Origin of the sequence: Flavisolibacter tropicus (assembly GCF_001644645.1) — a bacterium.
Taxonomy (GTDB): Bacteria; Bacteroidota; Bacteroidia; order Chitinophagales; family Chitinophagaceae; genus Flavisolibacter; species Flavisolibacter tropicus.
The window spans coordinates 1,730,145-1,787,815 of sequence record NZ_CP011390.1; the positions used below are offsets into that span (position 1 = coordinate 1,730,145).

38 protein-coding genes, 3 tRNA genes and 3 rRNA genes (2 of these 44 cut by a window edge) are annotated in these 57,671 nt (G+C 42.3%); 10 read left to right on the forward strand and 34 right to left on the reverse strand.

Going from position 1 to position 57,671, the window contains the following annotated elements; all coding sequences use genetic code 11:
* The 3 genes from mnmA to SY85_RS07255 form a co-directional block, all read left to right on the forward strand.
* A protein-coding gene (gene mnmA, locus SY85_RS07245; protein ID WP_066402958.1) for a tRNA 2-thiouridine(34) synthase MnmA crosses the window boundary here: on the forward strand, positions 1-474 show its end. 627 nt of this gene lie to the left of the window's left edge; the window shows 474 of its 1,101 coding nt (coding positions 628-1,101); its start codon lies beyond the left edge, outside the window; the stop codon is at positions 472-474.
* A gap of 112 nt (positions 475-586) precedes the next feature.
* On the forward strand, positions 587-1,375 hold the full coding sequence (locus tag SY85_RS07250) for a hypothetical protein (protein WP_148661129.1): 789 nt from the start codon (positions 587-589) through the stop codon (positions 1,373-1,375).
* A 29-nt stretch (positions 1,376-1,404) separates the two neighbouring features.
* Positions 1,405-3,339, forward strand: coding sequence for a S8 family serine peptidase (locus SY85_RS07255; RefSeq protein ID WP_066402963.1), 1,935 nt, complete (start codon positions 1,405-1,407; stop codon positions 3,337-3,339).
* Here the strand turns inward: SY85_RS07255 and SY85_RS07260 are convergent.
* From SY85_RS07260 to SY85_RS07270, 3 genes are all read right to left on the reverse strand, one after another.
* Entirely contained in the window at positions 3,331-4,491 is a 1,161-nt protein-coding gene (locus SY85_RS07260) for an RsmB/NOP family class I SAM-dependent RNA methyltransferase (protein WP_066402964.1), read from the reverse strand. The genes SY85_RS07255 and SY85_RS07260 overlap by 9 nt on opposite strands.
* A gap of 61 nt (positions 4,492-4,552) precedes the next feature.
* Positions 4,553-5,785 (reverse strand): 2-oxoglutarate dehydrogenase complex dihydrolipoyllysine-residue succinyltransferase, encoded by a 1,233-nt coding sequence (odhB, locus tag SY85_RS07265; protein ID WP_066402972.1) that lies wholly within the window; start codon positions 5,783-5,785, stop codon positions 4,553-4,555.
* Between the two features lie 203 nt (positions 5,786-5,988).
* Positions 5,989-8,736, reverse strand: a complete 2,748-nt coding sequence (locus tag SY85_RS07270) for a 2-oxoglutarate dehydrogenase E1 component (RefSeq protein WP_066402975.1) — start codon at positions 8,734-8,736, stop codon at positions 5,989-5,991.
* A 579-nt stretch (positions 8,737-9,315) separates the two neighbouring features.
* Between SY85_RS07270 and rpsT the strand changes: the two genes are divergently transcribed.
* Complete coding sequence (rpsT, locus tag SY85_RS07275) at positions 9,316-9,570, forward strand: 30S ribosomal protein S20 (RefSeq protein ID WP_066402978.1); 255 nt, start codon at positions 9,316-9,318, stop codon at positions 9,568-9,570.
* 75 nt (positions 9,571-9,645) lie between these two features.
* Complete coding sequence (locus SY85_RS07280) at positions 9,646-11,376, forward strand: M14 family metallopeptidase (RefSeq protein WP_066402979.1); 1,731 nt, start codon at positions 9,646-9,648, stop codon at positions 11,374-11,376.
* Positions 11,377-11,450: 74 nt separating this feature from the next.
* On the opposite strand, the gene SY85_RS07285 is transcribed toward SY85_RS07280, so the two are convergent.
* The 15 genes from SY85_RS07285 to SY85_RS07360 all read right to left on the reverse strand — a co-directional run bounded on the left by SY85_RS07285 (position 11,451) and on the right by SY85_RS07360 (position 34,202).
* Complete coding sequence (locus SY85_RS07285) at positions 11,451-11,654, reverse strand: Nif3-like dinuclear metal center hexameric protein (protein WP_066402981.1); 204 nt, start codon at positions 11,652-11,654, stop codon at positions 11,451-11,453.
* Positions 11,655-11,789: 135 nt separating this feature from the next.
* Positions 11,790-11,901: ribosomal RNA gene (gene rrf, locus SY85_RS07290) — 5S ribosomal RNA — on the reverse strand.
* Positions 11,902-11,976: 75 nt separating this feature from the next.
* A 23S ribosomal RNA gene (locus tag SY85_RS07295) occupies positions 11,977-14,858 on the reverse strand.
* 250 nt (positions 14,859-15,108) lie between these two features.
* A tRNA-Ala gene (locus SY85_RS07300) sits at positions 15,109-15,185 on the reverse strand.
* 85 nt (positions 15,186-15,270) lie between these two features.
* Positions 15,271-15,348 (reverse strand) — tRNA-Ile (locus SY85_RS07305).
* 118 nt (positions 15,349-15,466) lie between these two features.
* Positions 15,467-16,997, reverse strand: a 16S ribosomal RNA gene (locus tag SY85_RS07310).
* Together the 16S, 23S and 5S rRNA genes with 2 tRNA genes alongside form the textbook arrangement of a ribosomal RNA operon.
* A gap of 791 nt (positions 16,998-17,788) precedes the next feature.
* Positions 17,789-18,532: a tRNA pseudouridine(38-40) synthase TruA gene (gene truA, locus SY85_RS07320; RefSeq protein ID WP_066402985.1), complete on the reverse strand. Its 744-nt coding sequence runs from the start codon at positions 18,530-18,532 to the stop codon at positions 17,789-17,791.
* Positions 18,532-20,040, reverse strand: a complete 1,509-nt coding sequence (locus tag SY85_RS07325) for a hypothetical protein (RefSeq protein WP_066402987.1) — start codon at positions 20,038-20,040, stop codon at positions 18,532-18,534. The genes truA and SY85_RS07325 overlap by 1 nt, the downstream gene beginning before the upstream one ends.
* Positions 20,041-20,205: 165 nt before the next feature.
* On the reverse strand, positions 20,206-21,015 hold the full coding sequence (locus tag SY85_RS26135; protein WP_066402990.1) for a TPM domain-containing protein: 810 nt from the start codon (positions 21,013-21,015) through the stop codon (positions 20,206-20,208).
* 3 nt (positions 21,016-21,018) lie between these two features.
* Positions 21,019-21,480, reverse strand: a complete 462-nt coding sequence (locus SY85_RS07335; RefSeq protein WP_082886323.1) for a TPM domain-containing protein — start codon at positions 21,478-21,480, stop codon at positions 21,019-21,021.
* A 1-nt stretch (position 21,481) separates the two neighbouring features.
* Complete coding sequence (locus SY85_RS07340; protein ID WP_066402992.1) at positions 21,482-22,126, reverse strand: LemA family protein; 645 nt, start codon at positions 22,124-22,126, stop codon at positions 21,482-21,484.
* Between the two features lie 170 nt (positions 22,127-22,296).
* Positions 22,297-24,681: an outer membrane beta-barrel protein gene (locus SY85_RS07345; RefSeq protein ID WP_066402995.1), complete on the reverse strand. Its 2,385-nt coding sequence runs from the start codon at positions 24,679-24,681 to the stop codon at positions 22,297-22,299.
* 105 nt (positions 24,682-24,786) lie between these two features.
* Positions 24,787-25,980 (reverse strand): phosphoglycerate kinase, encoded by a 1,194-nt coding sequence (locus SY85_RS07350; protein WP_066402996.1) that lies wholly within the window; start codon positions 25,978-25,980, stop codon positions 24,787-24,789.
* Between the two features lie 110 nt (positions 25,981-26,090).
* Entirely contained in the window at positions 26,091-27,098 is a 1,008-nt protein-coding gene (gap, locus tag SY85_RS07355; protein ID WP_066402998.1) for a type I glyceraldehyde-3-phosphate dehydrogenase, read from the reverse strand.
* A gap of 609 nt (positions 27,099-27,707) precedes the next feature.
* On the reverse strand, positions 27,708-34,202 hold the full coding sequence (locus SY85_RS07360) for an MBG domain-containing protein (protein WP_066403007.1): 6,495 nt from the start codon (positions 34,200-34,202) through the stop codon (positions 27,708-27,710).
* Between the two features lie 505 nt (positions 34,203-34,707).
* Here SY85_RS07360 and SY85_RS07365 point away from each other — a divergent pair.
* Positions 34,708-35,484: a YaiO family outer membrane beta-barrel protein gene (locus SY85_RS07365; RefSeq protein WP_066403009.1), complete on the forward strand. Its 777-nt coding sequence runs from the start codon at positions 34,708-34,710 to the stop codon at positions 35,482-35,484.
* Here SY85_RS07365 and SY85_RS07370 read toward each other — a convergent pair.
* The 12 genes from SY85_RS07370 to SY85_RS07425 form a co-directional block, all read right to left on the reverse strand.
* Entirely contained in the window at positions 35,481-36,914 is a 1,434-nt protein-coding gene (locus tag SY85_RS07370) for a glycosyltransferase family 2 protein (protein WP_066403011.1), read from the reverse strand. The genes SY85_RS07365 and SY85_RS07370 overlap by 4 nt on opposite strands.
* Positions 36,911-37,978: a HEAT repeat domain-containing protein gene (locus SY85_RS07375; RefSeq protein WP_066403013.1), complete on the reverse strand. Its 1,068-nt coding sequence runs from the start codon at positions 37,976-37,978 to the stop codon at positions 36,911-36,913. The genes SY85_RS07370 and SY85_RS07375 overlap by 4 nt, the downstream gene beginning before the upstream one ends.
* An 18-nt stretch (positions 37,979-37,996) precedes the next feature.
* Positions 37,997-38,350, reverse strand: a complete 354-nt coding sequence (locus tag SY85_RS07380) for a response regulator transcription factor (RefSeq protein WP_066403015.1) — start codon at positions 38,348-38,350, stop codon at positions 37,997-37,999.
* 13 nt (positions 38,351-38,363) lie between these two features.
* Positions 38,364-41,354: a PAS domain S-box protein gene (locus tag SY85_RS07385; protein ID WP_066403017.1), complete on the reverse strand. Its 2,991-nt coding sequence runs from the start codon at positions 41,352-41,354 to the stop codon at positions 38,364-38,366.
* A 258-nt stretch (positions 41,355-41,612) separates the two neighbouring features.
* Entirely contained in the window at positions 41,613-42,086 is a 474-nt protein-coding gene (locus tag SY85_RS07390; RefSeq protein WP_148661130.1) for a hypothetical protein, read from the reverse strand.
* A 372-nt stretch (positions 42,087-42,458) separates the two neighbouring features.
* Positions 42,459-42,959 (reverse strand): threonine/serine exporter family protein, encoded by a 501-nt coding sequence (locus SY85_RS07395; RefSeq protein ID WP_066403022.1) that lies wholly within the window; start codon positions 42,957-42,959, stop codon positions 42,459-42,461.
* Positions 42,959-43,720, reverse strand: coding sequence for a threonine/serine exporter family protein (locus SY85_RS07400; protein WP_066403024.1), 762 nt, complete (start codon positions 43,718-43,720; stop codon positions 42,959-42,961). The genes SY85_RS07395 and SY85_RS07400 overlap by 1 nt, the downstream gene beginning before the upstream one ends.
* Before the next feature lie 644 nt (positions 43,721-44,364).
* Positions 44,365-44,436 (reverse strand) — tRNA-Glu (locus SY85_RS07405).
* Between the two features lie 127 nt (positions 44,437-44,563).
* Positions 44,564-45,142: a DUF4136 domain-containing protein gene (locus tag SY85_RS07410; protein ID WP_066403026.1), complete on the reverse strand. Its 579-nt coding sequence runs from the start codon at positions 45,140-45,142 to the stop codon at positions 44,564-44,566.
* Positions 45,143-45,274: 132 nt separating this feature from the next.
* Positions 45,275-46,678, reverse strand: coding sequence for an MBL fold metallo-hydrolase (locus tag SY85_RS07415; RefSeq protein WP_066409468.1), 1,404 nt, complete (start codon positions 46,676-46,678; stop codon positions 45,275-45,277).
* A 140-nt stretch (positions 46,679-46,818) separates the two neighbouring features.
* Positions 46,819-47,322, reverse strand: a complete 504-nt coding sequence (locus SY85_RS07420) for a DUF4442 domain-containing protein (protein WP_082886324.1) — start codon at positions 47,320-47,322, stop codon at positions 46,819-46,821.
* Between the two features lie 9 nt (positions 47,323-47,331).
* Positions 47,332-47,820: a thioredoxin family protein gene (locus SY85_RS07425; RefSeq protein WP_066403027.1), complete on the reverse strand. Its 489-nt coding sequence runs from the start codon at positions 47,818-47,820 to the stop codon at positions 47,332-47,334.
* A gap of 128 nt (positions 47,821-47,948) precedes the next feature.
* Between SY85_RS07425 and SY85_RS07430 the strand changes: the two genes are divergently transcribed.
* Positions 47,949-48,818: a DUF6263 family protein gene (locus SY85_RS07430; RefSeq protein WP_066403029.1), complete on the forward strand. Its 870-nt coding sequence runs from the start codon at positions 47,949-47,951 to the stop codon at positions 48,816-48,818.
* Positions 48,819-48,869: 51 nt separating this feature from the next.
* On the opposite strand, the gene lysA is transcribed toward SY85_RS07430, so the two are convergent.
* The 4 genes from lysA to SY85_RS07450 all read right to left on the reverse strand — a co-directional run bounded on the left by lysA (position 48,870) and on the right by SY85_RS07450 (position 53,415).
* The gene (gene lysA, locus SY85_RS07435) at positions 48,870-50,078 is read right to left on the reverse strand and encodes a diaminopimelate decarboxylase (RefSeq protein ID WP_066403030.1); all 1,209 of its coding nucleotides are present in this window, start codon (positions 50,076-50,078) and stop codon (positions 48,870-48,872) included.
* 113 nt (positions 50,079-50,191) lie between these two features.
* Positions 50,192-51,163 (reverse strand): SMC-Scp complex subunit ScpB, encoded by a 972-nt coding sequence (scpB, locus tag SY85_RS07440; RefSeq protein WP_066403031.1) that lies wholly within the window; start codon positions 51,161-51,163, stop codon positions 50,192-50,194.
* 85 nt (positions 51,164-51,248) lie between these two features.
* Positions 51,249-52,133 carry an ATP synthase F1 subunit gamma gene (gene atpG, locus SY85_RS07445; RefSeq protein WP_066403034.1) on the reverse strand — a complete coding sequence of 295 codons (885 nt, stop codon included), beginning with the start codon at positions 52,131-52,133 and terminating at the stop codon, positions 51,249-51,251.
* A gap of 607 nt (positions 52,134-52,740) precedes the next feature.
* The gene (locus SY85_RS07450) at positions 52,741-53,415 is read right to left on the reverse strand and encodes a hypothetical protein (RefSeq protein ID WP_066403038.1); all 675 of its coding nucleotides are present in this window, start codon (positions 53,413-53,415) and stop codon (positions 52,741-52,743) included.
* 204 nt (positions 53,416-53,619) lie between these two features.
* Here SY85_RS07450 and secA point away from each other — a divergent pair, with 204 nt between their 5' ends.
* From secA to SY85_RS07465, 3 genes are all read left to right on the forward strand, one after another.
* Complete coding sequence (secA, locus tag SY85_RS07455; protein ID WP_066403040.1) at positions 53,620-56,952, forward strand: preprotein translocase subunit SecA; 3,333 nt, start codon at positions 53,620-53,622, stop codon at positions 56,950-56,952.
* Positions 56,953-57,124: 172 nt separating this feature from the next.
* The gene (locus SY85_RS07460) at positions 57,125-57,382 is read left to right on the forward strand and encodes a hypothetical protein (protein ID WP_066403042.1); all 258 of its coding nucleotides are present in this window, start codon (positions 57,125-57,127) and stop codon (positions 57,380-57,382) included.
* Between the two features lie 97 nt (positions 57,383-57,479).
* Positions 57,480-57,671, forward strand: partial view of a T9SS type A sorting domain-containing protein gene (locus tag SY85_RS07465; RefSeq protein WP_066403044.1) — the 5' end (the start) only. Its footprint extends 1,377 nt past the window's final position; the window shows 192 of its 1,569 coding nt (coding positions 1-192); it begins with the start codon at positions 57,480-57,482; the stop codon falls past the right edge of the window.

A 57,671-nucleotide genomic window follows, 5' to 3' on the forward strand; every position in this document is an offset into this window, starting at 1 on the left:
GACTATCGCGGATTTTTAAAACGTAAAGTAGACGGGTTAGAGGAAAAAGTAGCTGGTGGCTATTTCGTTAATAAGGAAGGTAAAATCCTTGGTCAGCATAAAGGTTATCCTTTTTATACTATCGGACAACGTAAAGGACTGGACATTGCCTTGGGTAAGCCAGCTTTCGTAACTTCCATTGACCCCGAAACCAATACCGTTGTTCTAGGCGATGAGGCCGATTTGGAGAAAGAGGAAATGCGAGTAGGCAAGGTTAATTGGCTAAAGTATGATAGTCTCCCAGAAGAAATGACTGCCATTACTAAGATCCGCTATAAAGACAAAGGCGGCTTATCCTTCATCCGTCAGGATGGAGATGGTGTAGCAGTTCGCTTCTTTGACAAAGCTAAAGGCATCGCACCGGGCCAAAGTGCTGTTTTTTATGAAGGTAATGATGTGATCGGCGGTGGAATTATCCAACGTTCAAGCTTATAAATCAACGCTCTTAACTAAAAAACCTGCCTTAGAAGTATAAAATAAGGCAGGTTTTCTCTTATTTTATACTTCTAAGACCTCGTTTAGTCCTTATCAAAACAAACGTACACTTATGAGATCGCCTATATTCATGACTTCTAAACTTGTGAAACTCCTTCTTCCATCGTTAGCAGCTTTCCTTCTTACCAGCTGTGAAAATGAAAAAGAAACCATAGAAGTCGAATCACCGCAATCTTATCTTAGGCCGCTTCAACCCGGCAAGTTTATTACGTACAAATTGGACTCTACCGTTTTTTTACAAGCAGGTCGCGTAGAAGAAACACACAGCTATCAGGAAAAACACATTGTCGATGCGGTGATTACAGACAACTTAGGACGAACCAGCTATAAAATATATCGGTACTTAAGAGACGCAGCAAATATGCCTTGGAGACCTGCTGGCACCTATGTAATGACCCCTCTTACAAATACAGTTGAAGTCATTGAGGATAATATGCGAGTGGTAGTCTTAGCCGGTCCTGTAAGAGAGGGGCAATCTTGGAGAGGCAACCAATATTTGGCTTCTGAGCCCTACTCATACTTGTATAATTTTAGTAATGACAACAATATGGGCGATTGGAACTTTACCATTGAAAGCTTGGGCCAAACAGAAACCATCAATGACAAAAAGATTAATGATGTTCTTACTGTTAGGCGAGTTGAAGACGAGCTGACAAATGTTCCTATCAGAGATAAATCGGCTTTTGCCTCCAAAACAGTCTCTGTTGATAAATTTGCAAAAGGTATTGGACTGGTATATCAACAACATATTTTATGGGAGTATCAGCCTAGCACTGGTCCTAGCTCTACAGCTTATTATGTAGGCTTCGGCGTAACACGCAGCCTACTGGAACATAACTAAAAATAATGCGGCTAATTCCGACTTTACTTATGCTTTTACTTTTTGCTTGTTTTATGCAAAAGGCAAAAGCACAAAGCCGCTATATAGTAAAGTTTACAAACAAAGCTTTCCAAACCACCACTTTATCAGCGCCGGCTTCATATCTATCCACACGCTGTATTGAACGTAGGCAACGGTATAATATTCCAATTGATAGTACCGACTTACCGGTCACCCCACGTTACCTGGATAGTTTAAGAAACATTCCTACAGTAACAATATTGTCTGTATCAAAATGGCTGAACCAGGTAGCCATTCAAACTACAGATGCTTCTGCAATAGCCAAGATGAGAAGTTACTCGTTTGTTCAAAAAGTAAACACCATCGCGGCACGTGTAACAGACAGAACAACTCCGCCAAAAGAGAAATGGGAAACCTCTACGCCCATTACATTATCTCGAATTACAGGCACCAACTCCTACTATTCTTATGGCTCTTCAACAGCCCAGGTAAATATTCATAACGGCAGCTTTCTTCACGATATTGGCTTACGTGGACAGGGATTAATTATCGGAATGCTAGATGGAGGTTTTTACCTGTATACATCTTTAAAAGCATTCGACAGTGTAAATAAGAACGGCCAGGTGCTGGATACATACGATTTTGTTCAGCAAGAATCGAGTGTTACCGAAGACCATCCTCATGGCATGCAATGCTTTTCTATCATTGCCGCTAACATACCCGGACAATTTGTAGGCACTGCACCTAAAGCCAATTTTTTATTATACAGAAGCGAAGATGCCGCCTCCGAATACCCTATTGAAGAACACAATTGGGTGTGTGCTGCTGAGCGTGTCGATAGTGCAGGGGGCGATGTTATTTCTTCCTCTTTAGGTTATACCACGTTTGATAACACCACGTTTAACCACACTTACGCTGATTTAAATGGTAACGCAACCATGGCTGCCATCGGTGCTGATCTGGCAGCAAAAAAAGGTCTATTGGTTTTAATAGCCGCAGGCAATGAAGGAAACGACATGTGGAAATACATAAGCACCCCCGCTGATGCAGATAGTGTCTTAGCAGTTGGTGCTGTAAATAGCGCTGGCATCGTAGGTTCATTCTCCGGTTATGGCCCTTCATCCGATGGTCAGGTTAAACCAGATATAGCTTCTGTAGGTGTAGGTACTGTACACCAGGCAGCGAATAATACAATAAGTTTTGGCAATGGTACCTCCTACGCTTGCCCAAACTTCGCAGGCTTAGCTACTTGCCTCTGGCAAGGCTTTCCTGAATTCAATAACATGCAGATTATAGATGCCATTAAACGCTCCAGTAGCTCCTACTCAACTCCTAACGATCGTATTGGCTATGGCATTCCAGATATGAAAAAAGCAGTACAGCTTTTGTTAAAAGTTATTTCCACAAATAGTGTTCAACTGGCAGGTTGCGCACCAATGATTAGTTGGACCAGCAAGGATATCACTGGAATGCGGTATGAAATCGAAAGGAAAGCACCTGGTGAAAATGATTTTGCAAAAATCGGTGTACAACTGGCAAAAGGTCCAAACTTCTCTTCTCAATCCTACCAATTTCAAGACCCCTTACCTCTAACGCAAGCAGGTTCAGTGTCTTATCGAATTCGTCAGGTTATAGACACAACATCAGCAGGCTTTAGCGCTGTGTATTTGGACACAGTTAATGTTAGTATCAACAGTTTATGTACAGCAGGTCAAATAATTATGGTACCTAATCCTGTTAAAGATCAATTGTCCATCCAGGTCACTATACCAGAAGCACTCGACTTGGATATACATATTAGCAACAGTTTAGGACAGGTGATGAAGCGCCTATCGTACCAGAAACCTACTGGTTCGGTCTCCATTCCGGTATTTATGGCCGATTTGGCTAGCGGCAAATACTTCGTAACTGTTTATAGCAGCGGGAAAAAGCTTAAGGTCCAGGAGATTCTTAGGTTACCTTAATTGAAACACAGCAGAAAACAGCGTATCGGCCTTTTGCTGATAACCTCTATGGTAAGTTGAATTCAATAATTGCAAGCCACTTTTCTCCTGCAAAAAATCCACTACAGCCTCATTCTCCTCTTTAAATACAGAGCAGGTAATATAAACAAAGTAGCCGCCTCTTTTCACTGCCTTGCTTGCATTCAGGGCTATACGTTTTTGTAAATCTGAATAGTAATGGATCTTTTCTTCTTCAAAGAAATAGAGTTGTTCTGGCGTACGGCTCCATGTACCGGAACCGCTACAAGGAGCATCACAAAGCACAACATCAAAGCTGGTAGCAGACTTAAATCCATTAGAAGAAACATCGGCCACATAGCTATTGAATTGGGTAATGCCGGCTTGCCTGAACCTTGACCGAAGGTTTATAAGTATACTCTCCCGGATATCTGTTGCCGTTAGTTCTGCATTTGGGTAAGTATCCTTCAACAGAATCGATTTGCCCCCACTAGCTGCACAACAATCCCAGGCAGTAAACTTTTGTTTAGTTATTAAATGGTTCTGCAAATTGGTTAGTACTTGCTGCGAGCTATAATCCTGTATTACAACATCTTTGTCAATAGCTATAACATCTTCCAGCTTGACGCCACTTTCAACAGCTATACAATTCTCACCTTTTAGTTGATAGGGAATCTGCGCATTTGATAATTGCTGCTCCACCAACGACTTCTTTCCTGGACGTATCCGCAGATAAACGTCGGGCTGAATCAGAAAGGAAGTAGCAAATGCATCAACCTCAATGTCCGAACTTAATTGCTGCTGCCATGGAAAGATTTTATTCAATTCATCAGAGGTCTGAACCAATTCTAGCTTTTCTTTTGGCGACCGCTGTATTTGTTCGTTCCACTCCGGTCGCAATTCCTGCAATACAAATACAGGATTTTGGCTGGAAAGAAATACACCTAATAACAGCCGCTCTTCTATAGAATGATGCTTAAATGCATGTCCCAGTCTATAATAGCTATAGCACAAATGCGCAATCTGCTTCCGGTCTTTTGAGCCATACTTCTTATTAGCAGCAAAATAGGATTTTAACCAGACAGCCAATGGTATTTCACCATTGTACTGTTCTAGAATACTTTTTGCTGAATTGATGTAAGAGTATGATCGCATGCGTATAAAAAAGGCGGCACCATTTTCATGTACCGCCTCAATGGTTTTAATTATTTGTCTTTTATAATTGCAATAAAGCCTTCACAGGATCTTTACCAAACAATAATAGATCCGGGTTTTCTAGTAACTCTTTCACACGTACCAGGAAGCTCACAGACTCACGACCATCAATAATGCGGTGATCGTAGCTCAGTGCCAAATACATCATCGGGCGTACAACTACCTGGCCATCTACTACCATCGGACGCTCTTGTATTTTGTGCATACCCAAAATAGCAGACTGAGGGATGTTGATGATCGGAGTAGACATCAATGAACCAAACACACCACCGTTGGTAATAGTGAATGTTCCACCCTGCATTTCTTCCATGCTCAACTTATTATCACGAGCCTTAGTAGCCAGTTCCACTACTTTCTTTTCAATTTCGGCCATGCTCAGGCTTTCTGCATTTCTGATAACTGGAACTACCAATCCTTTCGGAGCAGATACAGCTATAGAAATATCACAATACTGATGGTAAATAATAGAATCGCCATCAATATAAGCATTCACCGCAGGCCATTCTTGCAAGGCAAAACAAACCGCCTTAGTAAAGAAGCTCATAAAGCCCAGGTTCACACCATGAGACTCCTTGAACTTATCCTTATTAGCAGCTCGAATAGCCATGATCTTGCTCATATCTACTTCGTTGAAAGTAGTGAGCATAGCGGTTGTATTCTTAGCTTCTACCAAGCGACGAGAAACTGTTTTACGCAGGTTGCTCATCTTCTCACGCTTCTCTTCACGACTGAACGCTTGAGTACCAGGCTTACGACCAGGGTTAGCCAATGCATCTAATACATCATCTTTCAGGATCTTGCCATTATAGCCGCTTGGCTGGATTGATTTAGGGTCTACTTTTTTATCAGCAATGATAGCAGAAGCTACCGGTGTGGCTTTAATATCATTTGGGATAGCAGTTACCGGTTGGCCTGCAGCAGCTGGCTGGGCCTGTGGTTTTTCTTCTGCCTTTGGAGCTGGCTTGGCTTCAGCTTGAGGAGCAGCACCAGCAGGACGTGGAGCTGTTTCATCAATCTGTGCTACCACATCTCCAATATTCAATGTATCACCTTCCTTACCCACTGTCTTTAAAACGCCTGCCTGTTCTGCATTTAATTCAAATGTTGCCTTTTCACTTTCTAATTCAGCTATCACTTCATCACGTTCTACATAGGCACCATCACTTTTCAGCCATTTTACCAATGTTACCTCGTTAATTGATTCACCAACAGTCGGTACTTTAATTTCAATCATTGCTATCTTATTTCGATTTCGCGAATTTCTGACTTATTTCTTTAAGTTTCTATCTTTTGTCTATTACCTCGCCTTTCTCATCACTCTCTACTTCATCTCAAGGCTCTTAAAACAATTAACTTCTCACAACATTACCTGCATTTTGCACAAGTAGGCTCCGTGCGCTGGCCATTTCACGTCTCACATTTGACGTTTCACGTCTCTTATATACTAAACGCCGTATCCACAATCTCCGCTTGCTCTTGTGCATGCACCTTACTATAACCAGTTGCAGTAGCTGCTCCCGGCTGACGGCTAATGATACCGTAATTGATACTCTTAAGATTCATTTGCAAGAAGCTGGCAGCACCCATATTAAGTGGTTCTTCTTGTACCCAGAACCATGTAGCCTTATTATACTTTTGGTAAAGAGCATCCAATTGCTTTGTTGGCAATGGATACAGCTGCTCCACGCGTATAATAGCTACATCATTTCGGTTGTCTTTCAGTTGGCGCTCAGCAAGGTCATAATACACTTTACCACTACAGAACAATACTTTCTTCACCTGGCTGGCATCCTGTACAAAAGCATCATCAATTACTTCTTGGAAACCACCTTGTGTAAATTGGCTAACATGTGAATAGGTTGCCTGCAAACGCAAATTAGCTTTTGGTGAGAAGTTGACCAACGGCTTTCTGAATGGCCATGTCAATTGGCGACGCAGTACATGGAACAAGTTGGCCGATGTCGTAATATTGGTGATGACCATGTTCAATTCAGCACACAATTGAAGGAAGCGCTCTAAACGTGCACTTGAGTGTTCAGGACCCTGCCCTTCATAACCATGGGGTAACAACATTACCACTCCATTCATACGCTGCCATTTCGTTTCGGCAGAAGCGATGAATTGGTCAATGATGATTTGGGCGCCATTGGCAAAATCACCAAATTGAGCTTCCCATAATACCAAAGCGTTAGGGTTTGCCATGGCATAACCATATTCAAAACCTAATACTCCGTATTCACTTAATAAGGAGTTATAAATGCGGAAGGTACCTTGTTGTCCTTCTCTGAAATGATTCAAACGATTATAACCTAAGTTAGTATTCTCGTCATAAAGCACAGCATGACGGTGAGAGAATGTACCACGTTTTACATCCTGGCCGCTCATACGCACATCTTTACCTTCTACCAGCAAGCTACTATAAGCTAATAATTCACCAGTTGCCCAATCTACTTTTTGATCGGTTTCAAACAGCTTTACTTTATCGCTTAACAGTTTTTCAACTTTACGTAAAGGCTTGAAATCACTTGGGATTTTCATTAACCCGTCAAACAACTCTTTGAAAACGGGCTCACTAACAGCTGTCGATGGAGATTGCTCAAAATCAGATGGTGTTGCCTTTCTCAAGCTTTGCCACCACTGATCCGGCTTTTGTGGATTATAAGGCAATGGATTTTGCTTCACTTCATCCAAGCGCTCTTGTAGATCCGACCAGAACTTTTTCTCCATTTCCTTTGCCAGATCCTGCGCATCAGCCTCTCCATTCTTTAATAAGAATTGCACATACTCTTCTCTAGGATTGGCATGCTTATCGATCAACGCATATAAGTGTGGTTGAGTAAACTTCGGATCATCACCCTCATTATGTCCATGACGGCGATAGCAAACCATATCAATAAAGATATCAGCATTAAATTCCTGGCGGTAACGAGTGGCTATTTCTACGCATTTAACCACGGCTTCAGCATCATCACCGTTTACATGTAATACTGGAGCTTGCACGGTAGCTGCTATTGAGGTGCTATAGTCAGAACTACGGGCATCATCAAAATCAGTAGTAAATCCAATCTGGTTGTTGATCACAAAGTGAATGGTACCACCGGTATCGTAACCCTTCAGATTACTCATCTGCAGGATCTCATATACTATACCTTGGCCTGCTACTGAAGCATCGCCATGGATCAGAATAGGTAATATCTTATCGAAGTCTGAGTTATAAAGGACATCACCTTTGGCTCTTGAATATCCTAATACTACAGGATTTACAGCTTCCAGGTGTGAGGGGTTGGGTGCTAATTTCAGGTGAACATTCTTACCAGAAACAGTTTGCACTTCACTGCTAAAGCCTAGGTGGTATTTAACATCACCGCTACCCATAGTTTGGTCTAGAATAGCTGTTCCTTCAAACTCACTGAATATTTGCTCGTAGGTTTTACCTAAAATATTAGCCAGCACATTTAATCGGCCACGGTGTGCCATCCCAATTACTACTTCTTGTACGCCAGACTCAGCAGCAGTACCAATAATAGCATCTAATGCAGGGATGGTTGTTTCACCGCCTTCAAGTGAAAAGCGCTTCTGACCAATATATTTTGTGTGTAGAAACTTCTCGAAAATAACTCCCTGGTTCAGCTTCTCTAATATACGACGCTTGCGCTCTAAAGGCAGTGATTGTTGTAATGAAGCTTCTACTTCTTTTTCCAGCCATTCTGCCTGCTTTTGTTTTAGAATATATTGATATTCTACACCCACATGGCCAGTATAGATCTTTTGCAGCTGATCAATGATCTGTTGTAAAGTAGCATTCGGCTTTCCAATAAATTGCCCAGCTATAAAAGACTGATTCAGATCCGCTTCCGCTAAACCAAAGTACTTAATATCCAAATTGGCGCCTCTGTCCTTGCGCTCACGAATAGGGTTGGTTTTAGCAATTAAGTGTCCTTTCCTTCTATAGGCTTGAATGAGTGAATACACACTAAATTCTTTGCTCAACTGACCAGCATCTACTGCAGCGCCACCAACAGCACCTGCTACAGCATGTCCGTTCGTATTGGACATGGCAAAATCAAACCCTTCAAAAAACTTACGAAACTCGGGTTCCACGCTTTCGGGGTTCTGCACAAAATCGTTATACAAACTCTCAATATAAGCAGGGTGTGAATGTGTAATATAAGAGAAGTCCTTCATGAAATCTGCTTTAGGATTTTTTGGGTAGGCAAATATCGGTCAAAATATACAACCAAGTAGAGATGAATATAAAAGGATTGAAATGAGTCAATAAAAGACCTGCTTTCAACTCATTTATTCCTCAACAAAAACAAATAGAAAATTGCCTGAGAACCAGACTAAGGCAAAGCCTCTTAAAGATTTAAAACCATTCTCTCCTATCCCCCAATGCCAAATCCCCAATTTTACTCCCTTTTATTCAACTTATTTCACTGTTAACCTTTCAACCTAAATCCGTCATAAACCTTACTCATATCCGCCATCCTTATAAATCCTGCTAATCCATGCTAAATCCCATTAATCCACGGTGCTCCTTTGCTCTGTGCGAAACCAATTCTCTGCGCTCCCAGCGACTCTGCGTAAAACCAATAGCGCAAAGCGCTCCCTGAGTGAAATCCAATTTCAAATCCTTAAACCGCCTTAACTCTGCTAATAATCTTATAAAATCTGCCCAAAACATGGTCCTAACAAAAAAAACTGCGATCTGCAATCCGAAATCTAAAATATTTCCCTACCTTCGCCGTCCGAAATTAAAAGAACATGGCTAATCATAAGGCAACAAAGAAAGATGTGCGTCAGTCTATAAAGCGCCGCGAACGTAACCGTTACTACGGTAAAACTACCCGTAATGCAATCCGTGACCTAAAAGCGCTGACTGATAAAGCAGCTGCTGGCGAAAAAATGCCTGATGTTATCTCAATGATTGACAAACTGGCTAAGCGTGGTGTAATCCATTCAAATAAAGCTAGCAACTTAAAGAGCAAGTTGACGAAGAGAGTGAATGCATTAGCATAATCTCTTTTTTGAAATCATCATATTAAGGCGTCTGATTCAGACGCCTTTTTTATTTTTATACCTAATTCGTATAGCATGCGTTCTTTTTTACTTACTATCCTTTCCCTATTTTCCTTATTCAGTATTGCCCAAAAGAAGTTTGAAACAGTTTATGAAAAGTCCAATAGCACACAAACACCTACTTATTACCAGATCATAGATTGGTGGAAAGCTTTAGATGCCGCCTCTCCTCTGGTGCAAATGAAAGAAATGGGTCCTTCCGATGCGGGATTCCCTGTTCATTTAATTCTGGTATCTGGAGATAAAGACTTTACTATTAAATCACTTAAAGACAAGAAAAGAAATATCATTTTAGTCAATAATGGCATTCACCCAGGCGAACCCGACGGTATTGATGCCAGTATGTTATTGGTAAAAGATATTGTCTTAGGTAAATACAAACTACCAGACAATGTTGTGCTCGCTCTCATTCCTGTTTATAATATAGGCGGCGCATTAAATCGTAGTAAAGATTACCGGGTAGACCAAAACGGGCCGGAAGAATTTGGTTTTCGTGGAAACTCTCAAAACTATGATCTGAACCGTGATTTCATCAAAGCCGACTCCAAAGAAGCATTAACATTCACTAAAATCTTTCACTATCTGGATCCAGATGTATTCATTGATAACCATGTAAGCAATGGTGCCGACTATCAGCATATCATGACACTTATCGCTTCCCAACATAATCGTTTGGGTGGTGAGTTAGGCAATTTTATGAATCAGCAATTTGAACCAGGCTTGTATACCTTAATGAAGCTAAAAGGATATGATCTTGTTCCTTATGTTAATCATTTTGGAGAAACACCAGATAAAGGCTGGTCAGAATTCTGGGATAGTCCGCGCTACAGTAGTGGATATGCTTCTCTTTGGAACACCTTTTCATTTGTACCTGAAACGCATATGTTAAAAGAGTATCCGAAAAGAGTGGCAGCAACCAGGGCTTTAATGGAAAGTTTTATTGACTTTACGAATAAAAATAGTCAAACCATTACCAGCCTTCGTCAAAAAAGCAGACAGCAACAATTACAACAACAAGAATTCACCGCTACCTGGGCTCTTGACAAAACAAAGTTTAAAGAGATCACATTTAAAGGTTATGAAGCTGGTAAAAAGAACAGTAGTATTTCCGGTTTGCCGCGTCTTTATTATGATCGCAATAAACCATTTGAAAAAAAGATCCCATTCTATAATGTATATAAAGACTCTACAAAAATTACAAAACCCAAGGCTTATATTATTCCTCAAGGCTGGTGGAAAGTCATTGAACGTTTGCAGGCCAATAATATCTCCATGCAACGTTTAAGTAAAGACACAAGCATTGAAGTAGAATGGTATCGTATTTCTGCATACCAGGCATCTCCTCGCCCTTATGAGGGACATCATACAAATGGTAATGTTCAAGTAATCAAAAACACAAGTATAATTAAGTTTAGAAAAGGAGACTACTTAATACCATTAAATCAAGCAGGTAATCGATTCCTTATTGAAGTATTGGAACCAACAATGGAAGACAGTTATTTTAGCTGGAACTTCTTTGATCCTATTTTAGGTCAGAAGGAAGGCTATTCAGATTATGTTTTTGAAGAAACAGCGTTTGAATATTTAAAGTCAAATCCTTCTTTACAAGAACAGCTCGAACAAAAAAGACGTAGTGATACCGCGTTTGCCAAAAATGGGGCTGCCCAGTTAAACTTTGTTTTCCAAAACTCGCCGTTTTACGAACCTGCGCATATGAGATATCCAGTCTATCGACTTATTAAATGACATAATTAATATAATTAAAAAAGGAGGCGTTTTGCCTCCTTTTTTAATTATATCTATCAGTCTGACCTAACTTTTTATATTGCTATTACTATTCTATCCATACAACCGTTTTCTTTAGCTTCCCGCAGGACGTCCACGGTGACGTCGAGGGTGGTGAGCACCCCGGTGCAGGCGGTGTGGGGGGTACCGGTGAGCAGGCCACAGTTGTCGTACGCTTCCTGCAGGGCGGTGGGGGCAAACTGCTCCAGGCTGTTTACCAATTCGTGAATGAAAACCATGCCGGCAAGGTAGGGGATTTTGGGGGAAGTAACGTCTCCGGCGCGCTGCGGGGGGAAAAGCCCCTTTGGCAGTCGGGGGAAGGGGGGGTAAACGAAAAAAGCCTCCGTGCGGAGGCACGAAGGCTTTTAAAAGAAATATGGCAGCTACCTACTCTCCCGCATTGTGGTGCAGTACCATCGGCCATGAGGGGCTTAACTTCTCTGTTCGGTATGGGAAGAGGTGAACACCCTCGGCAAAACCACCATAAAAAGGTCAGTCTGTTTCGAGACAATAAGGTAACATATTGGAAAAAAAGTTGGTAGCCGGAGTACTATAAAATAAAAATTAAAGCGTACGAGCAATTAGTACTACTCGGCTTTGCTGTCGCCAGCTTTACACCTGTAGCCTATCAACGTCATCGTCTTTGACGGCTCTTAAAAGTAAACTCATCTTGAGGAAGGTTTCACGCTTAGATGCTTTCAGCGTTTATCCTGTCCGTACATAGCTACTCAGCACTGCACCTGGCGGCACAACTGATACACCAGCGGTACGTACGACCCGGTCCTCTCGTACTAAGGTCATGTCCTCTCAATTTACTTGCGCCCACCACAGATAGGGACCGAACTGTCTTGCGACGTTCTGAACCCAGTTCACGTGCCACTTTAATCGGCGAACAGCCGAACCCTTGGGACCTTCTCCAGCCCCAGGATGTGACGAACCGACATCGAGGTGCCAAACCTCCCCGTCGATATGAGCTCTTGGGGGAGATCAGCCTGTTATCCCCGGAGTACCTTTTATCCTTTGAGCGATGGCCCTTCCATACAGAACCACCGGATCACTTCAGCCGGCTTTCGCCCCTGCTCGACTTGTCTGTCTCACAGTCAAGCTCCCTTATACTGATGCGCTCTACGTACGATTACCAACCGTACTGAGGGAACCTTTGCAAGCCTCCGTTACTTTTTAGGAGGCGACCACCCCAGTCAAACTACCCACCATGCACTGTTTCCCTTGTGGGGATTAGACTCTAAACAAACGAAGGTTGGTATTTCAACGACCGCTCCACATGGCCTGGCGACCACGCTTCATAGCGTCCCAACTATCCTACACATCGGTTGTTCAAAATCAATGCAAAGTTGTAGTGAAGGTTCACGGGGTCTTTCCGTCCCGTGGCGGGTAACCGGCATCTTCACCGATACTACAATTTCACCGGGCTCGTGGAGGAGACAGTGTTCAACTCATTAGACCATTCGTGCAGGTCGGAACTTACCCGACAAGGAATTTCGCTACCTTAGGACCGTTATAGTTACGGCCGCCGTTTACTGGGGCTTCAGTCAGGAGCTTTGGCCTTTCGGCCGAACACCCTTCCTTAACCTTCCAGCACCGGGCAGGTATCAGGCCCTATACGTCATCTTTCGATTTTGCAGAGCCCTGTGTTTTTGTTAAACAGTTGGTTGAACCATTTTACTGTGCCCTGCCGAAGCAGGGACGCTTTATCCCGAAGTTACAGCGTCAATTTGCCTAGTTCCTTCTCCACGGCTCACCCGAGCGCCTTAGAATTCTCATCCCGTCTACCTGTGTCGGTTTGCGGTACTGGCAGCACTAGCCTAACCTTAGAGGTTTTTCTTGGCAGCTTTTAGGTCCACTCACCGCAGCCGAAGCCTTGGTGTACTTTCGTACTTTGCCTTTCTCCATGGATTTGCCTACAGAGAAACTAGCTACATACTTAACCGCACTATTCCGTAAGTGCGGGGAACTTTCAATACTGCGTCACCCCATCGAAACTAATGCTGGTGCTGGAATATTAACCAGCTTTCCATCAGTTACCCCTTTCGGGTTCACCTAAGGACCAGACTAACCCTGATCCGATTAACGTTGATCAGGAACCCTTAGACTTTCGGCGACAAGGTTTTTCACCTTGTTTATCGTTACTTATACCTACATTTTCTTTTCTGGCCGCTCCAGCAATGGTCACCCATCACCTTCGACGCCGGCCAGAATGCTCCCCTACCGTATACCACCCAAGGTGGCAACATAAAGCTTCGGTTCGTAGTTTGATGCCCGATTATTTTCCGTGCAGGGTCTCTCGACCAGTGAGCTGTTACGCACTCTTTAAATGAATGGCTGCTTCCAAGCCAACATCCTGGCTGTTATAGAAACCCCACCTCGTTTGATCAACTTAACTACGTATTAGGGACCTTAGCTGTTATTCTGGGTTATTTCCCTCTCGGCCACGGACCTTAGCGCCCGCAGCCTCACTGCCGCAGATATTTATTAGCATTCGGAGTTTGTCAGGGTTTGGTAGGCGGTGAAGCCCCCTAGCCCAATCAGTAGCTCTACCTCTAATAAACTTCTAAAATGCGACGCTGTTCCTAAAAACATTTCGGGGAGAACGAGCTATCTCTCAGTTTGATTGGCCTTTCACCCCTATCCACAAGTCATCCCAAGACTTTTCAACGTCAACGGGTTCGGTCCTCCAGTGTGTGTTACCACACCTTCAACCTGCTCATGGATAGATCACAAAGTTTCGCGTCTGCCCCCACTGACTAAACGCCCTATTTGGACTCGCTTTCGCTACGGCTCCGTTATTAAAGAACTTAACCTCGCCAGTGAGGAGCAACTCGTAGGTTCATTATGCAAAAGGCACGCCGTCACTGCTTGCGCAGCTCCGACCGCTTGTAGGCACACGGTTTCAGGTACTATTTCACTCCCTTGTTTAGGGTGCTTTTCACCTTTCCCTTACGGTACTGGTTCACTATCGGTCTCTGAGGAGTATTTAGCCTTACCAGATGGTGCTGGCAGATTCAGGCAGGATTTCTCCGGTCCCGCCCTACTCAGGATCCCGCTCGTCCCCATCAATTTACGCTTACGCGACTTTCACGCCCTGTGGTCTAACTTTCCAGAAAGTTCAGCTTGATGATGGTTTCTAAATGCGGTCCTACAACCCTCAAGTGGCACGCCACTCAAGTTTAGGCTGTTCCCTGTTCGCTCGCCACTACTTGGGGAATCATTGTTTATTTTCTTTTCCTCCCGGTACTTAGATGTTTCAGTTCCCGGGGTTGGCTCTCCTTTCGGAGTACTATACCTTCAGTATAGTGGGTTGTCCCATTCGGAAATCTACGGATGTAACGATTGTGTGCATCTCCCCGTAGCTTATCGCAGCTTACCACGTCCTTCATCGCCTCTCAGAGCCAAGGCATCCACCATGCGCCCTTAGTTGCTTTAAAAAATTTGAAATTGTATTGTTACCCGACCACCAACTTCAGACCACCAATTACTTGATGATGCAAAAAATTAATGTGATCGATAAAAAAAATAGACTCTTTCGTCTAACAACTTTTTTGATTTTTCCAATATGTCAAAGAACTTAGTCAATTAGCTGATTAGCTAATGACCTGGAAGATGATTGGGTTGCGAACCCCTAGCCCTACTAAAGTTTAGTAAGCAACATCTTAATATAAAAAGAACTCTCAAGTTTGGTGGAGGATATCGGAGTCGAACCGATGACCCCCTGCGTGCAAGGCAGGTGCTCTAGCCAGCTGAGCTAACCCCCCAAATTTTGGTTGATCGTTGCTTCAGTTGGCAAAGTGATCAGTCGAATCAACTTTTCCACTTACTCCACTTCTCAACAGCTTTTGTTGGTAGACCCGAGCAGATTTGAACTGCTGACCCCTACATTATCAGTGTAGTGCTCTAACCAGGCTGAGCTACGGATCTGTTTTTGTCCGGTGTAGCCCCGTCGCGTTCTGTGTTCGGGTTACTTTTGGTTTGTAAAAGAACTTTTTATTTGAAAGATTTTGGAAACAACAGCTTAGCGTAGGTTGCTAAGCTCTAAAAAGGAGGTATTCCAGCCGCACCTTCCGATACGGCTACCTTGTTACGACTTAGCCCCAGTTACCAGTTTTACCCTAGGCGGCTCCTTGCGGTTACCGACTTTAGGTACACCCGGCTTCCATGGCTTGACGGGCGGTGTGTGCAAGGTCCGGGAACGTATTCACCGTATCATTGCTGATATACGATTACTAGCGATTCCAGCTTCATGGAGTCGAGTTGCAGACTCCAATCTGAACTGAGAGGCGTTTTTTGGGATTGGCTCCTTATCGCTAAGTGGCAGCCCTTTGTACGCCCCATTGTAGCACGTGTGTAGCCCTGGGCATAAAGGCCATGATGACTTGACATCATCCCCTCCTTCCTCGCGTCTTACGACGGCAGTTTCACTAGAGTTCCCAGCGTTACCTGATGGCAACTAGTGATGGGGGTTGCGCTCGTTGCGGGACTTAACCCAACACCTCACGGCACGAGCTGACGACAGCCATGCAGCACCTTACTGGCGGTGTATTGCTACAAAGTGAGCTTTCACCCACGGTCCACCAGCATTCTAGCCCAGGTAAGGTTCCTCGCGTATCATCGAATTAAACCACATGCTCCACCGCTTGTGCGGACCCCCGCCAATTCCTTTGAGTTTCAACCTTGCGGTCGTACTTCCCAGGTGGGATACTTAATGCTTTCGCTCAGACACACACAGTGTATCGCGTATGTCGAGTATCCATAGTTTAGGGCGTGGACTACCAGGGTATCTAATCCTGTTTGATCCCCACGCTTTCGTGCCTCAGAGTCAATCTTCGTGTAACGAGCTGCCTTCGCAATTGGTGTTCTATGTCATATCTAAGCATTTCACCGCTACATGACATATTCCGCTCATCTCCACGGGATTCAAGACAGAGAGTATCCACGGCAGTTCTAGAGTTAAGCTCTAGGATTTCACCACGGACTTCCCTGCCCTCCTACGCACCCTTTAAACCCAGTGAATCCGGATAACGCTTGCACCCTCCGTATTACCGCGGCTGCTGGCACGGAGTTAGCCGGTGCTTATTCCCAGGGTACCGTCAACACTCTTGGAAAAAAGTGGTTTCTTCCCCTGTAAAAGAAGTTTACAATCCAGAGGACCTTCATCCTTCACGCGGCATGGCTGGTTCAGAGTTGCCTCCATTGACCAATATTCCTTACTGCTGCCTCCCGTAGGAGTCGGGCCCGTGTCTCAGTGCCCGTGTGACTGGTCGTGCTCTCACACCAGTTACTGATCGCAGGCTTGGTGGGCCGTTACCCCGCCAACTACCTAATCAGCCGCACGCTCATCCATAACCGCCGGAGCTATACTAAAGAGGTGATGCCACCCCCAGAGGTTACGAGGTATTAATCCTCCTTTCGGAGGGCTATGCCCCAGTTATGGGTAGATTGCGTACGTGTTCCGCACCCGTTTGCCGGTCGCCAGCAATGGTATTGCTACCACCCTGCTGCCCCTCGACTTGCATGTATTAAGCCTGCCGCTAGCGTTCATCCTGAGCCAGGATCAAACTCTCCATTGTAAATGAGTTGTTTGACTGTCCTGACTATTAAAATTCTCAAAAAGAGTAAATTAACGAGTCAATCAATCTGTAAATTCTATTGCTTGACCTACCTAATGTTGTTTTACTTTTCAGTAAAACGTGCTGTTGCTTCCAAACTTTCAAAGAACTTACCACCCGTAGATGGCTTGTGTAAGTGATAAGGTTATGAACCTTCAGACCGTGATGTCACACTTAAATTTCAACTGGTTTTTTAAAGAACCTGCGGCGTTTTCCGCAGCCCCGTTTTTCGATTGGGAGTGCAAAACTACAACCTCTGTTCCATTCCGCCAAAACTTTTTTTATTTCTTTTCCACTTTTTTCAACGATGAAAACGTTTATAAAGTATTGAAGACCAGTTATTTAAAGAGCAGCTATTTTTCAAAAGCGGAGCGCAAAGATACAGGGAATCGGTGTTACCCGCCAAATGTTTTTGAAAACTTTTTTCTTAAAAACCCGGTGAAGCGCCGCTTCACTAAGTTTTAAAAACCAATTCCTCAAAAAGCGGGGGCAAAACTACGGATAAGTTTTTGATAACCAATGAATTATTTTAAACCCTTCCCTCGTTTTCCCGTTCCCTCTCTCCCTTCCTTCAAAAAGCGGACGCAAAGATAGGTAGCTCTGCCCTACCCACCAAACTATTTGACCACTTTCTTCAAAAAAATGTCCTTTTATTTGAATGTTTCATCATTTTCAACACTATTTCTGATATTACATTATATAATAGATATTATATATAAGATAATACTCCTATTACTTCTTCAATTAAGAAATCAATCAGCTTTCAATATTCCATCAGGATATTGAACCTTTTCTAAAAACAACCCGGTGGAAGGAACAGAAAATCCACACTTACCAACACCCTCAAACAGCTGTTCAAACGCCTTAAGTTCCAATTTACCCCTTCCCACTTTAAGTTGAGAAGCCGTTAACAGCCTAACCATCCCTCTTAAAAATCGGTTTCCTTCTACTCTATATAATAATAAATCCCCCTCTTCTACCCATTCGCTCCTATATATAGTACAAATGAAGTTTTTAACCTGAGTATTGGTTTTAGAAAAGGCAAAGAAGTTGTTCTGCTCCTTAATGATAGCTGCCGTTGTATGCAACAACTCAATAGAAACATTATAAGGATAAAAAAGAGCTGTTTCCTGTAAGAAGGGATTTCTAGTACGATTGATCCTATACTCATAGGCCCTACTGGTAGCATCAAAACGAGAATGGGCAGTATCAGCTACTGGAAATAAGTTCTTTACTACAATATCATCTGGCAGTAAAGCATTCACCTTATAAAGGAACTGTGGATGAAGCGGCAGCTCTTCATCGAAATGAAAAAAGTTTTGAAGTGCATGTACACCAGCATCGGTACGTGACGAACCCGTTAATGTAATAGGTCGGCGATGGATTATCTGTAAGGCTCTTTCAATTTCTGCCTGTATGGTATTGGCATTTTCCTGAATCTGAAATCCACTGTATTGAGTGCCTTTATAAGCCACCTCTAAAAAATAACGCTGCATTATTTGGCTAACAAGGCTTTGAATCGGTTTACGTAATATTCATCTTTTATCTCAGACTCGAGAGTAGCAAACTTATCGGCATCTGCTATATACTTTTGTGCAGCCTCAAAGAATTGGTATTTCCATTGAGCCGATAAGAATAGTGTACTTAGGTTTTTAACCTGCTCGGTAGTAAAGCATTTTTCCCTAAAAGCTAAAACCGCTGTATTGATCATTCCTTCATCTGTCTCTAATGAAGCCATCTCTTTACGCAGACTGCGAAAATCGCGCTCTGTTGCTGTTTGAGTACAGGAACTAGGTAGTTTAGTTACAGCTACAGTTGAATCTATTGGTACATTACTTGAAGCATGGGTAACCGTATCTATATGTGCAGTAGCTTCAATATCAGGAATGGTTTTAAGTTGCTCTTTTGGTTTAGGCTCGCCTGCAGTTCTAAATGGCTGTGCCTGGTTAGGGATCAAAATATGAATGGTATCACTTGATTCTGCCGTGTAATCAATAAAGGTCAGACCAAAACCTTGCGTAGTTGAACTTTCGGAGCGGCGCACAATAGTAGATCTTTTATACTCCGTCTCTATTCCTTTCGGTTCTGCCACCTTTACTGTATCACTTACTAAAACCTGCGAATTGCTCGTGGAGTCTACTTTCAAAGCCACAACCGGCGCTTTACTTTCTTCTTTATTTAGTTCTCCAGCTTTTACATCATCAGCTTTCTTATCCTCTACTTTCGCTACCGCTTTTTTTGTAGCCGTATCCGCGACAGAAACAGTGTCTAATTTATTGCCATTGCCTAAAGAATCTACTTTACTATTATTATCTATGGCTGCAACTGCAGAAGAATCAGTAGTATTTACAGCCACAACACTAACTGTATCTATTTTATTAATAGTGGTATCTACACCCTCTTGTTTTGCTACTGCCAAGGCTGTCGTGTCTATTTGGTTTCTCGTTATGGTATCAACTGAAGCCGAATTAACCACAATCGATTCTTTAGCTACGGCTTGCTCTATAGCCGTTCCGCTTTGTGTGGAACTATTTTTTGTCACTGATTTCACTGGCTCTTTCCGTACTACTTCTAACAATAAGGAGGGATCATTAGCTGCTTGAGAAAGGGTTCTGGTAAATTTATCTGTGCGGGTAATATAGGGGTCATTCTGAATTTCAATTGCCGCCATAGGCGCTATCAGCTCTAAGGATTGCAGATCAAATAGGTTAAGTTTTTGATCCAGCTCCTTTAATAAGTAGCCATGATCCTGTGCTGAAACCGCAACCTGGAATTTTGGTTCTATATCTCGCTTCCCTACAAAACCAACGGAAAACGTATAGGTACTGTCCTTCAGGTTTGATAAAATGAGATAACCTGCTGTAGAAGAGCTGAAAACTTTATCTCCCATCTTTACATAAAACGGCGCCGCCTTTTCAGATTCCAGATAGACAAAGTAGACCTTTTGGGCCTTACTTATATATCCAGTTAAAAAAAGCAAACCAAAAAGCAGGAGTTTTCTCATGATGATCAAAATTAAAGGAATTCGCCTGATGTGATTTTGACGGTTATTGAAGTTTTAACAATGTTAAACCTATTCGCCTAACGTAAGGACAACCGTTATATAAAATAATAGACGATAAAAAAGCCATCCTAGACAGGATAGCTTTTAATAGCATTAATCTTTTTGTTACCAATTACCGCCGGCACCACCGCCGCCGCCGCTACCACCACCAAAACCACCAAAGCCGCCTCCGCCGCCTCCAAAACCTCCCCCGCTGCCTCCGCCGAAGCCACCACCACCAAAACCGCCAGTTGGGAAAAAGATAGGGCCTCCAAAACCACGATACCCACGGCGCGACATCATACCACCGCCACGGCCGCCGCCACCAAACATATTTAGAATAAACATTAGGATGATAAAACCAAGAATGATCTTACCCAGACTTATTCCTCCACTGCCCCCTTTGCTTCTGTAATTGGCTGGAGCCTTGTATTCACCGGCCGCAGCATGTATCATAGAAGTAGTTGCATCGTCAAGTCCTCTATAATAGTTGCCGGCTTTGAAATTGGGCACGACATCCGTTTCTACGATAGACTTCACCGTAGCATCAGGAAGAGACCCCTCCATTCCATAACCCGTGGCTATCCAGATCTTACGATCGTTTTTAGATACCAGCAGTACCGCACCGTTGTCTTTTTGTGCCTGGCCACCTACCCCCCATTGCCGAAGAATAGAAAGGGCTACATCTTCTATAGGCAAATCGTTTAGCTGGTCTATAGTTACTACCGCTATCTGCACAGAAGTACTATCATCGTAGGCTACCAACTTTCTTTCCAACTCCTGCAGTTGGTCCGGAGCCAGCATGTGGGCATAGTCATTGACCAACCGCGGTGGATTAGGCTTGGGAATAGACTCGCGCACAAAGCGATCCACACTTCCTTGCGAAAAAGCACAGACGGATACCAGTAAACTTAAAATCAGTAAAAAGCGCTTCATGTATTATTTGCCGAAAACTATATCGTCTGGCAGTTCGTTTTTATCAGTTTGACTATTATAGGGAAAGTGCTGATAGAGCGCTTCGCCAATGTCTGCTATACATTGGCAAAGCCCATCTACTACATGCATTTGTTTGAAGTGCAAAAGCATTTTATTGATTTCTTCTTCCCAGTATTTCTGACTCACTTTCTGATGGATTCCTTCATCGCCAAATACAGCTACTTGCCTGTCTTCCATAGCCACATAAACCAATGTGCCATTCCGATCGGCTGTTTTATCCATCTTCAATTCAAAGAATAGCTCTTGGGCCCTATCCACCGCACTTACATATTTACACCGGGACTCAATGAATAAACGCACTTCCCCACTTGTACGCTGTTCTGCCAATCGAATGGCTTCTAACAAGCGCTCTTTTTCTTCAGCCGAGAAGTAATCCTTTATTTTTTTCCAGGGAAATAGTTTCACTTTATCTTTTTGTTGCGGTATCAGAAAAGTTTACAGATGGACGCTGCGTTTGCTGGTCAGGGAATTCAACTCTGGGCGCATTCTGTGAGCCTGGATCAGCTTGGAAGCCGGTACGAGGATGGAAACCAAACATACCAGCAAATATGTTTGTAGGGAATGTACGCACTTTTGTATTATATGTTTGAACAGCATCGTTGAAATCATTTCTGGAAACCTTAATACGATTTTCAGTACCTTCTAACTGAGCCTGTAAATTGCGAAAAGCATCATTGGCCCTTAAGTTCGGGTATTGTTCAACGGTAACAAGTAAACGACTTAATGAACCACTCAGTTGAGCTTGTGCCTGCTGAAAACGCTCAATATTCTCAGGTGTCAGATTATCAGGACTTATTTGCGTAGAAGTAGCTTTAGCTCTTGCATTAATGACATCATTTAATGTACCTCTTTCAAAATTTGCTTCGCCTTGTACGGTACGAACCAGGTTAGGTATAAGATCAGCACGGCGCTGATAATCACTTTGTACTTTGTTCCAAGCGTTCTTAACCGTTTCATCCTGTGTTACCAAACCATTGTAGCTGCCACATCCCCAAAACAAAAGAATGACCACCAAGCCAAGAATAATCAATAAAGGCAATGAACGTCTCATTTGAGTCTAAGTTTTATTAGTATTAAAATTAGTACTTTCTAAAAGCACTACCGCTACTCTTCAATTTTTATTCCATTACACTGAATATCTAGTTATAAAGACAAAATGGCGGACAATTGAGTGTCCGCCATCTATATTATGTATTATTATTAAAACTTCAACAGGTCAAATCAATTTGTTTTTACACGATTCGCTTCTGTATCTGACCCCGTACTTCTGTTTCTGGCTGCTTTCAACTTCTGGTTACCAAAGCTGTAGTTAAAGGTGAGGCGTACACTACGGGAATCATTCTTCTCCAACAAGGCTACATCGATTTCCTGGTATTGCAAGCGCCCCTTTGTACGATTGGTATATAGCATATCACTGAAATTCAGACTTATCCGTCCTTTTTTATTCCATATAGTTTTTTGTACACCCAAATTAATATTGCCAAAGGGCTCAAGAATTAAAAACTCATTTAAGAAACGAGTCATATAAAAGCCATTTACTTCAAAACTTAGCGTCGGTAATGGGCGATACGTAATTTGAGAATAAAGCATCCAGTTCCACTTGGCCTTGTCGTAAGTGCCATTCAGGTAATCGGCTTTGTAGTGATTTCTGATAAACTGGTTGCTACCAAAACCTTCTATCTTTTTACCCAACTTGATCGGGAAGTTTAGTTCAATAGCTAAATTATCCAGTCGCGCCAGGTTTTCAGGAGTTGTGTACGTAAGATTACCTTCTTGCTTTGGTGCATTTTCAAAGATCACATCCTTTGTAACGTTATAACTTACACCAATGAATGGTTGATTATTATAGGAAAGGGTAAACTTATAAGCATCAGTAGTTTGTGGCTTAAGCAATGGATTTCCACGAGTGTAGGTCAGAGAGTCAATAACATTTACAAAAGGATTTTGTTGCTGAAAGCTTGGTCGGCTTACACGCTTGCTATATTGCAATCCGGCCCCCATGCTTTTACTGATTTTATAGTTAGCAAAAGCAGAAGGGAAAGCTTGAATATAATTACGGTTTAGTGCTTTTTTTCCGGCGCTATCGCCTTTAGCAATGGTTTGCTCTACCCTTAAACCAGCCATCAGCTCCCATTTTTTCATTGACTTTTGCAGGTTTACATAAGCAGCATTTACATTTTCATTATAAAGAAACTCACTACTAAAACGCAGATCCTTTATACCATTGCGCAAATACATTAACCCATTATCAATAGAGGCAATGGTGCTTTTGGCACCCAGTTCCATTTTTGCTTTATTCTTAAATGGATGCGTATAGTCTAACTTAAACACACCAAGTCTCACAGGGTTATCAACGTTTTGGTTACTTTCTGAAATTGAGTTGGCTTGGTGAATAGAAATATCCCCAGTGTTATCCAGCTGGAAAAACGCATAGTCTGCGTCAATATTCAGCTCCTTCCCTAATGAGTCAAACACGTGTTTCCAGTTGACGTTGGCAGAAAGGTTTGAACGAACAATAGCCTCACGGTTAATAGTTTCAAAACTGCTCACGGTTTCACCGTTAGAAAGTTTTGATTGTATCGTATTATTTGTTACCACTTCATCGGCTGTTCTATAAAAGCCACGCAACAAAACACCTACGGTGTTCTTCTTATTAATAACGTAATCAGCCCCCAACCGGTAATTATGGCTGGTAATCTCTCCTACTTCCCTGTTGATTTGCTTAAACCGGTTTTCTTCAATGGCACGATCAAAAGTGCTATTATCAAAATAAGTACGGTTTAGCAGACTGTACCCACCAAACACATTCCAGCTTCCTTTTCTATAATTAAGGTTAAAGCCAGGGCTTAAGCGGTAAAAGTTATCATGCAGTCCTTCTTTTTGCTTATTATAAATGCCTAGACCGCCAGTCAAAGACACATTACCATTCATACCTAGGTTAGCAGTACGCTTTAATACAATATTGATAACACCACCACCACTGGCGTCATATTTAGCACTAGGATTCGTTATTACTTCAATCTTTTCAATATTATTGGCCGGCATGTCTTTTAATAGCTGGGTAACATCCTGGTACTGTGTGGTTCTGCCATCAATTAAAATTAGCACGTTAGGTTTCCCTACCATAGAGATGTTATCACTTGTTATTATTAAGCCTGGCACTTTTTGTAATACTTCCAGCGCTGTTCCGCCTGCAGCTGTAGCACTATTTTCTACATTCACCACCAGTTTATCTACACGCTGTTCTAAAAATGGTTTGCGTGCCGTAACCGTTACTCCACCTAGCGCCTTAGGCTCAGTTTGTAAGTGAATTTCGTTTACCTGAAGGTTGGCTTGAAGAACTTCAATGGACTGTTTAGCGGTTTTTGCACCCACTTTAGAAACAGACAGCCAATATCGGCCGGATGGAATTGCCTCAAAAAGAAACTGACCTTCGGAATTGGTAAGTACCGATTTATATAATGTTGAATCAGTAGCTTTTAGCAGTAGTATCGTAGCTTGGGATACAAATTTACCTTCTTCTGTAACTTTTCCGGTCACTTTATATTGTCCAAATAGCACTACTGAAATTAGTAACAGAACGGTTGTGCAAAGCAGTCTGGTCATAGCCAATCTATTGTTTTGGTTTGTGCCGATGAAATTACGTATTGTTACAAATAACAAAGACCCACATAAGGATGGGCCTTTGTTAAAATACTATAAACGGTGCTGTTATGCTTTTACGGCAGCAATTCCTGGCAATTCTTTACCTTCAAAAAACTCCAACATAGCTCCACCACCGGTAGATACATAGCTTACTTTATCGGTATAACCGAACTTGTTTACTGCCGCTACACTATCGCCACCACCTACTAAAGAGAAGGCGCCTTTTTCTGTAGCTGCAGCCACTGCATCGGCAATGGCCTTTGTACCATGTTGAAACTTTTCCATTTCAAAAACACCCATTGGGCCGTTCCACAAAATGGTTTTTGACTTGGAAATTACTTTTGCAAACATATCACATGCCATAGCGCCAATATCCAAACCCATCCAACCATCAGGTATTTGGTTACTTAAAGAAGAAGAGATTTCGGCATCACCAGCAAACTTATTGGCAATGATGGAATCGGAAGGCAAGTGAATACATACGCCTTTTTCTTCTGCTTTCTTCAGCAGCTCACGCGCTGTATCCAGACGGTCATCCTCGCATAAAGAGTTACCGATCTTACCGTCCATGGCTTTTTCAAATGTATAAGCCATACCACCACCAATGATAATATCTGTAGCTCTTTCTAGCAGGTTTTCGATGATCATTATCTTATCAGACACCTTAGCACCACCAATAATAGCAGTGAAAGGCTTTTCTGCGCTGTTCAATACTTTTTCTGCACTAGTCACTTCTCCTTCCATTACCAAACCAAACAACCGGCGATCTTTTGGAAAGAATTGTGCAATAACGGCAGTCGAAGCATGAGCACGATGTGCTGTACCAAAAGCGTCATTCACATATACATCGCCCAATTTTGAAAGCTTTTCAGCAAAGGCTTTATCTCCTTTTTCTTCTTCTTTGTAGAAGCGAAGGTTTTCTAACAACAGTACTTGGCCTGGTTGTAAGTTTTTGGCTTTTTCAACAGCTTCTTCACCAATACAGTCATTTGCAAACTGCACATCGGCACCCACCAATTGGCTAATATGATTCACTAAATGCTTTAAGGAATACTTTTCAGTAGGCCCATCTTTTGGGCGCCCTAAATGAGACATTAAAATAACAGAGCCTCCATCGTCTAATATCTTCTTAATGGTGGGCACTGCTGCGCGAATGCGTGTATCGTCAGTGATATTGTATTTGTCGTCCAGCGGCACATTAAAGTCTACGCGGATCAAAGCTTTTTTACCAGAGAAATTATAGTCTGTAAACTGCGACATAATGTATGGTTTGGTTGAAAGAGAAAGGCTTCCCCTACAGAAAGCCTTTCATAAAATTATTAAATACAATTGGATTTATAATAACATAGTGAAGTACGCACTACACTTTATTATTTCATCAATTTAGCAAAGTATTTTACTGTACGAACTAACTGAGATACATAGCTCATTTCGTTATCGTACCAGCTTACTGCTTTTACCAATTGTGTATCGCCATTAGAGATCACTCTTGTTTGTGTGGCATCAAACAAAGAACCATAATGCATACCAATGATATCAGTGCTTACCAACTCTTCGTCAGTGTAGCCAAAGCTTTCATCAGCAGCAGCCTTCATGGCATTGTTGATTTCTTCTACAGTAACCTTTTTGCCTAAGATCACATTCAGCTCAGTTAAAGAACCGGTGATGGTTGGAACACGTTGTGCACTACCATCTAACTTACCTTTCAATTCTGGTAATACTAAGCCAATAGCTTTAGCGGCACCTGTGCTGTTAGGAACAATATTCTGTGCAGCAGCACGAGCACGACGTAAGTCACCTTTTGGATGTGGTGCATCCAATGTGTTTTGGTCGTTAGTATAAGCGTGGATAGTGGTCATTAAACCAGTTTGGATACCAAACTTATCATTAAGCACTTTTGCCATTGGCGCCAGGCAGTTGGTCGTACAAGAAGCGCAAGAAATGATCGTTTCGCTACCGTCCAGAATGTCGTGGTTCACGTTGAAAACAACTGTTTTCAGATCGCCAGTAGCAGGTGCAGAGATTACTACACGCTTAGCACCAGCTTTCAGGTGAGCTTCAGCTTTTGCTTTGTCGGTAAAGAACCCAGTGCTCTCAATTACCACATCTACTCCATGGTCGCCCCAAGGAATCTGAGCTGGATCTTTCTGAGCATATATCTTAACCTCCTCACCATTTACGATGATAGAGTTTTCTGTGCTTTTTACTTCACCATTAAAGCGGCCCTGTGCGCTGTCGTATCTCAGCAGGTGAGCAAGTACGGCTGGGCTTGTAAGGTCGTTTACGGCTACTACATCAATTCCTTCCATGTTATAGATCTGACGGAAAACCAAGCGGCCGATCCGACCAAAACCATTAATGGCAACTTTTACTGACATATGATTTAGAGTTTTAATTATTTAATGCGTGGCGAAGGTACAATATTGGAAGAAACAAAAGTGAAGCAGCATACTTGCCGAACTTTCCCTATAAAGAAATATGCCATATAAATAGAAAATAAAATACAAGATCTCTTGCACTAAAGAACTGCTCTAACCCCAAAGAAACACTTGCCCTAAAAGCCAGCTACCTCTTCCTGCTAATCCCAAAATCTCCCCTAATCCCGGTTCAGACATCCTCCTCTGCTACTACCTACGTTTCTTCATGGCTCCTTCATAGTAAAGCCTATGTAAAGCCATAGTAACGTCATAGTAACTTGTAGGTTCACCCGTACCTCACCCGTACCTTGGCCCTACCTCGGCCGATCCTTCGGCCGTACCTCACCCGTATGTCAGTTAGTTATCCCATATTGCCAGGCAATACTTAAATATAGAAGGAAAAATGAATGTAAGAAGCTGATAATGAATAGAATAAAGAACATAAAGATACAAAAGATAGGCGGCTTCAAAACATATACGAATCATCCAACTAACAAATTAGCAATATGAGTAATACAAAAGAAAAAGGCGGCATCTCATGCCGCCTTAATAAACACACATGGCAAAAAATCAATTAGGTTGCTTAATCAGTTTTACCTGTTTACGGCTATTACCCTGTATCATTTCTATTATATAAACACCTGGCCTATATTCACTACCCAGCTGTAGAGTTTGACCCGCTGTTAAGCTTGGAATAGTACGTACAATCCTACCGGACAGATCAGATACACGTAGCGTGATTGGATCTGTAGTGTTATTGCTTTCCAGCTTAAGATTGAACTGAGCAGTGGTTGGATTAGGGAAGGCTTGAAGACCAAACTCAACAGTTGATGTTATATCCATTTCCTGTGATCTGGCAAGCGCTACTGACTTATTTGACTTCACTTCGTGGATTACGATGGAGCCTCCTCCTAAAACGGTTGTAAGTTCAGCATTATCTGCACTTCCCAATTGGTTATCATATACCACACTACCATCGGATCTTGTAATCTTCATACGTATCTTATCTGTTCCACCACCGCCATTAATTTCACCATCTGTAGCCACTAATGTAAACTTATAGGAGCCTGTACCGTTAATTGTTCCTACACCACGATAGCTTGCCTTGGCACCACTAATGACAAGTGTTGCTGTTTCATACAAAGTGCTCTTAAAGTTTAGATTACCTGCCTGGAACTGAAACTCGGTTTCACCTTCTAAGGCAGTAGAGCCTTTCTTATATTTTGCCACAAAACCAAAATTCGCTTTACCCGTTGCTAATGGATCTGCTACATAAGCTCCTTTCGGTGAAGCAATCCATCCGCCACCTGTAATAAAGCCGTTGCTTGGATCATATACAGGCAGATAGGCTGTAGATGTCACACATCCTAAACCAGTATAGGCTTCTACGTGATATACATTGACACCTAAACCAGATATATTGTATGAGGCTTTACCTGAGCCGTCTGTAATTGCATAACCCATATACTTACCATAATCCAAATTATAGGTAACCTTTATGCCTGGAATTGGTTGTCCTGAATAAGGGTCTGTAACTACTGCAGTCAATGTTGCTTGTGAGCCAGATGGTACCGGATTACCACAAGCAGATGCATCAATATTTACACTCTTAATTGAAAGACTATTTTCAATATAAGTCAACTTATAGTTAGTACCCAGCGATAATGTATTTTGTACAATGGTGTATGTATTAGAAACGCTTTCGCCACTTGCTCTAGACAATTGCCCTGAGATTTTATCATCAAAAACAAGAGATCCCTCAGTAATCTTATAGGTTAATAATGGATCAACTTGACCACAATATTTCGTTTGCGGATCGGCAGCAATGGTCACTTGGCGTTGGCCGATAGAGAGGTTGGCGCCGTTGTACCCCAGTTCATAGTTGCTGCTCAACGCCACACCGCCTTGCTTGATGGCATAGCTGCCCACATTGTTTCCGGCATCGCGGGTCAGCGCACCAGTGAAGGCATCACCGCTCACCAGGCTACCCTCACTTATCTGATAGGTCAGTGCAGGATCGGCCTCACCGTAAGTCTTCGTCTTGGCATCGGCGCTGATCACCACACGACGCGTATTGATCTGCAGGTTGGCGCCGTTGTACCCCAGTTCATAGTTGCTGCTCAACGCCACACCGCCTTGCTTGATGGCATAGCTGCCCACATTGTTTCCGGCATCGCGGGTCAGCGCACCAGTGAAGGCATCACCGCTCACCAGGCTACCCTCACTTATCTGATAGGTCAGTGCAGGATCGGCCTCACCGTAAGTCTTCGTCTTGGCATCGGCGCTGATCACCACACGACGCGTATTGATCTGCAGGTTGGCGCCGTTGTACCCCAGTTCATAGTTGCTGCTCAACGCCACACCGCCTTGCTTGATGGCATAGCTGCCCACATTGTTTCCGGCATCGCGGGTCAGCGCACCAGTGAAGGCATCACCGCTCACCAGGCTACCCTCACTTATCTGATAGGTCAGTGCAGGATCGGCCTCACCGTAAGTCTTCGTCTTGGCATCGGCGCTGATCACCACACGACGCGTATTGATCTGCAGGTTGGCGCCGTTGTACCCCAGTTCATAGTTGCTGCTCAACGCCACACCGCCTTGCTTGATGGCATAGCTGCCCACATTGTTTCCGGCATCGCGGGTCAGCGCACCAGTGAAGGCATCACCGCTCACCAGGCTACCCTCACTTATCTGATAGGTCAGTGCAGGATCGGCCTCACCGTAAGTCTTCGTCTTGGCATCGGCGCTGATCACCACACGACGCGTATTGATCTGCAGGTTGGCGCCGTTGTACCCCAGTTCATAGTTGCTGCTCAACGCCACACCGCCTTGCTTGATGGCATAGCTGCCCACATTGTTTCCGGCATCGCGGGTCAGCGCACCAGTGAAGGCATCACCGCTCACCAGGCTACCCTCACTTATCTGATAGGTCAGTGCAGGATCGGCCTCACCGTAAGTCTTCGTCTTGGCATCGGCGCTGATCACCACACGACGCGTATTGATCTGCAGGTTGGCGCCGTTGTACCCCAGTTCATAGTTGCTGCTCAACGCCACACCGCCTTGCTTGATGGCATAGCTGCCCACATTGTTTCCGGCATCGCGGGTCAGCGCACCAGTGAAGGCATCACCGCTCACCAGGCTACCCTCACTTATCTGATAGGTCAGTGCAGGATCGGCCTCACCGTAAGTCTTCGTCTTGGCATCGGCGCTGATCACCACACGACGCGTATTGATCTGCAGGTTGGCGCCGTTGTACCCCAGTTCATAGTTGCTGCTCAACGCCACACCGCCTTGCTTGATGGCATAGCTGCCCACATTGTTTCCGGCATCGCGGGTCAGCGCACCAGTGAAGGCATCACCGCTCACCAGGCTACCCTCACTTATCTGATAGGTCAGTGCAGGATCGGCCTCACCGTAAGTCTTCGTCTTGGCATCGGCGCTGATCACCACACGACGCGTATTGATCTGCAGGTTGGCGCCGTTGTACCCCAGTTCATAGTTGCTGCTCAACGCCACACCGCCTTGCTTGATGGCATAGCTGCCCACATTGTTTCCGGCATCGCGGGTCAGCGCACCAGTGAAGGCATCACCGCTCACCAGGCTACCCTCACTTATCTGATAGGTCAGTGCAGGATCGGCCTCACCGTAAGTCTTCGTCTTGGCATCGGCGCTGATCACCACACGACGCGTATTGATCTGCAGGTTGGCGCCGTTGTACCCCAGTTCATAGTTGCTGCTCAACGCCACACCGCCTTGCTTGATGGCATAGCTGCCCACATTGTTTCCGGCATCGCGGGTCAGCGCACCAGTGAAGGCATCACCGCTCACCAGGCTACCCTCACTTATCTGATAGGTCAGTGCAGGATCGGCCTCACCGTAAGTCTTCGTCTTGGCATCGGCGCTGATCACCACACGACGCGTATTGATCTGCAGGTTGGCGCCGTTGTACCCCAGTTCATAGTTGCTGCTCAACGCCACACCGCCTTGCTTGATGGCATAGCTGCCCACATTGTTTCCGGCATCGCGGGTCAGCGCACCAGTGAAGGCATCACCGCTCACCAGGCTACCCTCACTTATCTGATAGGTCAGTGCAGGATCGGCCTCACCGTAAGTCTTCGTCTTGGCATCGGCGCTGATCACCACACGACGCGTATTGATCTGCAGGTTGGCGCCGTTGTACCCCAGTTCATAGTTGCTGCTCAACGCCACACCGCCTTGCTTGATGGCATAGCTGCCCACATTGTTTCCGGCATCGCGGGTCAGCGCACCAGTGAAGGCATCACCGCTCACCAGGCTACCCTCACTTATCTGATAGGTCAGTGCAGGATCGGCCTCACCGTAAGTCTTCGTCTTGGCATCGGCGCTGATCACCACACGACGCGTATTGATCTGCAGGTTGGCGCCGTTGTACCCCAGTTCATAGTTGCTGCTCAACGCCACACCGCCTTGCTTGATGGCATAGCTGCCCACATTGTTTCCGGCATCGCGGGTCAGCGCACCAGTGAAGGCATCACCGCTCACCAGGCTACCCTCACTTATCTGATAGGTCAGTGCAGGATCGGCCTCACCGTAAGTCTTCGTCTTGGCATCGGCGCTGATCACCACACGACGCGTATTGATCTGCAGGTTGGCGCCGTTGTACCCCAGTTCATAGTTGCTGCTCAACGCCACACCGCCTTGCTTGATGGCATAGCTGCCCACATTGTTTCCGGCATCGCGGGTCAGCGCACCAGTGAAGGCATCACCGCTCACCAGGCTACCCTCACTTATCTGATAGGTCAGTGCAGGATCGGCCTCACCGTAAGTCTTCGTCTTGGCATCGGCGCTGATCACCACACGACGCGTATTGATAGCTCCAGCAGTGTTGGTTTTTGGAGCCATGCTGTAGTTTACAGCCAAGCCTCCATTTGTGCCATCAGCTAATGTATATGTAATAGTTGTGGCTTTCCCTGTTCCGGCATTAGCGTTCGTGTAATCACTTACAGTTGCGCCAATATTTAAAGTCTCGGATCCGACATATCCAGTTACATCACCTATTGTTACCTCGCCAGCAGCCGGAGAACCATTGTATTCTTTGGAAGCAACAGTTGATGCAGCTGTCAAGGACTTCGCTGCGACTGTTAGAGTTGCATTACCGTCACTTACGGTCGTTTGAACAGGTGAACAGGCAGATAATATTACTCTGAATTTTCTACCGCTCATTGCCACTCCAGGTTTCGTTAAAGTCAATGTTGCAGTAGTTGCACCGGAATAGACTCCAGCATCGGAAATATTCGACCAAACAATAGGAGAACCTATCCCCTCTTGCCACTGATATGATTCTACGCCAGTAGCATCTACAGTAAACGTTGCAGTTTGCCCGTAAGTTATAGGTGAAGAAGCGGGTTGCCCACTAGTAGGAGTTGTTTTGATTATTGGTGCTGAACAGGGAACCGGCGGCACCAATTCACCTGTCGATAGTATTATAGGAGTGCCTGTAAACCCTAAAAAGCTAATATTATTTAGTTGAGTTGATGTTAAACCACCTACAGCAATAAATATTTTTCCTGCTGTACCTGAAGATCCCCCGGAACCAGTCCATCCGTTTATTGTTAGAGTTTTTCCATTTGTCCAGGTTTCTCCATTACTACTTGAAAATGTCAAAGTGTGACTGCCAGTCCCTAATGAGATCGTTGAATTTTCTAACAAGCGAAGTGTCCCAAGTGTCTCTGAAAAACCCGTTGTCGCTCCGGTTTTGAAAATACCTCCATTCAAAATCAGAGTACTGACATCAGCTATCTTATTAGCAGCACCTAATTGTAAAGTACCACCAGTAATAGTAGTTGGACCCGTATAGGTATTTGCACCCGAAAGCACCATTGTACCTGCGCCCATCTTTGTTATACCAAAGCCGCCCCCACTTATTATACTACTAATTGTTAAGTCAACTGCATTGCTACCATCGTCTGCAACATCGATATTTCTATTTGCGCCCAAGGATACCGGAGCACTAATCGTCGCTCCATTTGTTCCTGCGCCGGCTGCATCATTTATTATTATGTTTCCTCCCAGCGTGAGAGTACCAGTTCCTGTAATTAATGAACCAGTTGCAGCTCCGTCTTCCAAAATCAAACTCGAAGGTGCAGTTCCTGCAGTCGAACTTCCAAGATTGAAGGTAGATAATACAAGCGCTGCTCCAGCTTTAACAGTTAGGATACCTTTTACATTTGTATTTGAACTTAAGGTTGTTAAACCCCCACTAATCTTTAAATCATTGAAAGAAGCAAAACCACTTGGAATCGAATTTGTAGTAGTTAATTCGACAGTTCCAGAACCAGGTGTCCACGTATCTAACAAATTGACAGCGATTTCTTGACAAATCAATGTACCGCCATTTGTCATTATAATTGAACCTTTTCTATTTTGTCCATTTGACAATCCTACTGTCACTTTCCCACTTACCAATAATTGACTACCAGAATTAAAAGTCAATTGAGCTATTGAGGAATTGGTATTTCCGCCAAGCTGTATCGATGCACATGCAGCATTATTAATATTTACCGTTACATTCTGATTAGGAGCTACGTTCACTACATCAGTCGATCCAGGATAATTTATCCCAGCTTGAGGAGTGGGATTTCCTGGAAACCCCCAAGTTGCTGGACTATTCCAATTCCCGCTTATTGATGATGTAAAGGTCCCATCTGCAAAATACACATAAGCGGTATCATGCGATGCCTGACCTACTGCTCTCAAACGCAAAGAATCTCCACGACAGTCACACACTGTCCAATTCGTCACAAATCCTCCATTTGCATCGGCAACTACTGTCCAAGGCAAATAAGAAGAATCTGCTGTTACTGTATTACACGCTCGAAACAAATTTTTTACTCGAAGTGAAACTGTTTCACCTGGCAGAAAACCCGTACCTGTAAATACCGCAGTAGACCTCGGCGCATAATCCGGCTTGTCTGTTGTTACAGTTACCGGTCCTACATTGGATAACTGCGCCTGTACATTAAAGGAAAAAAGAATAGCAAGCATCGTTGCTAGCGATAGTACAAAGGAGTAGCCTTTTGATTGCATAATCAATTTTTATATGGGAGATTAAATTCCTTCTTGTGAGTTTGTCTAAGGGTATACTGATCCTATCCAGAGCCTATGGTCTGCGGGTTTATTCAAGTGGTTAAGCCGTGTCTTATGAAGTTTTTCGACGGAATTGTTGCAAAGGACTAGTCTTCAGGGGCAGGTAACAGTTAGTCTTAGGATTGGCAGATTCTCCTATAAACTTATAACTTAAATTAGCGATACCAAATATTTTGAAGCTTTTTTTCGAACCGTACTCCTAAAAAGGGATTTAGAGGGTATATAAGCCCGTTAGATGATCAAAATCAAGAGGGGAAGCAAAAGCAATCGGTTTTATCATTCGTATTACGAATTCAGGCTCTTATAAAATATGTTATAGACAGCCTTAAGAATAAATACAATCATTACAGGTCTAAAGCCTTCTTTCATCTATTAAATCTAAGGGTCTAGCTTTTTACTCATTAAGAGCTGATACAATGAATTACATTTACCCTTGTATTTTATTATGAAGAACTTTTTTCTAGGTACCCTATTAATTCTATCCGTAAGTAGCCAAGCCCAATGGGTGGACTCTAGCAAAAACGCCATTACCATTTCCTATGATTATAATCACTTCCAGCGTCAGTTTGCTACTGACTGGCATATAGGTAGTGTAGAATATAAACGAAAGCTAAACCAGGGAGCTGTTCTGGGCCGATTAAATTATGGTAACCGGTTACAACAAAGCGGCTGGCAAGGTGAATTAGAAGCCTACCCAATTATTTCTAAGAAGATGTATGCCTACACCGGTATTGGGTTTTCAGATAACATGCCCGTCTTTCCTAAATGGCGCACAGGGGCCTCGCTCTATTTAGCTTTACCTAAAGCCTGGGAAGTGGAAGGCGGTTTCCGCTACTTATATTTTACAGAGTCGGTTTGGTTGGGTACCGCAGGCATTAGTAAATATGTGGGCAATTGGCTATTCAATGCACACACCTATTTTGGGTTTCAAAACCTTTCCAATAACCAATCGCTTTTTGCTTCCGCCCGCCGCTATTTCAATAATGGAATTGATTATGCCTGGCTGCAGGCAGGAAGTGGTATTTCGCCTGATGAAAGCAGAAGTATTCAACTCGGTAATCTTTACAGTTTATCTTCCAAAAGCGTGGGCATCGGTACAAACCTTTCCGTGGCTAAACGAACGCAGTTGAAATTATCTGCAGGGTGGTTTAGAAATGAATATAGAAAGGGCTTACACGACAACCAACTGAATACGACCATTGGAATTAGCCAACAGTTTTAGGCTCCGGTAGCTGGCTTAGGACCAAACCCCTGCCGGCTCATCTCGCCCCAGCTATTCTTCTTCCGTAATAGATCAATGTTGCCTTTAATAGCTGCCCATACTACAAAGGGATGAAAGACAAAGGGCTCTATAATCGCCGTAAGTACTAAACGCAAGATCTCTCTTTTCTTTTTGTATTGATTAAATGTTAGCACTTCCATTAAAATGGCAAATACTGAGTAGAGTATGGCAAAACAATAAACGCAAGCAAAGAGCGCTAAGAAGAAAGGCCAATCGATCATTCCCAGACATACAAATACAAGAAACGCCACAAAGCCGATAAACTCCACTACTGGTGCTAATTGTTCAAAAAAGAACCAGTAAGGATAGCTTAATAGCCCCAACACCCCATAACGTTTATTAAAGAACATCACCTTATGGATCTTTAAGGTTTCAATAGTACCTCTTGTCCAGCGGTTACGTTGACGCCCCAATATTTTAAATGTAGCAGGTGCTTCTGTCCAGCATAATGGGTCGGGTATGTAGGCTACTTTATAAGGCAGGTTATTTTCCTCCATATAACGGCGCATACGCACCACCAATTCCATATCCTCCCCCACCGTGCTATGATCATAACCGCCAGCCTTGATCACAATCTCTCTATCAAAAGCACCAAACGCTCCAGAGATCAACAATAATCCATTTAGCCTGCTCCACGCCATTCGACCTAATAGAAAGGCTCGGATGTATTCCAAGGTTTGCATGCGTGGCAAGAATTGCTTAGGCAAGTGTACTTGAGTGATCTTACCATCCTGAATTTCGCAAGAGTTAGCAATACGTACTACGCCACCTGTAGCAATCACCCGCTCCTTGTTATTCTCCAAAAAGGGCTTGACCAGTTTTAGCATAGCATCCTGTTCCAAAATACAGTCCACATCTATACAAACAATATATCGATTGGAAGCTAGGTTGGTTCCAACATTCAAGGCATCAGCCTTTCCGCCATTCACCTTATCTACCACTACCAGTTTATGGAAAACCGGGTTACTGCTTTTGTATACAGCTTTAACTGGCTTAGTGGCAATTGGGGACTCCCGTTCCAAATTCACCTCTTTCAGATCATAAACATCAATCAGCTTTTGCAAGGAGTTATCCTTACTGCCATCATTGACAATGATCACCTCATAATTATTGTAATGGATACTAAGAAGGGAACGTACATTTTCAATAATAGTAGCCGCTTCGTTATAGGCAGGGGCAATGATACTAAGTGAAGGAGCATGCTCAGAGGCAGCCAGTATGTTAAAATCGGTAAAGCTAGCCTTACGCATATATTGCCTGGCCTCACCAATAGCATAAAAGGCTATAAAAAAATAGAATCCAATTAAAACGGCTGCATACAAAAAGAAGCAATAGGTGAAAAAGTCGAATACTATCTCAGTCCAAATCATGCTACTACACTATTTTTTTGCTTATGATGGAATGTCACATCATGTGATTGCCAACCTGGTACTAACGCTTGAAGGGCTTTTAATACTTCATTTCGCAGCAACATATCTTTTGTAACAAGCAGGCTTTCCAAAAATGGAACATCCTCTTCAGTGCCAATAGCATTCAGCACTTGTAAAATAGCCATCTTTTCCACTTTATCACTTTTATGATAATTAGACTTCAACAATGGTACTGTTGTAGCTTGTGGAATTTCTTTCAGAACAAGAATGGCTTCAGCTCTTATAGTAGGATTGCTGTGGGTTAAACAATTTACAACAGCATCATGTATACTATATATACAATAAGCTTTTACTAACTTTAAGGTCAACTCCACTACGGTTTCATTTTCAGAGGTTAACCATGCCTGCAGCTTATTCTCCTGTATATTGGAGTGGGAGGCTAGCTGCTGCAGCAAACAAAGTTGTTGCCATTGGGTAATAGGCTGGTCGATAACATTCATAAACCGCAAACCACTAAAGCCTGTCAGCTTTACTACAGCCACTTGGGCTTCTGAACGTATATAATAGTTCTTATGGTTTGTATACCTATATATTTTAGTTATATAATTGCCCTGCCCCATTTCTGCTAATACTTGTATAGCAGCGGCTTTTGTATGCCAATTCCGGGAGGCCAGTTGTAACATTGTATCTCGCTTCAAATCTAGATACTCATATAACCACTTAATATTATCAGCGGCTGTTCCCTGTATGTTTCTATGAAATTGCAACATGGCCTTTACCATAAAGGCCCGCATTCTCTTTTTTTGAAGACTGCTATTGCGAATGTCCTGCACGTAGGCCTGCCGTACTACCTCTTGCCGCTCTTCTTCCGACTCACACAAACTTATTTCACTTACAAGCGTATAAAACTGTTGAGCCAGTTGCTGATTTTTACGACTTACTCTTTTGAAGAAAAACAGATACCAGAAGATGATGGCTAATAAAATGAATGCAAGCAGACTAAAACCAATTGCCGTACCTACCAACAAGTAAGTAATAGCCCGTATGTCCTCTTGCATTTCCATAGTTCCGGATGCGCGAAATTATTTAGAAAAACGTTTAACCCTCATAGAAAGTTCGTTTGGGCTGAACGGTTTAGTAATATAATCATCAGCGCCAAGGTTAAAAGCTTCTAGGACTACGTTCTCCTGCCCCATAGAAGAGAGTACGATAATTGGAATTTGTTTCTCCTGCCCTTTTACCCTCCCTACAATTTCAAGTCCAGATGAATAAGGCATCATAATATCTGTAATTACTAGGTCCACTTCCCCTTGCTCTATTTTCTCGAGGGCATCGCGTCCGTTATCTGTAGCGATTACGGTATGTCCGTCTTTTTTTAAACGCAATTCAATCGTCTTGAGCATTATAGGCTCGTCTTCCGCCACTAAAATTCTCATAGTACCAGTACAGTTAATTTAATTTAGCTTTTGCTTTAGCTAGGTCTGCTTCCAACATGGGTCTGATCAAATTATAATGAATCAGTGCGCCACTAATTAATATGGATACTTGATCTAGCTGTATTTTGTCTTTTGCCAAACGCTCAATTTCACCCACATCGGCCAGCAATTTATTCATTTGTAGAATACCAAGGCTGCTTTTTAACTTATGAGCAGTTTTATACACCTCCTCCCAGTTTTCAAATATCATCTGCTCCCGAATCGTATGTAAAGCTTCTGGTGTTGAATCTAAAAACAGTTGCAACACTTCTGCTAAATAGGTATCATCTTCTATCTCTTCCAGGTAAGCTAAACTATATAAGGAATGAACTGGATTGTCTATACTTCCTGTTCTTTCTCCAACCATCTGAGGATGGTCTACAGTTAACAGACGTTCTACAGTATTGAACAAATCGGCAGGTACAAATGGTTTTGTCATGTAATCATTCATACCAATTTCAAAACATTTGGTCCGCTCATTGCGCAAGGCGCTAGCTGTCATGGCAACGATTGGCGTTTGAATGTTTAGCTTTTGGCGTATATATATGGTTGTTTGGAAACCATTCATTTCAGGCATTTGCAGATCCATGATGATTAAATCATAACTTTTACCTGACTCTAGTATTTCCACAGCTTCTTTACCGTTATTGGCAATATCTATAACCAGCCCCTTCTTTTGTAAATGAAGCTTGGTAACCTTCTGATTAATCTCATTATCTTCTACCAATAAAACCTTTCTTCCTGTTAGTGACTGGCTTTCCTGGTAGATATTAATTGGAGCTAATTGCTGATGCCCCTTCTGGACAGCTTTCTTATAGGAAAGCTGGAAGCGGAAAGTAGTACCAACACCCACCTCACTTCTGACACTAATATTACCGCCTTGTAACTCAATTAAACGCTTGGTAATTGCCAGGCCTAGTCCAGTTCCGCCATATTTACGCACCATATCGTCCCCGGCCTGAGCAAAACTTTCAAATACAAGCTCCAAATGTTCCTCCCCAATACCAATACCCGTATCTGAAATAACAAATTCTATGGTTACAGCGTCTTCTACCTGACCTACTAAGTTTACTTCCACTTTTATTTCTCCAGCTTCTGTAAACTTTACCGAATTACTTAAAAGATTGTTTAGTACCTGTGCCAGCTTGTATTGATCTCCATTAACAATATTGGGAATATCTTGCTGAATATACTTCCGAACCAATACCTGTTTGTCTCTTGCTTTAATTTGAAACGGAGCCATTACAGCCTCTACCACATTCTGGATAGAAAAATCAATGGCCTCTACGCTCATGCGACCAGACTTAATTTTGGATAGATCCAAAATATCATTAATCAGCATCAGGAGCGTATCAGAGGACTGCTTAATGATCTGCACAAACTCTACCTGATCTTTATTCAGCGATGTTTCAAAAAGCAGGTTTGTCATCCCGATAATGCCATTCATTGGCGTCCGAATCTCGTGGCTCATATTTGCCAGGAACTCTTCCTGCAGTTTCTCTGCCTTCTCTGCACGCAAACGCGCATCTATCAATTGCTGACGTGAACGAACCATATCCGTGATATCTTTATCTACGCCACTGATCGCAAATAGCTGGTTGTTCTTGTCAAATAAGGGGAACTTGGTAACCAACTTATAACGTTCGCCTGAATTGGTAACCACCACATCTTCTAATTCCACAGGTTTCAATGTTTCAATTACTTGACGATCTGAAGCAATATAATTTTGAGCTTGTTGCTGATTCTTATTGACATCACTATTTGTTTTCCCTAAAATCATCTCGTCAGTCATATCTAACTCTTCGCGGAAACGTTTGTTTACCATTACAAACCTTCCTTCCATGTCCTTGATATAAACAACCATTGGTATATTATCAATGATAGCCTGTAAGCGAAACTGGTTCTCTTCTTGTTCAGCCCTCAATTTCATTTCTGTCTCTCGCAACAGATCTGCACCCAGCTTACTTTCAGTAATGTCTTTAACGATACATTGAAAACCAACAGGCTGATCTTTTTCAATTAATAATATGGCACTTTGCTCTACCCACTTGATATAACCCTCTTTGGAATGAATAGGAAACTGCAAAACTGTTTCCTTAATACCCCCAGTTAACTGATGAAAATAGAACTCCTCTACCTCGTTTCGTTTATCTTCCCTGATCAACTCCGCAAAATGCTTTCCAGTGAGTTCTTCCGCTTTATAACCCGTTAATTCTACACATTGGTTGTTTACAAACTGGAAACGGCCGGCTAAATCGGCACTAAAAATACCTACACCCGAATTTTCAATAAGCTCTTTATACTTTGCTTCATTTGCCATTGACTCCTGCTCGGCCAATTTGCGTCGTTTATATTCTTTATTGATCCGCCACAACGCTATCATTAAGAAAGCAAAGCCAATTACACCAATAAGGAGCGATGAATAAAATTTTATGCGGCTAACCTCCTGATTGGCGGCTATACGCAACTGTAGCAGACGTTGTTCCTCGCTGTTCATTTTGGATAGAAGAGCCTTAAATCGATCCGTAATTATTTTGCCTTTTAGGCTGGCTATCATGCCCAAAGCCTTTTGAGGAGATTCTTTGTAAGCGGTCAATAACTCAGTATGAAATTCCAACTTGGCTTCAACCAAGGCTGTCACTGTATCTAAATGCTTCTGTTGGATGGGATTGTCTGCCGTTAAGGTTTTTAGTTTTGACAATTCCTCTTTTGCCTTTGTTACCTTGGCAGTGAAATCATTAAGGAAAACGGCATTTCCAGTAATAACATAGCCCCGCATCTGCGACTCCATGTCTAAAATGGAATTGTTCAGATTTTCAATAGTATCGATAATGCTATAGGTATGGTTAACCTGTTGAAATGTGCTTGCAGTCCTTTGATTATTGGAATAAGTTCCAAAAAAGAAATAGATAGCGCCTAAAAATAGAAATATAACAATTAAGCGGGTGGTTCTTTTAAAATTCAAGGATACAGAGTTGACGGATTAAAGAATATAGGCCCGGATTACCATTGTTTTGATTTAACGATTCTGAATGTCTAGGCAAGGACCAAGTCATTCAGAAAGCACTGGTACATCAAACTATACAATCCAAAGGTCTAATTCCTTAGCATTAGGTAGCCTAAAATAACAATGCCTACCTAAAAATAGCAAGTAGGCATTGTTTATAGCTAAGATTTCGTTCAAATAGAGTCAATAAACGACAAAGCGCAGTAGAAAAACTTTTTAATAGTACACTTTAAAGGCCCCGCTTACCTGTTTCGCCACGCTATCACTGTTTCTACCGGTAATGGTAAAGGTACCTTCATAGCTTTTGCCATCGTTTTGGGTAATCTGTACGGAGCCCAATTGGTCTTTGCCATTTATTGCGCGCATTCCTTCGTAATGCACGTCTTTTCCAGAAGTGCGTACCCAAAAATCATTGTTACAGCAATAGAGGTAGTAGTCGCCCACCCCATTTGAATGCATAGTTGAGCGGGCATGTAATTCAACCTTTACTTCAGGAGATTCTGCAAAAATGCGCACTTCGGCCGTATCACTAAAAATCTGCACCATACTGTTTGCTTCACTTTTAAATGGCTTTCCGTCTATAGTTACAGAAAGAGATCCCATAGGTTTTGGTACCTCTTTGTCGTGATTCTTTTTACAAGATAAAATAAAAATAAGGGGTAGAGACAAAATGAAAGGGACAAGTTTCATATTGGTATTTTAGGTTAGGTTTTATTCTTTTCCCTGAACAATAATAAAAACCTTGCCACCACAAAACGCTAATTAAAACCAATGGCCAGCCCCAATTATGGATATCCGCAAATTCGAAAAGACCTTAAAAAGTAAAAATTGGGGAAATAAAACAATAAAAGCTACGGTTCATTCAACGGGTACACCAAGCGATTTTTTATAAATCTCCCCTAGATTTCATTTCTCCCGCCTTCCTACAACCGCTTTCGCCTTAACGAACAATTAGATATTTTAACTTAAAGCTGTTGTACGCTACCACTATAATGCACATCTACCTCTTATTTGCCCCTATTTTGACTTAAACCCCTAGACTTTTTAAAACTTTCCGTGAGTCTAATTCTTTGAAGCCTTCAGTTTTGACTGAGTCCTTTTACGCAGTTCTTTTTCAAACTGGTACGGAATAATAACACCTATCGTAAATGCCATTATAACAAAAAGAGTAATGGTACCATTATGCACCGTTTCATTTAATGTAAGAGCATAATCTTCTCCAATGCTGCCACTAAGTTTTATAAGTCCCAACATAGTGCGATACGCAAACACACCAGGAACAAGAGGGATTACAGAAGGTATAGCAAATATTATTTCAGGCTCCTGGTGCTTGTTAGCAATAATCAAACAATATACACTTAAAATAAGTGATGCCGCAAATGAAGCAACTATTACGGACGAAGAAGCAAAAAATAACACACTGTATTTTACTAGTCCGACAATGACGCCCCCAAACCATATGGCAAATAAACTTTTCCTGGGCACATTAAATAGAATACCGAAACCAACAGCTGCGCATCCGCACCAAAAAGCTTTAAATAAAATATTTATCCATTCTTCCATTATCCATTCAGTTTGAAAAGAATAATTGTAGTTGATAAACCAAATGCTATAGCTAGAGCAAACATCAAAGCACTAACTCCTTTTGCTATGCCATTTATAATATTTCCATCAATAAGATCTGTAAGAGAATTAATCAGCAGAACACCCGGTATAAGAAATAACACACAGGTTGAGAACGCTTGTACGGGTGCAATGGTTAATCCTGCACTGTAAAAAATACTTGTAAAAAGTGAGGCCACCGTTGCACCTACGTAGGTGCAGACATAAGGATTAAATTTATATTTAGCCAACTGCTGTTTTGCTAAAAGACCGCAAAAGGTTGCACCAAATGTGATGATCATTTCAATCCAACTTCCTCCAAATGTATAACAGAAGGCAGCCCCAGCGAGGCTAACAAAACAAAGTGTAACAATACGAGGATAACGACCAGCCACCTGAATTTTACTTAATTCGTTCTTAAGCTCTTGGATTGTCAATTCTTTTTCTTCTACTTTCCTGCTTAAGCTGCTTATTCCCGAAATTAATGTAAAGTCAATGTCGTGTCCTGAGGCGCTGCGTATACCATTGAAAATGGTAATACCGTTTATATCATTCAATGCAAGAGAGATTGATTTAGACCCGATTGCAATATGCGGTATGTAATGATATACTGCCGCAAACTTTTTCATGGTAGTTCTTATGCTGCTGCAGTTTGCGCCTGCTTGCAATAGAGAAATACCAATATCAAGTAATAAAGCTCCGAGTTCCTTACTTTCAGTCATTGCATTTGAAATTCTTAGTTACCTATGTAATAACTGCACATACTGATGAATAAGTTCGCTGGTTGGCAATAGAAAGCAGGTTATCAAAACTGGGTATGAATTACGCGGAAGATTTCATGGAACAGATGAGAACTGAAAATGCATTTTTCTATCCTTTTCAGAAGCTATTGTAAAATTTGATCGTCGAACGGTCAACTTCTTTGGAAAATGGAAAAGATTGGACAACAAAGTTATTTTATTCTCCTGCTCTATACTAGAGTCAGCCACCAACAAGCGTGCCCACAGGTTTTAAAATGCTCGCCCTTATATTTTTTTGGCAAGTGGGCCCTCTCTCTTCTTTCCTGAATAAAAGCAAGAGTATGAAATTAGTGGACTAATATGAGCCTTATAGGCTATTTCCAATTGGCAACATTAAACATCTATATCTCATTCTGGATTTGCCAACGCTAGCAATTGACGCAAATTAATTTTCAGTCACAGCCTTTGATTTTTTAGTAGAAGTAAGCGACAAACATCTGGGAGCGCTCAACAAACAAGAGGTGATCGTTAAATACTCAATAACCCTTTTCTGTAAGATTGAAAACTTAGCATAGGCACAACAAAAAACCCTGCTTTATCAGCAGGGCTCTTGTTCGAATTTTTCGTACCGCGTACGGGATTCGAACCCGTATCACCACCGTGAAAGGGTGGTGTCCTAGCCCTTAGACGAACGCGGCATCATTGATTTGGGAGTGCAAATATAGGAGGCACTTTTATATCAGCCAAAATATTTTTGAAAAAATGAAAATAAAATAAAAAAAGCCTTCCAAAAGGAAGGCTCAAATTATAGCAAGCAATAGTCAACTAGTTCTTAGCTACATCAAACTTACGGAAGATACTCTTTACACTGCTTTGAATTTCTTTATTGGTAAGATTTCTACTGTTAACTACATCAGTAGTCCATCCCTGCCAGATGGTTTTATCCGTTCTGGCATCGATCATTGAAATAGTAACAGTTCCTTCTCTTACCTCATAAGCGCGTGAATCATAACCCAAAAACTGAGAAGGGTACAAAATAGTAGCCCATCGGCCTGTATAAGGGTTATAAAAACTACGAGTGTAAGAACGGGAGTAAACAGGATTACGATCTTCTTTGACAGCCTTTTCTACTAAGACATCATAGCTTAGTAAAATATCCGGTTTCGTTTTAGATTCCTGCCATCCCTCTTTTTGCAATTCTCCATTTACGGCTTGAATAATGTTTTTCTCTAAAAGATCACTCCCCTTTTGCTCGTCTTTCTTTTCTTTAGTATCCACCCAAGCAAAAGTCTTGTACTTGCTAAAATTTACAGTTTCATCTCTTTCAACATGTGCAACACTTGCACAACTTGTAAAGAGCAGCGCAGCTATAGCTGTAACGCTGAAAAACTTCAGGTGTTTCATAGTTAATTTTTCCTTTCCTTAAAGTTACGTTGACTTCGATTAATAAAGTGCGCAACAACCCTTAAGATCATGTGAAATTTAACACTATAACCACCTGAATTACAACCAATTGTTAAAGAAGCCTTATCACAACTATCCTAAACCGATTTCATAGTGCCTCTCTGGTATTTCTACATCTAAAAATCCTCTTTTTACCAGCCATTGTTTGAAATCTAATTGCACGTCGTATTCACCATGAACTAAAAACAATTTGCGTATTTCCTTTTTATCCTGGCAGGCCAACCATTGACTCAAATCTTCATAATCGCCATGGGCACTCATGCTTTTGATAACACCTACTTCAGCATGCACTTCGTGCAGAACTCCAAATATGGTCACTTCCTTATTACCAGCCATTAATTTGCCTCCTAAGGAGTTAGGTTCGCAATAACCTGTCATTAAGATAGAGTTGCGGCTGTTCTCAATATTATTGCTGATATGATGTTTTACCCGTCCTGCTTCAGCCATACCACTAGCTGATATAATTACACAAGGGTCCGTTAAATAGTTAAGCAGCTTTGACTCTTGTACATCCTTTACATATTTCAGTCCTTCAAATTCAAATGGATCCTGGTCAGTCTCCAGTACTTTCTGTATAGTTTTATTAAAGTATTGTTTATAACGCTTAACCAAATCTGTAGTGACAATGCTTAGCGGACTATCAAGATAATAGGACACCTTTGGCAACCGTCCCTCTAAACTTAGCTGGTTAAAAGCATATAAGATTTCCTGGGTTCTACCTAAACTAAAAGCTGGAATAATTAGCTTTCCTTTCTTCTGCACGCAAGTCTTTTCTATCCAGTTTAGCAGAAGTTCTACAGACGTATGCACATCTTCATGCAAGCTGTTTCCATAGGTTGACTCCATAATGATATAATCAGACTGGGGAAACTTATCAGGTGAACGCAGGATAACATCCCTATACCTACCTACATCTCCACTAAAAGTCAACTGACGGGTTTCACCTCCTTCTGTAATCCGCAAATGCACACAGGCACTTCCAATGATGTGCCCCGCATCAGTAAATAGCACTTCTACTCCATCGGTTACCGGGAACCATTGATTATATTCTACTCCCTCAAAAAGCCCAAAACTCGACATTGCGTCTTCCTTGGTGTATAACGGCTTAAGTAAAGGCTCATGCTGTGCCTGCCGGTGCTTATTCTGATACTTCACTTCATTCTCCTGTATCTCTGCTGAATCTTCTAACAGAACCACAGCCAGATCTTTGGTGGCAGGCGTACAGTAAATAGGCCCATTGAATCCATCTTTAACCAGCTTAGGTATTAGACCACAATGATCAATATGAGCATGCGAAAGGACCAAAATGTCTACTTCGCTAGGCTCAAAGCCAAATTCGCTATTCAACTTATCGGTGTCCTTTCCTAATCCCTGAAACAAACCACAATCAAGTAAGATCTTTTTACCATTCTTTAAGCTCAATAAGTGTTTGGAACCGGTTACTGTGCGGGCAGCACCATGAAAAGCTATTTTCATTTTTGACCTTTTATTATCAATTGCTGCAATAGTAATGCCCAGCTGTATCATTCTTTATGATATTGATCAGCTGTCACAGCAAAGCTCAGGGATTCCTACTTTATAAATTGAGAAGAGAGCTGAGAAAACGCAATTAAAAGTTATGCTTTTCTAACCGCTTTAAAAGACCAGGTAAAAGAAAAGCTAGCCACTTCCTCCCCTTCTTTATTAATGCCTCTAGATTGAACTGTAACCGAACTATTACCTGCTAATATAGCTTCTTCTACAGCAGCGGCTATTCGTTTCCCCTCATTACACACAAACTGGATGGTGCTTTTGGCTTTTTTAAAATACTGTGCTTCCGATTGCACAATAAGCATACTAACCCGCTGTGGGCGCTTATAAATAGCTGCCATCGCTAAAGCTCCGGTGGTCATTTCAGCAGCCATGCTGAGACAGGCAAAATAGATGGAGCCAAATGGATTTTTTGTAAACCATTTAAAAGGCACCGATACTATACAGGTAGTGGCATCGGCTTTTACAAACCGCAAGCCTGCAAAATAGGCCGCTGGCAATTTAGAAAGCAAGAACAAACGAAACTTTAAGGGATGTTTCATTTGCTCAAAGAAAGCTGTATTAACACCAGAAGGAGCAATAGCACTCATGCACTAAAGTTATTCTTTATAGAGCGCTTCATCAAATGCACCGCGTGCCCAGTTCTTTAAAAAAGACTTTACTTTCTCCGTATCGTATCCATTTCCTTTTTCCAATAAGCTGCTATCCTGTGTATGTAATACCGCGCCTGTTTCCCCATCTAATACTACAAGCACAGGAAAGCCAAAACGCTGCGGATAGCCCAGCTTTTTTAAATAAGCCAGGTTTTTATTTTCCTTGCTATAGTTTAAATGATAGACCACATAGTTTGCATCTTCTAGCTGTTTCAAGAGAGAATCTGTTCTTACAAAACTGTTGAAACGATAACACCACACGCACCAATTGCCGCCTACTTGAAGGAGTACTTGCTTCTTTTCTTTTTTTGCTTTTACCAGTGCCTGTGCCACTTCTTTTGTCGCATCGGCATAAGGGTTATATAATTTAGTTGTATCACCAGCCAAACCCTTCAAACCAATAAGTGATACAAGAAATACAAAGAATAATTTCATTATAAAAGGTTGATTCTGCAAGTTAACTTATAGAAAAAGAAATACTTACTAGTGAAGCAAACCGTTCATAAGTTTAACATCGTCTATACCAAAAATATTCTCCACCTTTGAAATCAAATAAACAGTTAATGAAACACACTCTTCTTTTAGTGGCAGTAGCCTGCACCCTTAATGCGACTGCTCAAAAAGTGAATAATAAACTCACTTTTAAAAAAGGCCAGAAGCTGGAAATGGTATCGCAGGTAAACAGCGTTATTAGCATGGATATGATGGGGCAATCGATAGACACTAAAATTGATGCAACTATTACACGTCTTTTTGATATAGCTGATGTAGCCAAAGGTGGAGAAACCACAATTGAGCATAAGATGAAGCGCATGCAAATGAAGTTTGATGTTCCTATGCAAGGCACACAAAGTTTTGATTCGGATAATGAAGCGGATATGAAGGGAGAAGGCGGCAAAATGGCTGATAAGGCCATGAAGAATAAATATACCATGACTTTAGATCGCACTGGTAAGATCACAGCAGTGAAAGCGGATGATGATAATCCTAACAAATCAACTGACTCAAGTGAACAAGCCGACCCAATGTCTGGAGCCCTAGCTCAAATAGCTTCTGGTATGGAACTTCCCAAAACTGGCGACATGAGCGAGTTTAAAATATTACCTGACTATGAGGTAAAAAAAGGCCAAAGCTGGACAGACAGCACCAAGGATAGCAAAACAGTATATACCTTAAGTGATATTACCACTTCTGATATTATTATTGATTATACAGAAGATGCTTCTTCACAAAGAACACAAGACGCTGGCGGCATGGAAATATCAATGTCTTCAAAAGACAAAACTACAGGCAAGATCATTTTGGATAAAAATACTGGCCTGCTAAAAGAAAGAACGGCTACAACCGACTCTCAAGGCACTATGGAAATGATGGGCCAATCGCTTCCTATGAATACTAAGGTTACAAAGAAAGTAACAGTTACAAGTAAATAATACATCTTCATATAGAATTAAAAATCCCGCTTCAACAGCGGGATTTTTAATTTATAGAACTTCTATCTGATTTCTTAATAGGTCAGAAAACTCATCGCGCTTACGTATCAAATGAGCCTGGCCATCTTTCATCAACACTTCGGCAGGCTTGTAACGAGAATTGAAGTTAGAAGACATTTCAAAACCATAAGCACCTGCATTATAGAAAACCAGGTAGTCACCTTCGCGCACTTCACTTAATTCACGGTCCCAAGCGAATGTATCTGTCTCACAAATATTCCCTACAACAGAATAGCGTTTCTTCTCACCATCTGGATTGCTGATATTTTCAATGCGGTGATATGCATCGTAAAACATAGGACGGATCAAATGGTTAAAGCCACTATCTACGCTAACAAACTTGGCAGCTGGCGTCTCTTTCATAACGTTTACTTGCGTTATAAAATAACCACACTCACTCACTAAAAACTTACCCGGCTCAAACCACACCTGCAGCTTGCTAGCCTCTGGGTGAGCAGCAAACAGCTCTCCTACTTTTTGCGCCAGCAAATTAATATTAGTTTCAGAGTCTCCATCCTGGTAAGGCACTTTAAAGCCACCGCCCAGATCTATAAACTTCAACTCTTTGAAATGAGGTATCAAATCAAACAATACTTCAATCCCTTTTACAAACACTTCCACATCCTTGATCTCGCTTCCTGTATGGATATGCAGATCATGAATGCAGATATTGTACCTCTCAACTATGGAAACGATTTCATTTATATTTTCAACAGGGATGCCAAACTTACTCTTATCGTGTCCGGTTGAAATCTTCAGGTTACCACCAGCCATGATATTAGGGCGCAAGCGTAATCCTACAGGATAGGTATGCCCATACTTTTGTCCAAACTTCTCCAGGTTAGACAAACTATCGATATTGATGATCACACCCAGCTCTTTAGCCTCTTGTATTTCACTAAAAGAAATACCATTAGAGGTATATAACACACGCTCTGGAGGGAAACCTGCATGTAAAGCCAGCTTTACTTCATTGATGGAACTGCAATCTACGTTCGCACCTACAGACTTTATATACTTTAATATATTGATATTGGTCAACGCCTTACAGGCATAAAAGAAAACCGTATTCGTATGCTGAAAAGCAGTTGTGAGCTTTTCGTATTGCTCTTTAATTTTTTCAGCATGGTAAACATAGAGGGGAGTTCCAAACTTCTCAGCCAGTTCAGTTAACTGGTTTTGCAATAAACGTTGTGACATGGCGGCAAAGATAACCACAGATTTTACGGATTATAAAAACGATTAACGGGATGAAGGTATAAAAACAAAAGCCTGTATGTTGTCATACAGGCTTTCAATATTTAAAAATTTAGTTAGTCTTTTTTCTCTTCTTCTTCATTATCGCTATCTGCATCCTTTGATTCATCATTTTCTGTATCAGAAGGCAGATCGCCTTCAGTGGTAAGGTCTCTGATCTCTTCCTCTTCATCTCCCATTACAAACTCTGTATCTGAGATAAAATCTTCCTCAGCTTCTTCAGTTGCTTCATTTTCAGATTCTTCGTCCTCACCTTCTTCATCATCGTCAATAATTTCTATTTCAAACGCATGACCATTGATATGAGGCTCGTTGGCGGCCTTTTGTTCAGCAGGAGCTGCTTCTTCTTCCTCAGTAGTTGACTCAGTAGATACTGTAGGTTCTCCGCTGGCTTCAATCAATTCCCCTTCTCCTGATACAATTAATGATTCACCTTGGTCAAATTCAGTATGGTTGATAACCGTAGGCTCAATAATCTGGTCGGCCAATACTTCTTTGATCTTTGGCAGATCTTCAGGCGTATTTAAGCCAAAATAGTCCATAAAGCTCTTTGATGTAGAATATACCAATGGATGGCCCGGCAGTTTTTCATTCCGACCGCTAATGACAATTAGTTCTTTTTCCAGAAGCTTTTGTACGCTATAGTCAGAACTTACACCACGAATGGCTTCAATCTCTCCTTTTGTAATAGGCTGTTTGTAAGCAATTATCGCCAAGGTCTCCAATGCAGCGGCCGATAAACGTTTCAGGAATTTTTCGCCATTTAACTGAGCTACTGTTTTATGATAGTCCTTCTTTGTAAGGAATTGCCAGCCACCACCGCTTTGACGCACTTCAAACGGATAAAACTCTGAATTATATTTTTCTACAATCCCTTCAAGGGCTGCATCAATTTGTTCCAATACAATCTTGTCTTCCATAAAACCAAACGCGCCATTGATCAAATCAGTGATCTCTGCAGACGTTAGCGGCTTATCAGAAGCAAAGATGAGAGCCTCAATATGTGGTATAAGATTCGAAATCTCCATAGCGGTTATAAAAAATAAAAATAGGCAAATCTGCGTAGTATTGAATCACTTGCAAATTTGCCTATTAAAACTACAATATCATTTATTACCCTTGTAAAGCGGCGGCACCACTCACAATCTCGGTCAATTCCGTAGTGATGGCGGCCTGACGGGCACGGTTGTAAGAAATCTTCAGATTACGCAATAGTTCGTTGGCGTTTTCACTGGCCTTATCCATTGCTGTCATACGAGCGCCATGCTCAGATGCATGTGCATCCAATACAGCCTTAAATAATTGTGTATTTAAGATCTTAGGCATTAATTCAGCAATCAGTTCTTCTTTGTTAGGATCAAAGATGAAGTCTGCTTTCGCTGTGCTTACTGCATTATTTTCTGCTTTAGGAATTGGCAGGAAACGCTCTACCACAAAACGCTGGGTAGCAGCATTTTTAAATTCGCTATATACCACATCTACTACATCAAACTCGCGGTTGCGGAACGCTTTAACAGCTGCTTGAGAAGCTAGTTGTACATTCTCAAAAGAAAGGTGCAGGAAGATATCTTTATGCGTATCTGTTACATTGTAACCTAACTTGGAAAAATGCTCAAAACCTTTTTTACCCATGCTCCAAATGGTAACATTACCACGATTGAACTGGGTGCTGTATTTTTCTTGAATGGCTTGCTTGGCTGCCTTAATAACGTTAGCATTGTAAGCACCTGCCAATCCACGGTCAGAAGTGATTACGATCAACAATACGCGCTCAACGGCTCTTTCTACAGCCAGTGTGTTACCACCTTCCACTTCAGTGTTGCTAACAATATTGCTTAGCATTTCCTGCAATTTCTTGGCATAAGGACGCATTTGAACAATAGCATCCTGAGCACGGCGCAACTTGGCGGCACTCACCATTTTCATTGCTTTTGTGATCTGCTGTGTACTTTGTACTGACTTAATACGGTTACGTACCTCTTTTAACTGACCAGCCATTGGGGATTTCTAATTTATGATTTCTGATTTGAGGGTTTGTGTAGCTGCCCGACACACCTTTCTAACCGGCAAAATAGCTACCCTCCTCTTTCGGCCGGCAAAGGTAGCACAAGAAAGCTAAATAACCATATAATATAGATACTAAGGCAGAGGCTCAACACGCCCGCTAAAAGAGGACCACAGATTAAAGGGATTAATAATTGATTCATTAGATTGCAGCCCATTAGTAATATGCTTTACTATATCATATAACCTGCTGATACACAATAGCTTTATCTGGCTTTTCTACCTCTTGCTGTGGAATAGCTGTACTCAGAGTAGTCCCAGGCTCAGGGCAGCGTCGAAAATCCTACGCTAAAAGTGTGGTTTTACCGAACCAGCCTCGAAAGAGTCCCGAAGAGGTCCCGACGATGAGGACAGCAAGAGGTAGGAAAGGTATAGGAAACGCCACTAAACAGGCGCCTTGAAACTTGTTTCCGGAGCATTATTTCTTTCTCGGCATCTGAAATGTGTCAGCTATCATACTCTCCTGCCATACTTTTCCTGTCAATCCACTTTAATCTTAGAAACCCTGGTTCTATTCTCCTCCAATCTCCGTTCAGATAGTTTATCTCAGTTCCAGCTCCCGCCGCAGCGTATAACTTAAAGTCAGTTTTCCGTTGGGCAAAGGCTGTATTTCTTCTTTTACAAGCTCAAGAGTAATTGGGCCACTGGCCACTTTTTTTAAGGCTTCTTTAGAAATTACAATTTGTCCATTTTCAGCGGTATACTCCTCGTTTATATCAGTTGTTTTAAAAGAAGTGTCCGTTACCAGTACCTGAATTTTACCTTTTCCGGCGCTTTTTCCCAGCTCCAGCACTAAATCTTTTCGAGACAATACGGCAGAGATGTTCTCTAATATGAGAGGGGTGAATTGAAAAGACTGCTCAAAAGCTTCTCCTTGTTTATTTGTATAAACAATTTTATGTGGGCCTGCAAAGCCCGCTAAAGGCCGCTGCGCTTCATAATAAATACCTGCTAGCTTTGCACTATCGGCTACCAATGGCTCCCCGTCAAAGCTCACTCGACTACCACTTTCCAATTCAATGGACTTAGCATCAGGACCTCCATCACGGAAATAAAGAAGCGCTACTGCATATTCGGCAGCTTCTTCGGCCGACACTCTATAATCCAAATAAAGATCACTGGCAGGCATTGCTACCGCCCTCTTTTTATCCTCTCCATTACATGCCCCCAATACAAAAAGGCAAAACGCTAAAACTAGTCCTGGCTTACACTTCATCAACAGTTTTTTATTATTCATCTATTCATCAAAATACGTTAAACGCCGGCCAAATTGAATAGGTTCAGTTTCAACTCATTAGAACCTATCTGCCTTAAGGGTAAATTGGCCTATCTTTGACAACTCTGTCAAATTGGCCAGTTTATGCAACTAGCACTTTTTTTGACGAGTAAAAACTTTACAATAATTATATAGTTATACTTTATGATAGGTTTTATTTCCAAAATCTTTGGCGGCAGCAAGTCCGAAAAAGATGTGAAAGCGATTATGCCGCTGGTCGCAAAGATCAACCAAAACTTCCAGGCTTACAGTTCATTAAGTAACGATGAACTCCGGAATAAAACAGTTGAATTTCGTCAGCGTATCCAAACACACTTAAGAGACATTGACGCTCAAATAGCAGATACCAACAAACGGGCCGAAGAGCTTCCTTACGAAGATTTAATGGGTAAAGATGCTATCTATCAGGATGTAGACCGTCTGAAAAAAGACCGTGACGCCAAGATCGAAGAAGTTTTAAAAGAAATATTACCTGAAGCTTTTGCCGTAGTGAAAGAAACAGCTCGCCGTTTTAAAGAAAACGCCGAGGTAATATCTACTGCAACTGATCTGGACAGAGAGTTCAGTGTAACAAAGAATTATATCCACATAGAGGGAGATAAAGCCATCTACCAAAACACCTGGACTGCTGCCGGTGGTCAGGTTACCTGGAACATGGTACACTACGATGTACAGTTGATTGGTGGTATTGTTTTACACCAGGGTAAGATCTCTGAAATGGCAACGGGTGAAGGTAAAACACTGGTATCTACTCTTCCCTCCTACTTAAATGCATTGGCTGGAGAAGGTGTACACATCGTTACAGTGAACGACTACCTGGCTCGTCGTGACTCTGAGTGGAATGGTCCTATTTTCGAATGGTTAGGTTTGCGCGTTGATTGTATCGACAAGCACCAACCAAACAGTGAAGAGCGTCGCAGAGCCTACCAGGCAGATCTTACATATGGTACTAACAATGAGTTTGGTTTTGACTACCTGCGCGATAACATGGTGCATACACCAGAAGAAATGGTACAACGCAAGCACCATTATGCAATGGTCGATGAGGTGGATAGCGTATTGATTGATGACGCTCGTACACCATTGATCATTTCTGGTCCGGTACCTAAAGGTGATGATCAGCAATACCATATTTTAAAGCCTCGTGTTCAGACCTTGGTAGAAGCGCAAGAGCGCTTGGTACGAGGCTTTCTGAATGATGCAAAAGCTAAGATTGCTGCAGGCGATGACGAACCAAAGAGCGGAGGCCTTTCATTATACAGAGCATATCGTGGTTTACCGAAGTATGGTCCATTGATTAAATTCTTGAGTGAACCTGGTATCCGCGTAAAACTGCAAAAAGCAGAGAACTACTATTTAGCCGATCAACAACGCAATATGGGCATAGTAGATGAAGAACTACTGTTCCATATTGATGAAAAGAATAAATCTGTTGATCTTACTGATAAAGGTATTCACACCATTACCCGTGCCGGTGAAGATCCTGAGTTCTTTATACTGCCGGACATTGGCGTGAAGATGACTGAGATTGAAAGAAGTGAAACTCCTACAGAAGAAAAGCTTCAGCAAAAAGAGAGTTTATTGAATGAATACTCTCAGAAAGCTGACCGCATACACTCTGTACAACAATTGTTGAAAGCCTATACGCTTTTTGATAAAGATGTAGAGTATGTTGTCATTGATGAACAAGTGAAGATTGTAGACGAGCAAACGGGCCGTATCATGGAAGGACGTCGTTACAGCGATGGTCTGCACCAGGCTATTGAAGCAAAAGAAAGTGTGAAGATCGAAGCGGCTACACAAACCTATGCCACCGTTACATTGCAAAACTTCTTCCGTATGTATCACAAGCTGGCCGGTATGACGGGTACAGCCGAAACAGAAGCTGCGGAATTATGGAGTATTTACAAGTTGGATGTGGTAACCATTCCAACTAACATTGGTATTATACGTAAAGACCAACAGGACTTAGTTTATAAAACCAAGCGTGAGAAATACAAAGCGGTAATTGAAGAAATTGAGGCGCTGCGCAATGCAGGTCGTCCAGTACTGGTAGGTACTACTTCAGTAGAAGTGAGTGAGTTGTTAAGCCGCGCCTTACAAGTGAAGAAGATTCCTCACAATGTACTGAACGCCAAACAGCACTCTCGTGAAGCACAGATCGTTGCAGAAGCAGGTATGCCGGGCGCTGTTACCATTGCTACCAACATGGCGGGTCGTGGTACCGATATCAAGCTTGGACCTGGCGTTAAAGACGCTGGTGGTTTGGCCATCATTGGTACAGAACGTCATGAAAGCCGCCGTGTAGACCGTCAGTTACGTGGTCGTGCCGGTCGTCAGGGTGACCCTGGTACATCACAATTCTACGTGTCATTGGAAGATGATCTGATGCGCATGTTTGGTAGTGAGCGTATTGCTGGTTTAATGGACCGCTTTGGTTATAAAGAAGGCGAAGTGATTCAACACAGTATGATCACCAAGTCTATTGAAAGAGCGCAGAAGAAAGTAGAAGAAAACAACTTCGGTATCCGTAAGCGCTTGCTGGAGTATGACGATGTAATGAATAAACAGCGTAATGCGGTTTATGACAGACGTAACCACGCCCTGTTTGGAGATCGCCTAGCACTGGATATCGATAATGCATTCTCTGTAACCGCAGAAGAATTGGTAAGCAACTTCCGCGAGCAGGAAGATTATGAAGGCTTCAAACTGGCCGGCATCATCAACTTTGCAATAGACACGCAGATCAGCGAAGAAGACTTTAAGAAAACAGCTCCAAACCAATTGGCTGACCGTTTATATACCGAGGCCATTGAAAACTACCAGCGCCATAAAGACAGTATTAAAACACAAGCGGTACCGGTATTCCAGAATATCCGCGAAACGCAAGGTGCACATATTGAAAATGTAGTGGTTCCGTTCACTGATGGCCGTAAAGGCATTAATGTGCTGACCAACCTGGATAAAACAGTAACTACCAATGGTGACGAGCTTTGCAGTGCTATGGAACGCAACATCACATTGGCAATTATTGATGATGCCTGGAAAGAGCATCTGAGAGCCATGGATGATTTGAAACAAAGTGTTCAAACAGCCTACCTGGAGCAAAAAGATCCATTGGTTATCTATAAGGTTGAAGCCTATAGCCTGTTCAAAAACATGAGCAGTGAAGTGAATAAGGAGATCGTTTCCTTCTTATGCCATGCCTCTCTGCCTGTACAAGAAGAGCATCCAGAGCAACACTTACGTGAAGCCCGCCCTCAGCGTACAGACATGAGCAACCTGCACGCTAATAAGGAAGAAGTAGAAGCAATTGGTGATGATTATGCAGCTAATGAAAAGGACTATTTTGATCCTTCAGGCGAGACAGCGGTAAAACATGAGCCTATTAAAGTAGGACCTAAAGTTGGCCGTAACGATCCTTGTCCTTGTGGCAGTGGCAAGAAATTCAAAAACTGTCATGGTAAGGATGCCTAAACACTAAATGATAAACTTTATCCATAACCGCTTCTTTCAGGAGCGGTTATTTTTTTATATAAACTTTCCCTTCTTTATTACAACTCATACAGCCCTTTACTCAAATAGCACAGTTGGTAGTTAATTTCCCTTAAGAGAAAGAAGACATTTGCCTATTCAATTTGCACACACAATGGAATACAAGCTAATTAGGGGTCTTTCAATAGTATTACAGGCAGGAATTATTATACTATTGGCGATGCTGATAAGCCTGCTGCTTTTTTCTTGTAAGACCAATGCAAAACAAAGCACAGCAAACAGCAAAACAACCATAGAGACCCAAAAAGACATGATAGAGAAACGTTTTCTAAATGAAATTCAGAAACACCGCATCCAAATAAAGGCTCTTTGTTTAACCCAACAAGCAAAAGCGCAGCTTAATCCTAGTTAAATAGTACACCCACCACCCTACGATGTCAGCGAATGGAAGGCCTAGCAAACCAACAATTCGATATCTGTTAAAGCCATTCTAACTGCAAACATCGAACATGAACCTGCTATCTGTACCATCTTTATTTCGCAGCATTTCAATAGTGACCCTACTGCTATCTTGCATAAATAGCTCAGCTATAAACCGTTATGATAATGGTAGCTCCGCGGATTATGAGTTGTATCCTGGAGACAGCTTATTTATCAATTCAGGCACTTACACAGGCCCGGTCAATTTATTAAATCCTAAT

Excerpts from the sequence above, each read along its gene's own strand:
- SY85_RS07340 (WP_066402992.1), bottom strand. The coding sequence starts at position 22,126 with ATGAGACGTTCATTGCCTTTATTGATTATTCTTGGCTTGGTGGTCATT.
- SY85_RS26135 (WP_066402990.1), bottom strand. The coding sequence starts at position 21,015 with ATGAAGCGCTTTTTACTGATTTTAAGTTTACTGGTATCCGTCTGTGCT.
- SY85_RS07450 (WP_066403038.1), bottom strand. The coding sequence starts at position 53,415 with ATGAAGTGTAAGCCAGGACTAGTTTTAGCGTTTTGCCTTTTTGTATTG.
- SY85_RS07395 (WP_066403022.1), bottom strand. The coding sequence starts at position 42,959 with ATGGAAGAATGGATAAATATTTTATTTAAAGCTTTTTGGTGCGGATGC.
- atpG (WP_066403034.1), bottom strand. The coding sequence starts at position 52,133 with ATGGCTGGTCAGTTAAAAGAGGTACGTAACCGTATTAAGTCAGTACAA.
- secA (WP_066403040.1), top strand. The coding sequence starts at position 53,620 with ATGATAGGTTTTATTTCCAAAATCTTTGGCGGCAGCAAGTCCGAAAAA.
- SY85_RS07425 (WP_066403027.1), bottom strand. The coding sequence starts at position 47,820 with ATGAAATTATTCTTTGTATTTCTTGTATCACTTATTGGTTTGAAGGGT.
- SY85_RS07420 (WP_082886324.1), bottom strand. The coding sequence starts at position 47,322 with ATGAGTGCTATTGCTCCTTCTGGTGTTAATACAGCTTTCTTTGAGCAA.
- gap (WP_066402998.1), bottom strand. The coding sequence starts at position 27,098 with ATGTCAGTAAAAGTTGCCATTAATGGTTTTGGTCGGATCGGCCGCTTG.
- SY85_RS07280 (WP_066402979.1), top strand. The coding sequence starts at position 9,646 with ATGCGTTCTTTTTTACTTACTATCCTTTCCCTATTTTCCTTATTCAGT.
- SY85_RS07285 (WP_066402981.1), bottom strand. The coding sequence starts at position 11,654 with ATGGTTTTCATTCACGAATTGGTAAACAGCCTGGAGCAGTTTGCCCCC.
- SY85_RS07460 (WP_066403042.1), top strand. The coding sequence starts at position 57,125 with ATGGAATACAAGCTAATTAGGGGTCTTTCAATAGTATTACAGGCAGGA.
- SY85_RS07400 (WP_066403024.1), bottom strand. The coding sequence starts at position 43,720 with ATGACTGAAAGTAAGGAACTCGGAGCTTTATTACTTGATATTGGTATT.
- SY85_RS07325 (WP_066402987.1), bottom strand. The coding sequence starts at position 20,040 with ATGAGAAAACTCCTGCTTTTTGGTTTGCTTTTTTTAACTGGATATATA.
- SY85_RS07380 (WP_066403015.1), bottom strand. The coding sequence starts at position 38,350 with ATGAGAATTTTAGTGGCGGAAGACGAGCCTATAATGCTCAAGACGATT.
- SY85_RS07255 (WP_066402963.1), top strand. The coding sequence starts at position 1,405 with ATGCTTTTACTTTTTGCTTGTTTTATGCAAAAGGCAAAAGCACAAAGC.
- SY85_RS07430 (WP_066403029.1), top strand. The coding sequence starts at position 47,949 with ATGAAACACACTCTTCTTTTAGTGGCAGTAGCCTGCACCCTTAATGCG.
- SY85_RS07260 (WP_066402964.1), bottom strand. The coding sequence starts at position 4,491 with ATGCGATCATACTCTTACATCAATTCAGCAAAAAGTATTCTAGAACAG.
- SY85_RS07390 (WP_148661130.1), bottom strand. The coding sequence starts at position 42,086 with ATGAAACTTGTCCCTTTCATTTTGTCTCTACCCCTTATTTTTATTTTA.
- SY85_RS07345 (WP_066402995.1), bottom strand. The coding sequence starts at position 24,681 with ATGACCAGACTGCTTTGCACAACCGTTCTGTTACTAATTTCAGTAGTG.
- odhB (WP_066402972.1), bottom strand. The coding sequence starts at position 5,785 with ATGATTGAAATTAAAGTACCGACTGTTGGTGAATCAATTAACGAGGTA.
- SY85_RS07415 (WP_066409468.1), bottom strand. The coding sequence starts at position 46,678 with ATGAAAATAGCTTTTCATGGTGCTGCCCGCACAGTAACCGGTTCCAAA.
- SY85_RS07410 (WP_066403026.1), bottom strand. The coding sequence starts at position 45,142 with ATGAAACACCTGAAGTTTTTCAGCGTTACAGCTATAGCTGCGCTGCTC.
- SY85_RS07370 (WP_066403011.1), bottom strand. The coding sequence starts at position 36,914 with ATGATTTGGACTGAGATAGTATTCGACTTTTTCACCTATTGCTTCTTT.
- SY85_RS07250 (WP_148661129.1), top strand. The coding sequence starts at position 587 with ATGAGATCGCCTATATTCATGACTTCTAAACTTGTGAAACTCCTTCTT.
- SY85_RS07350 (WP_066402996.1), bottom strand. The coding sequence starts at position 25,980 with ATGTCGCAGTTTACAGACTATAATTTCTCTGGTAAAAAAGCTTTGATC.
- SY85_RS07365 (WP_066403009.1), top strand. The coding sequence starts at position 34,708 with ATGAAGAACTTTTTTCTAGGTACCCTATTAATTCTATCCGTAAGTAGC.
- SY85_RS07360 (WP_066403007.1), bottom strand. The coding sequence starts at position 34,202 with ATGCAATCAAAAGGCTACTCCTTTGTACTATCGCTAGCAACGATGCTT.
- scpB (WP_066403031.1), bottom strand. The coding sequence starts at position 51,163 with ATGGAGATTTCGAATCTTATACCACATATTGAGGCTCTCATCTTTGCT.
- truA (WP_066402985.1), bottom strand. The coding sequence starts at position 18,532 with ATGCAGCGTTATTTTTTAGAGGTGGCTTATAAAGGCACTCAATACAGT.
- SY85_RS07375 (WP_066403013.1), bottom strand. The coding sequence starts at position 37,978 with ATGGAAATGCAAGAGGACATACGGGCTATTACTTACTTGTTGGTAGGT.
- SY85_RS07270 (WP_066402975.1), bottom strand. The coding sequence starts at position 8,736 with ATGAAGGACTTCTCTTATATTACACATTCACACCCTGCTTATATTGAG.
- rpsT (WP_066402978.1), top strand. The coding sequence starts at position 9,316 with ATGGCTAATCATAAGGCAACAAAGAAAGATGTGCGTCAGTCTATAAAG.
- lysA (WP_066403030.1), bottom strand. The coding sequence starts at position 50,078 with ATGTCACAACGTTTATTGCAAAACCAGTTAACTGAACTGGCTGAGAAG.